A 57143-nucleotide genomic window follows, 5' to 3' on the forward strand; every position below is an offset into this window, starting at 1 on the left:
TATGCCGACTTCACCCAGTCGGCGACGGACCTCATCCGCCTGCGCAAGGCGCTGGAAGACGGCGCGCTGATGGCCGACAACAATTCCGCCGACGTCAAGCTGATGCTCGACGACGGTTCGCTGTATTCGCATCCGGGCAAGCTGCTGTTCTCCGAGGCCGCCGTCGATGAATCGACCGGCCAGGTGACGCTGCGCGGCGAATTCCCGAACCCCGATGGCGATCTCCTGCCGGGCATGTATGTGCGCGTGCAGATCGAGCAGGGCATCGAGAAGGGTGCCGTTCTGGTGCCGCAGCAGGCCGTGCAGCGCGACGCCTCGGGCAGCGCGCTCGTCTATGTCGTCTCCGCCGACAACAAGGCCGGCACGCGTCCTGTCCGTATCGGCCGTGCCGCCGGTACGCGCTGGGTCATCACGGACGGCCTGAAGGACGGCGAGAAGATCATCGTCGAGGGCTTCCAGAAGGTCCAGCCGGGCGGCGACGTCGTTCCGTCCGAATGGAACCCGAACGCCACGGCGGCCGACCAGAAGCCGGCGGCCGAAGGCGGTGAAGCCAAGGCTGACGATGCGAAGGCTGGCGACGCCAAGCCCGATGACGCCAAGGCAGGTGAAGCCGGCAAGGCCGAAGGCGGCGATGCCGCCAAGACCGAGCAGGCGAAGTAAGGATCCTGATGATGCCCAGTTTCTTCATCGACAGGCCGATTTTCGCCTGGGTCGTGGCGATCTTCATCATGATCGCCGGCGCCATCTCCATTCCGCTTCTGCCGATCGCGCAGTATCCGGACGTCGCGCCGCCGCAGATATCGGTCTCGACCTCCTATGCTGGCGCGTCCTCGCAGGACACCTACCAGAGCGTCACCAAGCTCATCGAGGATGAGCTGAACGGCGTCGAGGGCATGCTCTATTTCGAATCGACCTCGAGCGCTTCGGGTTCGGCCGAAATCAACATCACCTTCGCGCCGGGCACCGATCCCTCGCAGGCCTCCGTCGACGTGCAGAACCGCATCAGCCGCGTCGAGCCGCGCCTTCCCGATTCCGTGCGCCGCCAGGGCGTGCAGGTCGAGGAGGCCGGTTCCGGCTTCCTGCTGATCGTTTCGCTCACCTCCACCGACGGCTCGATGGACGCCATCAGCCTCGGCGACTACGTGAACCGCAACGTGCTTTCCGAAGTCCAGCGCGTTCCCGGCGTCGGCCGCGCGCAGCTCTTCGCGACGCAGCGCTCCATGCGCATCTGGCTCGATCCGGCCAAGATGCTCGGTCTCAACCTGACGGCCGCCGATGTCACGGCCGCCGTGCAGGCGCAGAACGCCCAGATCGCCGCCGGCAGCATCGGCGCGCAGCCGAACCCGATCACCCAGCAGATCGCGGCTCCCGTCAACATCAAGGGCCAGCTGACGACGCCGGAGGAATTCGGCGCCATCGTGCTGCGTGCGAATGCGGACGGTTCGGCCGTGCGCCTGCGTGACGTCGCGCGTATCGAAGTGGGCGGCGAGACCTATTCGTTCTCGACGCGCCTCAACGGCCAGCCTTCCGCGGCCGTCGCCGTGCAGCTTTCGCCGAGCGGCAACGCCATGGCGACCTCCGAGGCGATCAAGGCCCGCATGGACGAACTGGCGAAGTTCTTCCCGCCGGGCATCGAATACTCGATCCCCTATGACACCTCGCCCTTCGTGAAGGTGTCGATCGAGAAGGTTCTGCACACGTTGCTCGAAGCCGTCGGCCTCGTGTTCCTCGTGATGTTCCTGTTCCTGCAGAACATCCGCTACACCATCATCCCGACGCTCGTCGTTCCCGTCGCGCTGCTCGGCACCTGTGCCGTCATGCTCGCCATGGGATTCTCGATCAACGTCCTGACGATGTTCGCCATGGTGCTCGCCATCGGCATTCTCGTCGACGACGCCATCATCGTCGTTGAAAACGTCGAGCGTATCATGTCGGAAGAGGGGCTGCCGCCGAAGGAGGCGACCCGCAAGGCGATGAAGCAGATCACCGGCGCCGTCATCGGCATCACGCTGGTGCTCGCCTCGGTGTTCATTCCGATGGGCTTCTTCCCGGGTGCGGTCGGCGTCATCTACCAGCAGTTCTCGCTGACGATGGTCGTCTCGATCCTCTTCTCGGCCTTCCTCGCGCTGTCGCTGACGCCGGCGCTTGCCGGCAGCTTCCTGAAGCAGGTTCCGAAGGGCCATCACCACACCAAGCGCGGCTTCTTCGGCTGGTTCAACCGCGGCTTCGACCGCAGCTCCAAGGGCTATAGCGGCACCGTCGGCTGGCTGGTCCACCGCGCCGGCCGCTTCATGGTGATCTACCTCGCCATCCTCGCGGGCCTTGGCTACATGTTCGTGAAGCTGCCGTCCTCGTTCCTGCCGGACGAAGACCAGGGCTTCGCCATCGTCATGATGCAGCTTCCCTCCGAGGCGACGGGCCACCGGACCGACGAGGTGCTGACGCAGGTCGAGACGATCTTCGGCCAGGAAAAGGCCGTCAACACGATCGTCGGCATCAACGGCTTCTCGTTCTTCGGCGCAGGCCAGAACGCCGGCCTTGCCTTCGTGACGCTGAAGGACTGGAGTGAGCGTGGGCCGGAGGATTCCGCCCAGGCGATCGCCGGACGCGCCAGCATGGCGATGAGCCAGATCAAGGATGCGATCAGCTTCGCGCTGTCGCCGCCGCCCATCCAGGGTCTCGGCACGACGGGCGGCTTCTCGTTCCGTCTGCAGGACCGTGGCGGCCTCGGCCAGCAGGCGCTGTCTGCGGCCACGGGCCAGCTCATCGGCCTTGCGGCCCAGAGCAATGTCGTCACCGGCGTGCGCGTCGACGGCATGCCGGATGCGGCCCAGGTCAATGTCGTGATCGACCGCGAGAAGGCCAACACCTTCGGTGTGACCTTCGCCGACATCAACTCGACGATCTCGACCAACCTCGGCTCGACCTATGTCAACGACTTCCCGAATTCCGGGCGCATGCAGCGCGTGACGGTTCAGGCGGACCAGAACGAACGCATGCAGGTTGCGGATCTCCTCAACCTCAATGTCCGCAACTCCAAGGGTGGCATGGTGCCGCTGTCGGCCTTCGCGACCGCCGAATGGGTCAAGGCGCCGACGCAGACGGTGGGCTATAACGGCTATCCGTCCATGCGCCTCAGCGGCGACACCAAGCCGGGCTTCTCCTCGGGCGATGCGATCGCCGAGATGGAGCGGCTGGCCGCCCAGTTGCCGCCGGGCTTCGGCTACGAGTGGACGGGCCAGTCGCTGCAGGAAATCCAGTCCGGTTCGCAGGCGCCGATCCTCGTCGGCCTCTCGATCCTGCTGGTGTTCCTGTGCCTTGCGGCGCTCTATGAAAGCTGGTCGATCCCGTTCGCGGTCATCCTCGTGGTGCCGCTCGGCGTCATCGGCGCGGTCATCGCGGTCACGATGCGCGACATGTCCAACGACGTGTACTTCAAAGTGGGCCTGATCGCGATCATCGGCCTTTCGGCGAAGAACGCGATCCTGATCATCGAGTTCGCCAAGGAGCTGATGGAGGACGGCCGGTCGCTGATCGATGCGACCATCGAGGCCTGCCACCTGCGCTTCCGCCCGATCCTGATGACCTCGCTCGCCTTCACGCTCGGCGTTCTGCCGCTCGCGATCGCGACCGGCGCAAGCTCGGGCAGCCAGCGCGCCATCGGCACCGGCGTCATGGGCGGCATGATCACCGCCACGGTGCTCGCCATCTTCTTCGTGCCGATCTTCTTCGTCTTCGTGATGAAGCTCTTCGGCTACGGGAAGAAGAAAGAGGAGCCGGCTCCGGCCGCAAGCCCGGCGGAGTAAGCCGCCGATGCGCCGGACCAAGGCAGAGGCCAAGGAAACCCGCCAGCAGATCCTGCTGGCGGCCGAAAAGGTCTTCTACGAAAAAGGTGTCGCCCATGCCTCGATGGAGGATGTGGCGCGCGCCGCGGGGGTTACTCGCGGCGCCATCTACTGGCACTTCGCCAACCGGGCGGATCTCGTGCTGGAACTCTACAATTCCCTGCCCATGCCGCAGGAAGAGCTGATCGCCCGGGAGCTGGAAGCCGAGAATGCCGACGTCTTCGGCGTGCTCGAACGGGTCGGCCGTGAATGGCTGGAACTGCTTGCCACCGACGAGCACCGACAGCGCATTCTTTCCATTCTCCTGCGCTGCGACACGTCAGGGGAATTCGCCGCCATCTCCGAGCGTCAGAACGATCTCGACGACGAGCATATGCAGGCGCTGGAAGCCGCCTTCGTGAAAGCGGAGCGGCAGGGCCAGCTCGGCGACACCTGGACGCCGCGTTCGGCGGCCTCGATGCTGCGCTGGGTCATCAAGGGCCTGTGTTCGGAATGGCTGCTGTTCGGTCGCCGCTTCGATATTGCAGGCGAAGGCAAGGAGGCGCTGCGCCGGCTCTTCCTCAGCTATGGCGGGCAGGTGCCGTCACGCTGACGCGTCGCGAAAGGCCTGAAGCTGCGCGATCCAGTCCGCACCGATCCGCCAGCGCGTGAGCACCGAGACCGGATCCTCCGCATCGAGCCGCGAACAGATGCGGTAGACTTCCAGCACCTCCGGCGCCATCTCGCCGCGCTGGAAGAAATACATCGCCGCCGCATAACGCGCGCGCCCGGACCATTCGGGACCGGGCGGCGTTGCGATGATCTCCCAGTTGCGGCGGGTTTCCTCATCCATCTATTTCAGGCCCGGCGGCGTCACCGTGCGGCGCGCCAGCTTGACGAAGGGGCGGGGCACGATCTTCGCCCGCTTCATCAGCTTCTGGTATTTCAGCTCGCGCAGCGCATAGATCTCCACCCAGAGGTCGTCGGTGAACTTCGATCCGTACGGGCGCTCGAGGCTGGCGATGGCGATGTTGCGCTTGGCGGTCGGTGACCAGATCGCAGCGGTGACAAGGCCCGCCTCGTGTTTGCGGCGATGGTAGACGATGGCATGTTCGGCGGGAATATTCCCTTCGATTTCAAGGCCGACGAGGATGTGCTTGAGAGTTTGATTCCGCCGCGCGTCGAGGATCGCCCGGCGTCCGTTGAAGGACGGCTTTTCCGGGTCGACCAGCCAGTCGAGGCCGATCTCGTCGGGCATGCGCACCCGGTCGGCCCGCAGCGCGCCCTCGGCGGTGACGAAATCGGCGTTGGCGACGATGAAGCCCGTCTCGATGCGCGTCTGGTTGAGGGCGCCATAGCCGATGGCGCGGATGGCATGGATTTCGCCGGCCGCCCACAGCCGGTCCCACAGGGAAAGCGCCTTTGCCCGGGGCACGAAGAGTTCGTAGCCGAGATCGCCGGTAAAGCCGGTGCGGGAAATCGTCACCGCGCCGCCATCATGCGGGAAGGTTGCGATGTCGAAGGGCTTCAGCCGATCCGCTTCGGCGAAACCGGCATCGCGCAGCACGGCATAACTGGTCGGCCCCTGCAGGGCGAGCCCGGCGATTTCCTCCGTTTCCTCGTGGATATCCACCGTGAAGCCGAAGGCGCTGTCGAGCAGCCAGGGCAGGTGGCGTTCCTGGCAGCAGAGGCGGAATTCCTGCGCGCCAAGCCGGAAGAGCGTGCCGTCGTCGAGCACATGGCCGTGGTCGTCGCACCAGGCGGTATAGTGCACGCGGTTGACGCCGAGTTTCCTGACGTCGCGCAGGGTCAGGCGGTTGAGATACCGTTCCGCATCCGGGCCGGTGATGCGGTATTTCACCATCGGCGAGATGTCGAAGAGGGCGGCGGTGGACCGGATGGCGAAATATTCCAGCTCACCGTCGGTAAGCGAATGGGGCGCCCTGTAGCCGGCCCAGTTGTACCAGTCGTTGACCTCGCTCTGCGCCATCAGCCGGTCGTGGAAGGGCGTTTCGAGGCGCGGCGTGCGGATATGGTCGCGCGCGGTGCGGCGCAGGTCCGTGGCGGATTTCGTCATGGCGTTCATGAACTCGCTCCCGAAAGGATGTGGCGCGCGGCGTTCCAGCCGGGCAGGCCGGAAATGCCGCCGCCCGGATGCGCCCCGGCGCTGGCGAGGTAGAGCCCGTCGATCGGCGTCCTGTAGCCGGAGGCCGCGCCTGTCGGGCGGTTGACCAGAAGCTGGTCGGCCTGCAGCTCGCCGTGGTGCCAATGGCCGCCGGGCAGATTGTATTCGGCTTCGATGTCGACCGGCGTCATCAGGCTGGACGCGACGATGGATTTGCCGATGCCGGGCGCGTGACGCTCCAGCGTTTCCAGAACGATCCTGAGAAAGGCCGGTTTGCCGGTCTCCCAGCCCGCCTTGAGGCGATAGGGCGCGTATTGCACGAGGGCCGACAGCGTGCAGCCGCCCGCGGGCGCGAGCGACGGGTCGGCAAGGCTCGGCAGGGTGATCTCCATCACCGGATCCGTGGAGAATTCGCCGTATTTCGCCGGATTGAAGGCCGTCTCGACCTGTTCCTTGGAGCGGACCAGCACGATGCGGCCGGCGCGTGCATTGGCGGCAAGGCCTGTGAAGTCGGGCACACGGTCCAGCGCGAGATCGAGCTTGGCGACATTGCCGTGGCTGCGCACGTTCCTGACCGAGCGCACGAAGCCGGTGCCGCTTTCGGCCGGATCGACGAGATGGAGGAATGTCGTCTGCGGATGGATGGCGGAGACTACAACGGGCGCGGTGATTTCCGTGCCGTCACCGGTCACGACGCCGCTTGCCCGGCCCCGGTCGGCGAGGATGCGGCCGACGGGCGTGCCGCAACGGATGGTGACACCGGCCTTTTCCGCCGCGCGCCGGAAGGCGGGGGCGAGCGAAGCCATGCCGCCCGCCGGCACGAACTGGCCGCCCGTGCGGCCGGCGACGTCGCCGGTGAGGCGGTAGTAGAGGCCGAGCAGGGAGGTCGGCGAGCGCGGGCCGAGATGGATGCCCAGCGTCGCATCGAAGGCGAGCAGGCCCTTCAGCCGGTCGTCGGCGAGGTATTCGTCCGTGACGTCGGCGACGTTGGTCAGCAGCATGCGCAGGAAATCGCGTCCCTCGCTGCGGCCCTTGCGGAGGAGGCCAACGCCGGCGCCGGCCAGAGCGGAAAGATCGCCGAGCGAGATCGCGCCGATCTGTGGCGGCGGGCGGCGCAGGAAGCGCTTGAGGATGCCAGCCTGGAAGATGAGCTTCCGGCGCAACGCTGCGAAGGCGGCGGCCTCTTCGGCGGAAACGCCGTCGAGCTGTTCGCCATAGGCGCCGTGCAGGGTGATGGCTGTGCCGGAACCGTCGAGCACGGTCGTCGGCAGCAGCGTTTCATCGCCCTTGAGATCGAGGCCGATGTCGCGCGCGACCTCCACATCCAGGCGGTTGACGAGATGGGCGAGGCCGGCGGAGCGGAAGCCGGGGGCGAGTTCCCGGCCGCGGGTCGCCCCGCCCGGCTCGTTCGCCGCTTCCAGCACCAGAACGCGGCGGCCGCCCTTGGCGAGGCGAGTGGCGGCGGCAAGGCCGTTGTGGCCGGCGCCGATCACGATGGCATCAAATGACGTCATGGGCTTTGCTCATCTCGGAGGTGGTGCGCTTGAGGTCGCGCAGGATCTCGGCGGCGGCGTTGCGGCCGGGCGCGCCCATCACCCCGCCGCCCGGATGGGTGGAGGAGCCGCACATGTAGAGCCCGGAGATCGGGCTGCGGTACTGCGCATAGCCGGGCACCGGCCGGTTGAAGAGAAGCTGGTCGAAGGTGAGTTCGCCCTGGAAGATGTTGCCTTCGGTAAGGCCCACCTCCGCCTCGATCTCGCGGGGCGTGCGCACTTCCATATGCACGATGCGGTCGCGGAAGCCGGGGGAATAGTCGGCGATCTGGCCGATCACGGTTTCGGCGAAGGCGTCGCGGTCGGCGTCGGTCCAGTCGCGGCCCTCCACCTTCGGCGGGCAGTACTGCACGAAGCAACTCATGAAATGTTTGCCCGGCGAGGTCATGGTCGGGTCGAGCAGGGTGGGGATCATCATGTCGAGGAAGGGATCCGCCGACCAGCGCCCGGCTTTCCAGTCGTCGTAGCCGCGCTCCATGCGCTCGATGGAATCGGTGAAATGCATGTCGCCGCGGATGCAGGTGGAGTCCTTCGGCAGGGCCGGGAATTCGGGCAGGCTGTCGAGCGCGATGTTCACCTTGCCGGAGGAGCCGCGCATCTTGAAATGCCTGACGCGATGGACGAATTCACCGGGCAGCGCCGCTTCGTCGACCAGCTTGAGGAAGGTGCGCTTCACGTCGGCATTGGAGACGACGAGATCGGCGCGCACCTCGTCGCCGTTGGCAAGCACCACGCCGGTGGTGCGGCCGCCGCGCGTCAGGATCTTCGAGACTTCCGCGTCGGTGCGGATGGTGCCGCCGGAGGCCTGGAAGGAGCGGGACAGGGCCTGCGTGACCGCGCCCATGCCGCCGCGCGCATAGCCCCACGCGCCGACGGAGCCGTCCACTTCGCCCATATAGTGATGGAGCAGGACGTAGGCGGTTCCGGGTGACATGGGACCGAGGGCGGTGCCGATGATGCCGGACAGCGCAAGATAGGCCTTGATGACGTCGGTCTCGAAATATTCGTCGAGGAAATCGGAGATCGACATGGTCCAGAAGCGTAGCGTCTCGGCCATCTCGTGGGGGCTGAATTCGCCGAACTTCCGGGCGAGATAAAGCAGTTCGGAAATGTCGCGCGGGCGGAAGCCGAACGGATCCGGCGCGGTGCGCATGAGGAGCGGCTGGATGAAGCGGCACTGGCGCGTCACATCGCGGGCATAGCGCTCATAGGCCTCGGCGTCGCGCCGGGAGTAGCGGGCGAATTCACGGCGGTGGCTGTCGTGGTCACGGTAGGAGGCGAGATAGTCGCCGTCGCGGGTGAAGACCGCGCCGCCCTCGTAGGAGATGACCTGCAGGCCGTGTTTCGGCAGCTCCAGGTCGCGCATGATCTCCGGCCGGAACAGCGAGCAGACATAGGAGCAGTTGGAATAGAGGAAGCCGGGGGTCAGTTCGCGGCTGGTCGCCGCGCCGCCGACCCAGCCGTTCTTTTCCACGACGAGGACGTTGAGGCCGGCGCGCTGGAGATAACAGGCCGTGACCAGTCCATTGTGGCCGCCGCCGACGATCAGGGCATCGTATTTTTGCATTTTTGATGTCTCCCTTGTTTCTAAAAGCTGCATCAAAAGCAAAATGTTGTCCAGATATTCTGAATGATCATTCAGCAAGTATCTTGCAATCGTCTGATTATGCGCTAGAATTTCCGCCTATCGGAAGCGCACCGGCCAAGCGGCCACGAGAGCGGAAAAGCCATGGTGGCCACGAATGAAGACGGTGCGGCGGCGGAGCCGGAATATGACGAGGCGGCGATCCGCTTTCTCGCCGTGTTGTGGGGCGAGGGCTATCTTTCGCCCGGCGGTCCGGCAGAGGTCGACCGTGTGCTGGCCGGCGTGCCGCTTGCCGGTCGGAAGGTTCTCGATTTTGGCTGCGGCGCGGGCGGCATCACCCTGCATATCGCGAAAACCCATGGGCCGGCCGAGGTCGTCGGCTATGACGTCGAGCGGCCGGTGATCGCGCGGGCACGCGCATCCGCCATGGCCGCGGGGCTTTCGTCCGTGGCGCGTTTCGTTTCCAGCCCGCCGGGACGCCTGCCGTTCGAGGATGGCGCGTTCGACGTGATCTTTTCCAAGGACGCGATGATCCATGTGCCGGACAAGGAGGCGCTGTTCGCCGAGCTTTACCGCGTGCTGCGGCCGGGCGGCATCTTTGCCGCCTCCGACTGGCTGATCGGCCACGACGGCGAGCCGAGCGCTGACATGAAGGATTACATCGCCGCCGAGGGCCTGCATTTCGGTATGGCCTCGTCGCACCGCTACCTTCGGGCGATGGCGGCGGCGGGCTTCGTCGACGGCACCGCCGAAAGCCGCAATGCCTGGTACCGCGACGTGGCGCGCGGCGAGCTGGAGCGGCTGAAGGGACCGCTCCGTGCGACGGCCGTGGCAGCGGTCGGCGAGGCCTATGTCGAGAAGAACATCCGCACCTGGACCGCCATGCAGAAGGTTCTTGACAGCGGGGAGCATTGTCCCACTCATCTGCGCGGCAGCAAGCCGGCCGCGGGAGTTCGCCCGTGACCGTGACGCTGAAAAATCCCAAGGGCAAGGTGACGGTGAAGATGCGGACAGGCGGGGCTGAACAGGGCTCGGGCGACGGCGAGAAGCGCGGCGGCCGCAAGGCCTCCAAGGAAACGCGGCGGCAGCAGCTTATCGAGGCGACCATCGACTCGCTCGCCAAGCGCGGCTATTCCGACACGACGCTCGCCGATGTCGCCGATGGCGCGGGCTTGTCGCGCGGCATCGTCAACTTCCATTTCGAGAGCAAGGAAAACCTGCTTATCGCCACCCTGCAGTTCATGTCGGAGGAATATGGCGATCACTGGAACTCCGCCCTGGAAAAGGCCGGGCCGGATGTCGGCAGCCGCGTCTGGGCCATCGTGCATGCCGATTTCGACCGCAAGATCTGCACCAAGCGCAAGCTTGCCGCCTGGTGCGCCTTCTGGGGCGAGGCCAAGTCGCGGCCGACTTATCAGGCGCTGTGCGGCGCGCGGGACGTGAAATACCAGGAGACGGTGATCCAGCTCTGCACCGAGCTGAAGGCGGAGGGCGGCTATGCCTATGAGCCGGAGCCGATGGCGCTGTCGCTCTGCGCCATGCTGGAAGGCCTGTGGCTGCGCCTGATGATGGGCGATGGCACGACGCGGGAAAAGGCGCTGGAGGCGGCTATCGCCTTCGTCGTCGCGGTCTTCCCGAAGCATCTCACGAGCCAAGGACCGAAATCACAATAGGGAACCCGAAACGGGGAGGAGAACGGCATGAAGACTGCAAACACGGCCAAGACCCACACGATAGCGGCGTTCGCCGCCCTCCTTGCCCTCGGAACCGTCCTTCCTGCCCATGCCGCCGATACGCTGACGGTTTTCGACTGGTCCGGCTATGAGGACCCGGCTTTCCACCCCGCCTATACGGAAAAGCATGGCGGCGAGCCGGACTTCTCCTTCTTCGGCGACGAAGAAGAGGCGTTCCAGAAGCTGCGCTCCGGCTTCAAGGCGGATGTCGCGCATCCCTGTTCGCAGAGCGTGGTGAAGTGGCGCGAGGCCGGTTTGCTGGAGCCGCTCGATACGGCCAAGCTCGCCTCGTGGAACGATGTGCTGCCGAACTTCAAGACGATGAAGAACCTTATGACGTCGGACGACGGCACGGCATGGTTCATTCCCTTCGAGTGGGGCAACACCGTGCTCACCTACCGCACGGACACGGTGAAGCCGGAGGAGGTCGCCTCGCTGAAGGCCTTTGCCGATCCGAAGTTCAAGGACCGCGTCTCGATCGGCGACAACGTGGACGACGCCTATGCGCTGGCAAGCCTTGCCATCGGCCTCAAGGACTGGACGAAGATGACCGACGCGCAGTTCGCGGAAGCCTCAGCCTTCCTGCGCAAGGTGCACAAGAACGTGCGGCTCTACTGGACGGACAATACCGATCTCAGCCAGGCGATGGCGAGCGGCGAGGTCGATCTCGCCTGGGCCTGGAACGAAACGGCGACGACCTTGCAGGCGGAAAGCCAGCCGGTCGCCATCAAGAAGGATACGACGGAAGGGCTTTCCACATGGGTTTGCGGCTATGTGCGTCTGAAGGGGGGCGAGGCGAGCCCGGACCTTGCCTATGACTATCTCAATGCCGTCACCGATCCGGGCGTTGCGGCCTATATGGTCGAAAGCTGGGGTTACGGCCATTCCAACGCCAAGGGCATGGCCGCGGTCGATCCGAAGATCCTCAAGGACAAGGGGTATGCCGACGTCGATGCCTTCGTCGCCAATACGCTCTTCCAGTCGCCGATGCCGACGGAGCTGCGGCAGAAGATGATCGCGGAATTCGAGAAGATCAAATCGGGCTATTGAGGGACGGGGGCGACTTGCCCCTCATGATGCGCTCTTGCCTTCTCCCCGCAGGACGGGGAGAAGGGGATGAGGCGCCCAATCGGAGAAGACAGGGTCGACGACGTTCGCTTGCCGCGCCTGCGGGCCGGTGCGGCGGGCCGGGTGAAGGATGCGCTCAGACGCGCGATACCGGCGCGTCCTCGGCCAGCAGCACGAAGGCATCCGGATCGTAGGCAAGCCGGATTTCCGCACCGATCGGCAGGTCGTCCGCGCCGTAATTGTTCGTCTCGACCATGGAGAGCGGCTGCTCCAGCCCGTCGACGCCGACGGTCAGATGCGTGACTTCGCCGAAATAGGCGCGGTTCTCGATGCGGCCGGCAAGTTCGTGCGGCGCGCGGTCATTGTCCCACAACAGGCGCAGGCGCTCCGGACGGATGCCGACGGTGACATGACCGTTGCTGGCGGCAAAGCCGTGCGGCTTATCGAGCTGGACGGCGCCGAAGCGGGCAGCGTCGATGGAGACGGCATTGCCCTGTTCGCCGAGCACCCTGGCCTTCAGGAAATTCATGCCGCCGAGGAAGTCGGCGACCTTGCGGGTGCGCGGGCGCTGATAGATTTCCTTCGGCGTCGCGACCTGGGCGATGCGCCCGCCGAACATGACGGCGATGCGGTCGGAGAGGGCGAGCGCCTCGTACTGGTCGTGCGTGACGAGCACGAAGGTGATGCCGACGGCCTTCTGAAGCGCGCGCAGTTCCACCTGCATTTCCTCGCGCAGCTTCTTGTCGAGGGCGGACAGCGGCTCGTCGAGCAGCAGAACCTTCGGGCGCATGACGAGGGCGCGGGCGAGGGCCACGCGCTGGCGCTGGCCGCCCGACAGTTCGTGGGCCTTGCGCTGGCCGAGGCCGGAAAGGCGCACCTGATCGAGCGCGTCGCCGACGCGCTTCTTCTCTTCCGCGGGAGAAAGCTTCAGCCGCTTCAGGCCATAGGCGACGTTTTCCGCCACATCGAGATGGGGGAAGATGGCGTAACTCTGGAAGACCATGTTGGTCGGGCGCCTGTTCGGCGGCAGCGCCAGGGAGGGCGTGCCGTCGATATAGATCTCGCCCGCCGTCGGCGTCTCGAAGCCGGCGATGGAGCGCAGGAGCGTGGTCTTGCCGCAGCCTGAGGGGCCGAGCAGGGAGAAGAACTCACCTTCGCCGATGGTCAGCGAGATGTCGTCCAGCGCCTTGTAGATGCCGTAGAACTTCGACACGTTTTCGATCTGGATCATCGCGCGGTCGGGCATGGTCGGCTCCTAGGGCAGGGCATGGGCGATCTGCGTGCGGCGTTCGGCACGACGGCGCAGGACTTCGGCAAGGGTGAGCATGAGGATGGAGGCGGCGAGCATGATGGTGCCGAGCGCCAGCACGCCCGGCAGCTTGGCGGCAAAGCGGAGCTGCCCCCAGATATAGACCGGCAGGGTCGGCTCGGTGCCGGAGAGGAAGAAGGCGAGGATGAACTCGTCGAGCGAGATGGTGAAGGTGACGAGCAGGCTGGAGACGATGGCGGGCGCGACGACCGGCAGCGTCACCCGCCGGAAGGTGCCGAACGCCGTCTCGCCGAGGTCGTAGGAGGCTTCCTCCAGGCTGCGGTCGAAGCCCTCGAAGCCGGAAACCAGCACGGACATGGCATAGGGCACGCAGAACACCGTCTGGCCGAGGATGACGGTCATCAGCGACAGTTCCACGCCCATTGCCAGCACGATCATCAGCAGCGACACGGCGACGATGATTTCCGGCAGGAAGAGCGGGGCCATGATGAGTCCGGCGGCCGCCCTCTGGCCGCGGAAGCGGTAGCGCGTGATGGCGCGGGCGGCGCAGATGCCGAGAACGGTCGAGAGCACAGAGACGGACATGCCGACGACGAGGCTGTTCCAGGCGGCCTCCAGCATCACGGAATTGCCGACGAGCGAGGCGTACCATTTCGTCGTGAAGCCGGCGAGGGGGAAGGTGGTCGTCGCGGCATTGTTGAAGGAGAAGATCGGCAGCAGCATGATCGGCAGATAGAGGAAAAGGAAATAGGCCGCCACATAGACCGGCAGGAAGGGAATGAAGCGCAGGCGCTGCGTGAGGAAGTTCATTTGATCCTCCTGACCGCGAATTTCAGCGCGAGCACGATGGCCGCTGCGGTGAGCGAGACGAGCACCATCGTCGTTACCGAAAGGGCCGCGCCCAGCGGCCAGTTCGCGCCCTTGCCGAATTGCGCCTGGATGGCAGTGGCGATCATCACGCCGTCCTTGCCGCCGACGAGGCGGGGCGTGACGTAGTCGCCGACGGTCGGGATCATCACGATCAGGAAGGCGGAGATGACGCCCGGCAGCGAGAGCGGAAGCGTGATGCGAAAGAAGGCCTTGAGGCGGCTGTCGCCGAGGTCGCGCGCGGCCTCGATCAGGGTGCGGTCGACCTTTTGCAGCGACACATAGATTGGCAGGATGGCGAAGGCCGCCCAACTGTGCACCAGCGTGATGACGACGGCATTGGAGTTGTAGAGCAGGGAGGTCACCGGCTTGTCGATGAGTCCCATCGAGATCAGCCCGGTGTTCATGACGCCGCCATAGCCGAGGATCACCTTCCACGACATGACGCGCAGCAGATAGCTGGTCCAGCAGGGCACGGTGATGAGGAAGAGCCAGAGGTTCTTGTGCACGCCGCCATGGAAGGAGATGAACCAGGCGATGGGATAGGAAAAGACGACGGTGACGACGCTGACCGTCAGCGAGATCCAGAGCGAGCGGATGAAGAGATCGCGATAGATCGGTTCCGTCAGGGCCTGCCGGTAGTTTTCCAGCGTGAAGGTGCGGTCGATGTCGAGATAGTTCTGGGTCCAGAAACTGTAGGCGATGACGATGAGAACGGGGAGAAAAAGCACCGCCAGCGCGTAAAGGAAGGTCGGTGAGATCAGGGCAAGGCCGCGGGCCTCTTCGCTCCGCCTCCAGGCGCGGCGCCGGGAAGGGGCTGGCGTTTCAGCGATCGTGTCGAACGCCGTCGCCGTCATTGCAGGCAACTCCCGCGACGACAACTCTCGTAGAGGGTGAGGTTTTCCATTCCCATCGCGACACGCCTTTTCGGCTTGATGTGTTCCCGAAACGAAGCATGCGCCGAAATCCCCGTTGAAATCAAGTCCTACTTCTGCAATATTGATTGAACGAACATTCAATATGAGCGTGAAAAACAAAATCTTTCATATTGTTGATCGGTGAATCTTTTTCTGGATAAGGGTGGAGAAGGTCATGGCGGCAATTCCGAAGACGGCAAATGAGGGCATCCTGGCCGGCGAGGCGGCGGCCGACGATCTCACCCTGCTTGCCGAGCGGCATCTGGTGCAGCCCTGGCCGGTTTCCGGCTCCATCGGCGCGGAGGCGCGCGGGCGGATCGAGGCGGGCGAGGGCATCTATGTCACGGATGCGAGTGGTCGGCGGCTGATCGATGGCCCCGCCGGCATGTGGTGCGTCAATGCCGGACATCGCAACAAGGCGCTTGCCGATGTCATGGCCGCGCAGGCGATGGAGCTCTCCTACAATTCGCCCTGGTACACGACGAATGCGCCGTCCGCCGTGCTCTCCGCGCGGCTTGCGGGCCATGCGCCCGAAGGCGTCGATCATGTGTTCTATACGACGGGTGGCTCCTCGGCCGTCGAGACGGCGCTGCGCTTCATGCAGTTCGCCAACAATGTGAAGGGGCGGCCGGAGAAGAAGCTGATCGTTTCCCGGCAGGGCGGCTACCACGGCTCGACCTATCTCTCCGCTTCGCTGAACGGCCGGCCGCGCGACCACGACTGGATGGACAGCGCGTCCGATCTCGTCGTGAAGCTCTCCTGCCCCAATCCCTTCCGCCGGCCGGACGGCATGAGCATGGACGCCTTCTGCGATTTCCTGGTGGAGGAGTTCCGTCAGGTCATCGAGGAGAGGGGGGCGGAGACGATCGGCGCCTTCATCGCCGAGCCGGTCATGGCCTCCGGCGGCGTCATCGTGCCGCCGCCCGGCTACCTCAAGCGCATGCACGCGCTCTGCCGCGCCAATGACATCCTCTTCATCGCCGACGAGGTGGTGACCGCCTTCGGGCGGCTCGGTCATGTCTTCGCGTCGAAGGACGTTTTCGATATCGAGCCCGACATGATCACCTTCGCCAAGGGCGTGACGTCAGGCTATTTCCCGCTCGGCGGCGTGATGATCGCGGGTCGGCTCTTCGAGGAACTGCGCCGTTCGAACCATTCCGAGGCGATGTTCGCCCATGGTCTCACCTATTCCAGCCATCCGGTCGGCTGCGCCGTGGCGCTGAAGAACCTCGATATCCTCGAGGAGGGGCTCCTGGAGCATACGCGCGCCGTGTCGGATCATTTCCAGGCGAGCCTGAAGGCGCTGGAGGACCTGCCGCTGGTCGGCGAAGTGCGCGGGCTCGGGCTGATGGCCTGCGTGGAATGCGTTGCCGACCGCGCGAGCAACAACCCGCTGACGCTGGATCTCGAAGTCGGCAAGCGCATCGACAAGCATTGCCAGGAGCTCGGCCTTCTGGTGCGCCCGCTCATCCATATGTGCGTGATGTCGCCGCCGCTGACCATCACCAGGGCCCAGATCGACGACATGGCGGCGATCCTGCGCAAGGGCATCGAACTGACGATGGACGATCTCACCCGCGAAGGGTTGTGGAAGGGCTGAGCCTTCGATCACGGTTTGTTTGGAGCGACCATTCCCCGCTCCAAACGGTTGAGGCCCGCGAAAGCGGGCCTCTTTTTGTAGCGTTCCGTTGTCTGCTCTCAGCCGGGCTGGCTTTTCAGGCCGGCATTGACGTCGGCCATCGCCTTTTCCTCAGGCGCGTCCTTCAGGGTCACGACCGGCAGCACCTTGCGCAGATGATCGTGATGGGTACGCACGCCGTATTCGAGGTCGGACAGGTAGAAGCCGGCAAAGGCGTTGGAGGTCATCGCCTCATTGGACCAGACGGTGAGCTGCACGTCCTCGGCCTGCGTGTCGCGATCGATGCGGAAGGCGAGGTAGCGGGCGAGGCGATGGGCGCGGTCCTCCTCTCGGTAGCGGTAGATGCCGCCGCGCAGCAGCGTCTTGCCGACGGCGACCGGGAATTCCTGGTAGAACTGCACGGTCTCCGGCGTCACGGCGATGACGCAGTTGGGGAAAAGGCCGAAATAGATCCAGGCCTTGCGCAGGTGTTCCGGCAGGCGGGTGTTTTCCGGCGCGATCTTCACATAGTTGCGCACGCTCCAGCGCCGGCCGGCATGGGGATTGTAGGTGGCGAAGGAGCGGCAGAGCCCATCGACGAAGGGCTCGTCGTAATAGGTCGAGCCGTAAAGATCCTGCAGGGCCGGATGGGCCATGGCGACATGGTAGCCTTCGTTGTCGACGTCGCGCACGGACTTCCAGTTGACCGGGCTTTCCTGGGTCCAGATGCCGCCGGCCGGTACCATCTCGTCGGTACGATAATGCGACAGCTCCTCCTCGAAGGGCTTCATGACCTCGGCGACGGAGGGCTGCGGGCCGGGTGCGAAGCGGATGAAGACGAAGCCGTGCCAGACCTCGCATTCGAGCGTCTTCAGCGCGAATTCGTCCTTGTCGAGCGGCGGGAAGCTTCTCGGGCGCGCCGCGCCGCGCAAGGTGCCGTCGAGATTGTAGACCCAGCCATGGAAGGGACAGACGAGGGCGTTGCGACACGTGCCCTTTTCGTCGGCAACGAGCCGCGAGCCGCGGTGGCGGCAGATGTTGTGGAAGGCGCGCACCGCGCCGTCCTGGCCGCGCAGGATGAGGGCGCGTTCGCCGACGACATCCATGGCAAGGTAATTGCCGGGCTCGGGAATATCGGAGACATGGCAGGCGATCTGCCAGTGCTCGCGGAAGACATGCTGCCGCTCGAGCTCCAGAAGGGCGGGGCTATGGTAGCACCAGCCCGGAAGTCCGCTCCTGTCCCAGTCGTTCGGAACGCTGATATCGCGGATCATCTCGTTCATGTCGCTCCCCATATTTTGCTGAACGTTCATTCAATATAAGCACGATTTTCGTTGAAAAGGAATAGGTTGCGGAACTGTGCGGTTTTGCAAATGGCAAAACCCCGGCCGCAGGGCGGCCGGGGCAGGGTGCATTTTCGGCGAAAAAGCGCGACGGCGCCGAAGGTTAACGGCAGACCTTCACGCGCTTGACCACCAGATGGCCCCACTTGTTGTAGCGCTTGATCTTCTTCCAGAAGCAATGGCGATGATGGCCATAGTAGTGGCTGACATAGCCGCCGTGATGGCCGCCCCAACCGTGGCCGCCGCCGCCGATGCCGAAGTAGAAGCTGCCGGCCTGCGAGGGGGCGGCGAAGGATACCGCTGCGACGGTCGCGACAACGGCGGACATGATGAACTTGCGCATTTCAGGTCTCCTCTCTTTCAGGAATGGACGAACCATTTCATCCGGGAGCACTGTCGCAGGTCCGGGGAGGCGGCGCTGTTTCGGGGGGAACAGGCCGCTACTTGTCGAGTTCGGGATAGAGGCGGTCCATGTAGTTCGGCCGCAGTTTCTCGCCGATCATGCAGTCGACGGCCGTATCCGCGGCGCGGATCAGGCGGGCGGGCGGCTCGGCGCCGCTGACTTCCAGGATCAGCTTGCGGCGGATGGCGATGGCGAAATCCTCCGGTTCCTGCACCGGCAGCACGAAGGCGCCGGGGCCGCCGATCACGCAGTTGGAATAATAGTCGTCCAGCGAGCCATAGGCCGCCGAGGGGCGGATCATGATGGCAAGGCCGTTGATGACGATGCCGAGCGCCGTTGCGGCATCCCGCGCCGGCAGCACGGGCGCGCCGAAATTGTTCGGCCCGTCGCCGGAGACGTCGATGACGCGGCGCATGCCCGCATAGCTGTTCTCGTCGAAGAGCTTTGCGCCATAGGCGATGGCGCCCGATATCGAGGTGCCACGACGCGTCGCGATGGGGCGGGCCTCCAGCAGCGCGGCGAAGGCGTCAGCCTCCTGCGCGCCGGAGATGATCTGCCAGGGGATGTGGGAACTGTCTCGGACCGTGCCGGCCCATTCGAAGTAGCTGATGGCGATGCGGCCGGTCAGGCCGTCGCGCACGGCATTGACGAAATCGGGATGGCGCAGCGCATCGACATAACCGGCGCGCTGGATCTGCGCTTCCTCCAGGTCCATGGAGCCGGAGACGTCGACCGCCAGCACCAGTTCCACATCCACATCCTGCGTGGAAGCGGCGGCGATTTCGGCGCCGGCCGTCAGGCTCATCAGCAAGGCAAGCGTCGTCAGCATGACCGTCACCCATCCGTGCATATTCCCGACGCAAATGTAGCACGGGCGGCGGCGGGAAGGAGCGGGCGCCTTTCAAAAATCGGTGATGCCAAGCGAATAGCGGCGCGGTTGCAGCCGTCTGCCTCTTACCGGCGGAAGCCGGGAGGGGCTGCCCGCGGGGCCGGAGAGCGGAGTGACATGGGGTTCAAGGATATTCTCGCCGGTTTTCGAAACCGGATGTTTGGGCGCAAACCGGCAATGCCGGCAGAACCGCTCTCCGAAGAGGAGCAACTGGTTCGCGACTACGACCTCTACCTGGTCGATCTCCACGACGAAATTCCAGCTCTCGTCCCGCAGCGCGATGCGATGCGGGCGGCCTGGCAGCGGGGCGACTTCGAGGCCTATCAGCGGGCCTTCGAGGCCGCGCGGGCGGGCGGCGTCATCGCCGAGAACGGCAAGCCGCTCTATTCGCTCGTGCGGGACTGGTTCACCGAACCCTTCACCGCGCTGCCGCGCAACGAGGAAACGCTGCCGGCGCAGGAAGAAATGCTGAACGCCTTCCGGGATTTCTTCTACCGCAGCCCGTCGCCGTTTTCCGCCGCCAGCTATCACGATGCGCTGCGAACCACCGCCTTCGTGCGGCGCGGCACGGCCTATGGACACCTCGTGCGTGCCGACCAGTGGCGGGACTACAAGACGCTGCTGCAGGAAGCGGACGACGTGCTCGACAGCCATGTCGATCCCAAGGATTTCAGCTGGCGGATGAGCGATTACCGCCGCTCGGCCAATGAGGGCAGTTTCGATGTGTTCAAGGCGCGCTTCGAGCGGGCCTGGCTGCTCGATCGCTACAATGTCGATCTCTGCCAGGCCCATGCCCGCATGATCATGCCGCGCTGGCTCGGCCGCGACGAGCAGGACCTGGAGGATTTCGCGCTGCGGGCGGCGGAGCTGACGAAGGATCGCTACGGCTTCGGTTTCTACGCGCTGATCCAGCAGGCCAATACCGAGGTCGGCGACCATGAGCTGGAGGATACGCTCTGCGATCCCGATCTGGTGAAACGCGGCTTCGAGGACCTGCTCGTCCGCTTCCCGGCGCCAAGCATCATGAACCTTTACGCCGACACGCTCGAATGGATGGGCGACACGGCGGCGCTGGCCGACCTGCTCGAAACCCGCTTCCGCGTGATGGTGCCGCAGATCTGGTATGGCGACACCCGCGAGGAGAAGATCGACTACCTCTTCGCGACGCTGCTGGAGGCGGCGGAGGTGCTGGAGGAGCGCCGCGCGAGCCGGTAGCAGACGACGCTACGGCGCCGTCAGTTCCCGGATCGCCATGCGCTTGTAGGCCTCTACCAGCGCGTCGCCTTCGGACCGCTCCACCGAAACGGCAAGCCGCATGGTCGCCTCGCCAAGATGCATGACGAGGAGGGCCGCGGCGTCGATCTTTCCGGCATCCGCTCCAGGGCGGAGCGCCTTCAGGCGTGCGGCGAGCAATGCGCCGTTGCGCCGGCTTTCCTCCACCTCCATGGCGCGCAGCGCGCCATCCGCCTGCACGGCCGACCAGATGTCGCGAATCACGGGTTCGGCGAGGAAGATCGCATAATAGGTGTCGATCAGCGCGCCGAAGGCGACGGCGAGATCGTCCATGCTGCCGGCATCCGACAGGCCCTCGGCGATGCAGGCGCGGCTTTCCTCGTTGCAGCGTTCGGCGAGCGCATGCACGACGGCGCTCTTGTCCGGAAAATACTGGTAGAGAGAGCCGATCGAGATGCCGGTGCGCTGGGCAAGCTCGCTCATCTTCAAAGCATCGCTGCCCGTTTCCGCAATCATTTCCGTCGCCTTGGCCAGGATCGCATCCACCCGTTCGCGGCTGCGTTTCTGGCTTGGCGCACGGCGCATCTGCGTGTCGTTCATGGCGTTCCCCGGGGCTGCCTGCCCTGCCGTTGCAATCTGCCTTGACAAATACGAGGAATCCTCACATTTTGCAAATATGAGTATTGCTCACATTTTAGGAGGAAGAGCATGAAGCGCGAACGCATCCTGGTTCTCGGTGGCGAGGGCAAGACGGGGCGGCCTGTGGCCGCGAAACTGCGCGAAAGGGGATACGAGGTGCGGATCGGCTCGCGGTCGGCCGAAATCCCGTTCGACTGGCGCGATCCCTCCGGCTGGCCGGCGGTGCTCGACGGCGTGAAGGCCATCTACATCGCCTACCAGCCGGACCTTGCCGTGCCGGGGTCGGACGAGGATATCCGCCGGCTGTCGCGGCTTGCAGCGGAGGCCGGCGTGACCCGGCTCGTCCTGCTGTCCGGCCGCGGCGAGGACGCGGCGGAGGTCAGCGAGGCGGCGATGAAGGAGGCAGGTCTTGCCTGGACGGTGCTGCGCGGGAGCTGGTTCTTCCAGAATTTCAGCGAAGGCCTCTTTGCCGAACCGATCCTCGCCGGCGAACTGGTGCTGCCGTCCGCGACGGTTCGCGAGCCCTTCGTCGATACGCGCGATGTCGCCGACATGGCCGTCGCCGCGCTGACGGAGGAGGGGCATGCCGGCAAGACCTACGAACTCACCGGGCCGCGGCTCATGACTTTCCGGGAGGCGGTGGCGGAATTCTCCGCTGCCGGCGGGACCGACGTCGTCTATACACCTGTCACGGTGGACGCCTATGCCGGCATGCTGCGCGACGCCGGGATGCCGGAAGACGTGATCTGGCTGGTGACCTATCTCTTCGGTTCCGTGCTCGACGGGCGGAACGAACGGTTGAGCGACGATATCGCGCGGGTGCTTGGCCGCCCGCCGCGCGATTTCAACGATTTTGCCCGCGATATCGCCGAAACCGGTTTCTGGAGGACCTGACCATGGCAAGCGCTTTCCCCATCCTGACCTTCCTCGCCATTCTCGCGGCCGCGCTGAATGCGGGCCTCTTCTTCATCTTCTCCGTCTGCATCATGGCCGCGCTGGCCCGGTTGTCGCCGGCGGAGGGCGCGGCGGCGATGAACGCCATCAATGTCGTCATCCAGAACCCCCTGTTCTTCGCCGCCTTCTTCGGCGCTGCGCTGCTTTCGCTGGTGCTGGCCGTGCTCGGCTTCCTGCAGGGCGGAGCCGGCGGGCTGATGGCGGCGATCGGCGGCATCGTCTTCCTCGTCGCGGTCATCGGCGTCACTGTTGTCGTCAATGTGCCGCTCAACGATGCGCTTGCCGCCGCCCCGGCGGGTAGCGCCGAGCAGGCCGCCCTCTGGCAGCGCTATCTCGACGTCTGGACGGTGTGGAACCACGTACGCACCTTCGGTTCGCTCGCCGCCGTCGGGCTTTTCGCACTCGCCTTCCGCCAGGGCGCCCAACTCGGTTAGACCGCGTTGGGGTTGGGTTGGGTTGGGGCGGGCCGGGCCGGGCCGGGCTGGCGCTCCTTCCATTCCCCTGCTAGCTCTTGCAACAGACGATTGCCGGAGCCGACCTTGCAGGACATCACCGACCTTTCCGCCCTTGCCCTTTCCAGCGCCATTGCCGAACGCCGGCTCGACTGCCGAAGCGTCATGGCGGCCTATCTGTCGCGGATCGAGGCGATCAATCCGCGGCTCAACGCCATCGTCAGTCTCCGGCCCGCCGAGGACCTGCTGGCGGAGGCGGAGGCGGCCGACCGGGCGCTGGCGGCAGGCGACTACCGCGGCTGGCTGCACGGCATGCCCTTTGCCGTGAAGGACCTGTCCGAGGCCAAGGGCATCCTCTGCTCGTTCGGCTCGGCCAATTATGCGGATTTCGTGCCCGACTATGACGACATCCATGTCGAGCGCATCCGTGCGGCGGGCGCCATCATCATCGGCAAGACCAATGCGCCGGAAATGGGCCTCGGCTCGCACAGCTACAACCCGGTCTTCGGCGTCACCCGCAATCCCTACGACACGACGAAGAGCGCCGGCGGATCCTCCGGCGGTGCGGCGGCGGGGCTTGCGGCGCGGCTGTTGCCGGTCGCCGACGGCAGCGACATGATGGGGTCGCTGCGCAACCCGGCCGGCTTCAACAACGTCATCGGTTTCCGACCGTCCTTCGGCCGCGTGCCGGGGCTCGGCAACGAGCTCTTCCTGGGCCAGCTTGCCGTCAACGGTCCGATGGGGCGCAGTGTCGCGGATGTCGCCGCACTGCTGTCGACGCAGGCCGGCCACGACCCGCGCGACCCGCTGTCGCTCGCCGACGAGGACCTTGCCCTCGATGGCAGCCGCGACCTTTCCGGTGCGCGCATCGGCTGGCTGGGCGATCTCGGCGGCTATCTTCCCTTCGAGCCCGGCGTGCTGGAGCTGTGCGAGGCCTCGCTCGATGTCTTCCGCCGGCTCGGCTGCACGGTGGAAACGGTGCCGCCGGGCTTCGACATGACGCGGCTCTGGCAGGTCTGGCGCACGCTGCGTCACTTCCTCGTCGCCAACGGGCAGGCGGCCGACTATGCCGATCCCGTGCGCCGGGCGCGCATGAAGCCGGAGATGATCTGGGAGATCGAGAACGGCCGCGAGCTTCTAGCAACCGACATCTATGCCGCCTCGCTCGGCCGCAGCGACTGGCAGCGCCATGTCGCCGGCCTCTTCGAGCGCTACGATTTTCTCATCCTGCCTTCCGCGCAGGTCTTCCCCTTCGCCGCCGAACTCGACTGGCCGAAGGAGATCGCCGGGCGGACCATGGATACCTACCATCGCTGGATGGAGGTGGTGATCGGTCCGACGCTGGCCGGCCTTCCCGTCGCCGCAATGCCGGCCGGTTTCGGGCCGACCGGAATGCCGGCAGGCATCCAGATCATCGGCCCTGCGCGCGCCGACCGCGACGTGCTTTCTGCGGCCGCAGCCTATGAAAAGGCGACGGACTGGCTGGGCCGGCATCCCCAATTCTAGGGAGTCCGGGCCTTCCGGACACGCGAGCGCCGCATTTTCATGAAAGGCACGCCTTGCCGGGCGCCGAGGACCGCCCGGCGGACTCCTTCAAAAACATGAGGCGCCGTTTAGGAATTGCTTACCATATTTCGTCATTCTTTGCTCGTTCGGCAGAGAGCCGGGACGTCTCGTCCCGCCTGCCGCCAGCGTATCGGCTTTCGGAGCTTTTTTTCCGCGGCCGCGTCGAGTAACGAGTATCGGGTATCGAGTATCATGGCGTCTGTATACAACTCCGCGCGTTCCGCGTCGAAATCCCGTCGGGGTCGGTCCGGGGGTATCCTTCTCAGCGCTCTGCTTGCCTGCGGCGTCATCGCCGGATCCGCCTGGGCCGTCGTCTCGACGCTCGGCGCGATGCAGGATGCGGCCTCCTCGCTCTCGCAGGGCCGCAAGAGCATGGCCGCATCGCTGGCCCTCAACCCCGCCGCTCTGGAAAAGAACCCGGCCGAGCGCACGATCAAGGTCGCGAAGTTCTCGCGCCTTTCGCAGCCCTCGGAGAGCGAGGTCCGCCAGAAGCAGCTGACGGCGGATGCGATCAAGATTTCGCATCAGCGCAAGATTTCCATCCAGCTCGCCTCCGCCGCCAAGCGCGAAAAGGCCAAGGCCATGATGCTGGAAGCCGCCTTCGCCCGCGCCGAGCGCTCGGTGGAGGAAGAAAAGAAGATCAACGGTGAGCCGACGCTCGTCACCGCGCTGCTTCCCAACGACACCTCCGCCCGCAAGGACATCCAGCCTTTCGGCCTCGTCATGGCAAAGCCGGAGACCGAGGACGAGGACCTGCTGCTCAGCGATATCCCGCTGCCCGAGGCCAAGCCCGCGCTGGAAACCGTGACCATCGAGCGGAAGCCGGTGGAAGAAAAGCCCGTCGCCCGCACCAAGCGTGAGGAGACGAAGGAGAAGAAGGACGAGGACGTCGCCTTCGCCAAGCCGGAGCGCTCGCTCTTCGGCGATCTCTTCAAGAGCAAGGGCGGCAGCACCGGCTGGCCGGGCAAGGGCACGCGGGTCGCGATCTACGACGTGTCCAACGCAACGGTCTACATGCCCGACGGCACCAAGCTGCGCGCCCATTCCGGCATCGGCAAGATGCGCGACAACCCGAACTACGAGCACATCAAGATGACGGGCCCGACGCCTGCCGGCATCTATCGCCTCCGGATGCGCGAACGTCGCTTCCATGGCGTCGAGGCGATCCGCATGCTCTCGGTCGACGGGCGTGATCCGAAGAACCGCACGGGCCTCCTGACCCATACCAACCTTCTGCGCGGCCAGAAGGGCTCGCATGGCTGCGTCGCCTTCCAGAACTACGAGCCGTTCCTCAATGCCTTCAAGCGTGGCCATGTCACCATGCTGGTCGTGGTTCCGGAACTGCCGTCTTCCCGCACGCAGCTTGCCGCGCTCTACCGCAAGGCCGGCGCCTGATAGCGAGATCGAAAGCAAACCGGCGCCGAAAGGCGCCGGTTTTGCATTGGGGGCTTCGCCTGCGGATTTGGCCTGCGCTTCGACGATAATTTCGCCGAAGCGCATTTGGTTTATCAAAAGCTAAGAATTTTAGGTCAATTCTTGCTCCATCAGATTGTGGCCGGTTGCAAACCGGCATCATGGTGGGGATCCCTCGTGGCTGCTTTTGATTTCGGAATGGATGCGCGCGCCGTGCTCGCGGCGATGAACCGCTCGCAGGCGATCATCGAATTCGACCTGACCGGTCGGATTCTCACAGCCAACGAGAATTTCCTCAAGGCCGTCGGCTACGCGCTTTCAGAAATCGTCGGCCAGCATCACCGCATGTTCGTCGAACCGGAAGAGGCGCGTTCTCCCGACTATGCCGCGTTCTGGGCCGGCCTTGCCGAAGGCAATTTCGACCGGCGCCAGTACAAGCGCATCGCCAAGGGCGGACGGGAAATCTGGATCGAGGCGTCCTACAATCCGGTCTTCCGCGGCGGCAAGCCATACAAGGTCGTCAAGTTCGCCACCGACATTACCGAGCTGAAGCGCAAGGCGCTGGAGGACGATGGCAAGCTCAAGGCGCTCGGCCGCGCGCAGGCGATCATCGAGTTCACGCCGCAGGGCGAGATCCTGACGGCCAACGAGAACTTCCTGTCGGCGCTCGGCTACACGCTGCCGGAAATCGCCGGCCGCCACCACGCCATGTTCTGCGCGCCGGACTATGTGGCCAGCCCCGACTACAAGGATTTCTGGAAGCGGCTTGCCGACGGGCATTTCGCGTCCGACCAGTTCACGCGCTTTACCAAGGGCGGCGACAAGATCCATATCCAGGCATCCTACAATCCGATCCTCGATGCGAACGGCAAGGTCTTCAAGGTGGTGAAGTTCGCCACCGACGTGACCGAGCGCGTGCGCTCCATCGAGGAGATCGGCGCCGGTCTCGGCCGGCTTGCCGAATGCAACATCCGCATGACCATCGACCAGCCCTTCGTCGCGGAATTCGAACCGCTGCGGCGCGACTTCAACGAGTCCATCGGCGCCTTCCAGGAAACGCTTTCGAAGGTGCTCGACCAGACCTATGTGCTGAACCGCAGCGGGCAGGACATGCGTAAGGCCGCCGCCGATCTTTCCGAGCGGACCCGCCAGCAGGCCGTTTCGCTGGAAGAGACCGCCGCGGCGCTGACGGAGGCGACGGTCGCCGTGCGGTCTTCGACCGAGCGCACGCGCGAGACGCGCAAGCTGGTGCAGGAGGCGCGCGCCTCCGCCAACACCTCGGCCGGCGTGGTCAACGAAACGGTCAGCGCCATGCAGCGCATCGAGGCCGCATCGAGCGAGATCAGCCAGATCATCGGCGTCATCGACGAGATCGCCTTCCAGACCAATCTTCTGGCGCTCAATGCCGGCGTCGAGGCCGCTCGCGCCGGCGAGGCGGGCAGGGGCTTTGCGGTGGTGGCGCAGGAGGTGCGGGAACTCGCACAACGCTCGGCCAAGGCGGCCCGGGAGATCAAGACGCTGATCACCAATTCCAGCGCGGAGGTCCATGAGGGCGTGCGTCTCGTCGGCGAGACCGGGCGGGCCTTGCAGGAGATCGAAACCTTCGTCACCGAGATCGACCACAATGTCGATGCCATCGCGACATCCGCTGCCGAACAGGCGAGCGGTCTCGAGGAGATCAGCTCCGCCGTCAGCGATGTCGACCGCATCACCCAGGAAAACGCCGCGATGGTCGAACACACCGCGGCCACCAGCCAGTCGCTCGCCGACGGTGCGGCGATCCTGTCCGACCTCGTGAACCGCTTCCAGCTCAACCGCCGGGCCCTTCGCCGTGACGGTAGCGAAATCTGGACGCCGGAAGAGCGTGCCGCCCGCCTCGGGGCAATGCGCCGGGCATCGTGACGGCGTACCCGCGGGGCGCTCCGCGCCCCGTCATGCCGGGTTGACGGGTTCCGTCATACCGAGATGACGCTGTTCGTCACACGGGGTTGACGAAGCCGTCCAGCACGCGCTTCTGGCCGGCGCGGTCGAAGTCGATCGTCAGCTTGTTGCCTTCGATCGCGGCGACGTTGCCATTGCCGAATTTCATATGGAAGACGCGGTCGCCGATCGCAAATTTCGACGGTTCGCTCATGGTCGACTTGGCGACGAGTTCCCCTTCGATGGTGCGGGCACGCGGGCCGCTTTCGCCGTAACCGATGCGCTCGACGGCGTGGCCGGAGCGCGAGCCCCAGTTGTCGCGCGTGGCGTCGGTGCGGTTTGCCTGTGCGCGCCGCCAGCCGGGCGTCGAATAGGCGTTCTGGAACGGCTCCTGCTTGTCGAAGCGGGACTGGCCATAGCCGCCCCGGCCGTAGCCGCCATAGGACTGTTCCACTTCGGCGATTTCCACATGGCTTTCGGGCAATTCGTCGAGGAAGCGCGAGGGCAGGGTGGACTGCCACAGGCCATGAATTCGGCGGTTCGAGACGAACCAGATATGACAGCGGCGCTTGGCGCGGGTGATGCCGACATAGGCGAGGCGGCGTTCCTCCTCGAGGCCGGCGCGGCCGCCTTCGTCGAGCGCGCGCTGGTGCGGGAAGAGGCCTTCCTCCCAGCCGGGCAGGAAGACGGTCTCGAATTCGAGGCCCTTGGCCGAATGCAGCGTCATGATCGAGACAGCGTCGAGATTCTCGTTCTGCTCGGCATCCATGACCAGCGAGACGTGCTCCAGGAAACCGCGCATGGACTCGAACGCGTCCATCGAGCGGATGAGTTCCTTCAGGTTTTCCAGCCGCCCGGGCGCTTCGGCCGACTTGTCAGCCTGCCACATGGCGGTATAGCCGCTCTCGTCGAGGATCTGCTCGGCGAGCTCGGTATGCGCCATCGTCTCCAGCAGCGACTGCCATCGGCGGAAATCGGTGACCACATCGAACAGCGCCTTGCGCGCCTTCGGCTTCAGCTCGTCGGTCTCGATGATGTCTGCCGCGGCCTGCAGCATCGGGATATCGCGGGCGCGGGCATAGTCGTGCAGGTTGCGGATCGTCGTATCGCCGAGGCCGCGCTTCGGCGTGTTGACGATGCGCTCAAAGGCGAGGTCGTCGGCGGGCTGGCTGACGAGACGGAAGTAGGCGAGCGCATCGCGGATTTCGAGGCGCTCGTAGAAGCGCGGGCCGCCGATGACGCGGTAATTGAGGCCGAGCGTGACGAAGCGGTCTTCGAACTCGCGCATCTGGAAGGAGGCGCGCACGAGGATCGCCATGTCGTTCAGCTTGTGCTGCTTGCGCTGGAGCTGCTCGATCTTTTCCCCGACGGCGCGGGCCTCTTCCTCCGAGTCCCAGGCGGCGTGCACGACGACCTTGTCGTCGTCCGGATCCATCCGGTCGGTGAAGAGCGTCTTGCCGAGGCGGTCCTCGTTATGGGCGATGAGGTGGCCGGCCGCGCCGAGAATATGGGCGGTGGAGCGGTAGTTGCGCTCAAGTTTGACGACCTTGGCGCCGGGAAAATCCTTCTCGAAGCGCAGGATGTTGTCCACCTCCGCGCCGCGCCAGCCGTAGATCGACTGGTCGTCGTCGCCGACGCAGCAGACGTTCTGCGGCGTGCCCTTCGGGCGCTGGGCGAGCAGGCGCAGCCACATGTACTGGGCGGTGTTGGTGTCCTGGTACTCGTCGACGAGGATGTAGCGGAATTTCTGGTGGTAGTCGGCCAGCACATCCGCATTGGCGCGGAAGATGCGGATCGGATGCAGCAGGAGATCGCCGAAGTCGCAGGCATTCAGCGCCTTCAGGCGGTTCTGGTAGGCGACGTAGAGTTCGCGGCCCTTGCCATTGGCGAAGGCGCGCGCGTCGCCTTCGGGGATCTGCGCCGGATCGAGGCCCTTGTTCTTCCAGGTGTCGATCATGCCGGCGAACTGCTTGGCCGGCCAGCGTTTGTCGTCGATGCCTTCGGCCTGAAGGATCTGCTTGATGAGGCGCACGACGTCGTCGGTATCGAGGATGGAAAAGTCCGAGCGCAGGCCGACGAGTTCGGCATGGCGGCGCAGCAGCTTGACGCCGATGGAATGGAAGGTGCCGAGCCACGGCATGCCCTCGACGGCGCCGCCGACGAGAAGGCCGATACGTTCCTTCATCTCGCGCGCGGCCTTGTTGGTGAAGGTCACCGCGAGAAGCTGGCTGGGAAAGGCCCGGCCGGTGGCGAGGATATGGGCGATACGGGTGGTGAGCACGCGCGTCTTGCCGGTGCCGGCGCCCGCAAGCACCAGAACGGGGCCGTCGACGGTCTCCACCGCCTCGCGCTGTTCGGGATTGAGGCCGGAGAGATAGTCGGGCGCACGATGCGCGTCGCGGGCCGCCATGGCGCGGGCGGCGATGCCGCCGGCCGGCTTGGCGGGGGCTGCCGGCTTGCCGCCGAGCTGCGGGTCCTCATCGAAGAAGGGAATGTCGTCGTAACCGCTGGTCATGCGGCTCAATGTAGTGATTCGGTCCCGAAAGGCCAGTTTTCCGTTCTGCTTTTATTCCGCCGGACAACACATTGGCCGAAAGATTGTGGAAAGTGCCGCCGTTCAGGCCTTTGCGCGGTCCGCGTCGAAGACGCCGTCCACGGGCACCTGCAGCGCGGTGGCAAGCTGGTTGGTCTTGCCGGCAAGGGAAACGATGGCGAGCAGCTCGGCATATTGCGCGTCCGTCATGCCCTTCGCCTTCGCGGCGGCGGTGTGGGAATGAACGCAGTAACTGCAGCCGTTCGTGACCGAGACGGCGATGTAGAGCATCTCCTTGACGAGCGGATCGAGCGTCGAGGGCGTCGCCATCACCGCCTTCACCTCGGCCCATGTGCGCTCCAGCAAGGCAGGGTCGAAGGCGAGATAGCGCCACATATTGTTGACGAAATCGGATTTGCGCGTGGTGCGGATATCGTCGAACACCGCCCTGACGCGGGGATCGGCTTCAAGATCTTCGGCGGGTTTGACGGTGCTCATGGCTTTCTCCGGAAAGGGCCGGCGGCGTGCCGCCGGCCGGCATGGTTCAGACCAGCGCGAAGACGCGGGAAGGACCGCCCGTGCCGCCGCGCACCTTGGGCGCGCCGACGAAAAGCGTTGCGCCCTTTGCCGGAAGCTGGTCCAGATTGGCGGCGCCTTCAAGCCCCCAGTGACCGGAAGAGAGCCAGGCATAGTGCGTGGCGAAGTCCGGCGAGGGGCCGTGATCGAGCGAAAGCGTATCGACGGCAATCCCGACGGCGCTGGAATTTTCCGCGAGATAGTGCACGGCTTCGACATGGAAGCCGGGGAAATGCAGCTTGCCCTCGGCGTCGGCATTCCTGAATTTTTCGGTGCCGAGATGTTTGCCCCAGCCGGACAGCAGCGCCACGCAGGCCTTTTCCGGCAGGTCACCATTAGCGGCGATCCAGGCCTTGATGTCGTCGGGCGTCAGCTGCGCATCCGGATCGGCATCGGCCTTGGCGCGGATATCGACGACGGCCAGCGGCACGACGAGATCTTCGACCGGGATTTCGGCGACCGACTTGCCGTCCTCGGAAAAATGCAGCGGCGCGTCGAGATGGGTGCCGGTGTGCTCGTTGACGCGCAGCTCGAAGAGATTGAACTTGTGTTCCTTGTAGTTGAACTTCTGCTCGCGCCAGAACTGCTGCTGGCCGAAGAAGGTCGGGAAGTCCTCATGGAGTTCATGGGTAAGGTCCGTGACCTTCGTCGGTACCTGGGCAAGCGCCGGGCTCAACGCGCCGGAACTGGCGGCGGCAACGGTGGCAGCACCGGCGGCGGCGCGGAAGAAGCTCCGCCGCGACAGCATGCGGTTCTTGACGGTCTCGATGACGCAGGCGTCACACATGGTTTTCCCCTCTCGGTCAATGCGTTGATGAAAGAATACTGAAATAAGGTGCGGCCTTCCGGCCGATGAAAACGCTATCACAAGCGGCGGGAGGGTCCAGTCACGACCATGCTCGCAGAGCGGGCGGAGCGAGAAGATTTCTCCACGTTTTCTTACATTTCGGTAACAAGACGGCCCGCCAATCTTACATTTCCGTAATGATCGGATTCTTTCATTGCCGGTTCATTTGCAAAGCGGGATACTTGTTCTATGTCGCGTGGCGTATCGCGACAGTTCGCTTCCATCGGAGAGAGAGTGCATGCGGGTTTGGAAACAGCTCCTCATCAGCCTTGGCGTCATTTCGGCCGGGGTCCTGCTTTGGGGACGCTTCGTGCCCGGGGCGAACGACATGCTGGAGGCCGCGGGCCTGCCGGACACGCTCGTCGCCGCCATCGCACCGGCCGGTGACGGCAGGGCGGAGGGCGGCAAGCCGGAAAACGGGCAGGGCGGCGGACGGCGCGGTAGCTTCGGCGGCGGCCCGGCGCTGGTCTCCACCAAGCCCGTCGCCATGGCCATCGTCAACGACCGGCTGAACGCCATCGGCGACGGCGAGGCGATCCGCACGGTGACGGTGACGCCCTATTCCACCGGCAACCTCACGGACGTCCTCGTCCAGTCCGGCGAAAGGGTGGAGCAGGGGCAGGTGATCGCCCGGCTCGACAGCGACGAGCAGAAGATCGCCGCCGACCAGGCGCGCGTCAGCCGCGAAAGCGCCGAGCAGAAGCTGAAGCGGGTCGAGAACCTGCGCTCCTCGATGAGCCTTGCCGATCTTCAGGACGCCCAGACCGCGCTGAAGGCGGCGGAGCTGGCCTTGCAGAATGCGGAACTGGCGCTGCGCCGGCGCGATATCACCGCGCCCTATGGCGGCGTGGTGGGCATCATCTCGGTCAATCCGGGCGATTATGTCACGACCTCATCGGCCATTGCGCGCATCGACGACCGGTCGGAAATCCTCGTCGACTACTGGGTGCCGGAACGCTTCGCCACGAGCGTGCGCGTCGGCGGCGAGGTAACGGCGACCGCGGTCGCCCGGCCGGGCGAAACCTTCACCGGCACGGTGCAGGCCATCGACAACCGCATCGATCAGGAAAGCCGGACGCTGCGCGTGCGCGCCCAGATCGCCAATCCCGAAGACCTGCTGCGCGCGGGCATGTCCTTCCAGGTCACCATGCGCTTTGCCGGCGACCTCTATCCGAGCGTCGATCCGCTCTCCGTGCAGTGGAGCACCGACGGTTCCTATATCTGGCGCGTGAAGGGCGAGAAGGTCGAGCGCGTGCCGGTCCATATCGTCCAGCGCAATCCCGACAAGGTGCTGGTCAAGGCCGACCTCGCCGAGGGCGACCAGATCGTCACGGAAGGGCTCCAGACGCTGCGCCCGGGCGGCGCGGTCCGTACCGCCGAGCAGCAGACGCCGGCCGTGACGGAGGGTTCGTGATGTCGGCGGAACCGACCGCGCTCAACGATACGGGCAAAGCGGGCTTTACCGCACTCTTCATCCGCCGTCCGATCTTCGCCCTCGTTCTCAACACGCTGATCGTCGTCGCCGGCCTTGCCGCCTTCAACGGCGTGGAAATTCGCGAACTGCCCTCCGTCGACCAGCCGGTCATCAGCGTCTCGACGAATTTCGACGGCGCCTCGCCGGAGACGGTGGACCGCGAGCTCACCGATGTCATCGAGGGCGCGGTTTCGCGCGTCCAGGGCATCAAGGATATTTCCTCCCAGTCCTCCTTCGGCCGCAGCCGCGTGACGCTGCAGTTCTCCGACACGACGGATGTCAACCAGGCCGCCAACGACGTGCGCGACGCGCTCGGCCGCGTGGCGAACCAGATTCCCGACGGCGCGGACGAACCGCGCGTCGTCAAGGCCGATGCCGACAGCCAGCCGATCATGCGGCTGGCGCTCACCTCCGACACGCAGTCGCTCGAAGACCTGACGCTGCTGGCCGAGAACGAGATCACCGACCGGCTGGCCTCCGTAGAGGGCGTCGCCGACGTCGCCGTCTATGGCGACCAGGAAAAGATCTTCCGTGTCGATGTCGACCAGTCGAAGCTCGCCGCGCGCGGCCTGACGGTCGCGGACCTGCGCAATGCGCTGGCGACCGCGGCCTTCGACGTGCCGGCCGGCTCGCTGAAGAGCCAGAGCCAGGACATCACGGTGCGCGCGACGGCCGATCTCGTGACGCCCGCCGACTTCGAGAACCTGATCCTGAAGAACCGCGTGCGGCTCGGCGACGTCGCCATGGTGACGCTGGGGCCGGACGAGGGCTCGACGGCGCTGCGCTCCAACGGCCGGCAGGGCATCGGCCTCGGCATCGTCCGCCAGGCGCAATCCAACACGCTCGATATTTCCGAGGGTGTGAAGCAGATGGTGGCGCGGCTCGGCGACGTGCTGCCCGAGGGCACGCAACTCAAGATCACCAGCGACGACGCCGTCTTCATCGACGGGGCCATCCATGAGGTGGAGATCGCGCTCGTTGTCGCCGTGCTCATCGTCACGCTCGTCATCTATCTCTTCCTGCTCGACTGGCGTGCGACGCTGATCCCGACGATCAGCATGCCGATCGCGCTGGTCGGCACCATCGCGGCCATCTACATGGCGGGCTTTTCCGTCAACATCCTCACGCTACTCGCCATCGTGCTGGCGACGGGCCTCGTGGTGGACGACGCCATCGTGGTGCTGGAGAATATCGTGCGCCGCCGCGCCGAAGGCCTGAAGCCGCGCGCCGCCGCCATCCTCGGCACGCTCGAAGTGTTCTTCGCCGTCATCGCGACCACGGCGACGCTTGCCGCCGTTTTCGTGCCGCTCTCCTTCCTGCCCGGACAGGCGGGCCGGCTGTTCCGCGAGTTCGGCTTCGTGCTGGCCTTCGCCGTGCTGCTCTCCTCCTTCGTGGCGCTGACGCTCTGCCCGATGCTCGCCTCGCGCCTGCTGACGAAGGAGATGAAGCACGAACATACCGGCATCCTCGCCCGCATCGGCGGGGCGGCCTCGCGCTTCTACCGTTCGACGCTCAGCGCCTGCCTCGGCGCGCCCGTCATCGTCTTCCTGGCCGCCGTGCTCTTCACCGCTGCCGGCGCGACATCCTTCTTCACCATCAAGTCCGAGCTGACGCCGAGCGAGGACCGCTCCATGGTGATGCTGCGCGTGAACGCGCCGCAGGGCGTGTCGCTGGAATATGCGCAGGACCAGATGAAGCTGGTGGAAAACAAGCTGCGTCCGCTCTACGACAGCGGCGAGATCGTCAACATCTTCTCGATCTCCGGGCAGGGCGGTTCGACCAACAGCGGCTTCATGGTGCTGACGCTGGCGCCCTGGAGCGAGCGTGACCGCACGCAGCAGGATATCGTGCAGGACATCAACAAGGCCGTGGCCACCGTTCCCTCGGTGCGCACCTTCGCCATGCAGCCGAACAGCCTCGGCATTCGCGGCGCGGGCAACGGTCTTCAGGTGGCGCTGGTCGGCAACGACTATACCAAGCTTGGCAATGCCGCCGCCGAACTCGTGCGCAAGATCGAGGACAGCGGCCGCTTCCAGAACGTGCGCCTCAACTACGAGGCCAACCAGGCGCAGCTTTCCGTGACCGTGGACCGCGAGCGCGCGGCCGATCTCGGCATCGACATTACGGGCCTTTCCGCCGCCCTGCAGGCCATGCTGGAGGGAACCAGCGTCGTCGACATCTATGTGGAAGGGCAGGCCTATCCGGTCAAACTCTCCTCCACCACGACGCCGATCAACGATCCGATGGATCTGGAAAACATCTTCCTGAAGACGGGCGACGGCAAGATCGTGCCGATGTCCTCCATCGCCACGCTCGAGGAAAAGGCCGTCGCGCCGCAGCTTTCGCGCGAGCAGCAACTGCGCGCCGTGTCGCTTTCGGCTGGACTGAAGGACGGGCTGGCGCTTGGCGATGCGCTGAAGATGGTGCAGGAGATGGCAGCGCCCCTGCTGCCCGAGGGCTCGCGCCTGATGCCGATGGCGGAAGCCGCGACGCTGCAGGAGAATTCGAGCGGCCTCTTCATCACCTTCGGCTTCGCCATCGCCATCATCTTTCTGGTGCTGGCGGCGCAGTTCGAGAGCTTCGTCAGCGCGGTCATCATCATGGTGACGGTGCCGCTCGGTCTTGCCTGCGCCGTCTTCGCGATGATCGTGACGGGCACGACACTCAACATCTACAGCCAGATCGGCCTCGTGCTGCTGGTCGGCATCATGGCGAAGAACGGCATCCTCATCGTCGAATTCGCCAACCAGCTTCGCGACCGTGGGCAGGACATCCGCAGCGCCATCGAGAATGCGGCCAATATCCGCCTGCGTCCGGTGCTTATGACGATGATCGCCACCGTCGTCGGCGCTGTGCCGCTGGTGCTGGCGAGTGGGGCAGGCGCGGAAGCGCGCATTTCGCTCGGCTGGGTGCTGGTCGGCGGTCTCGGCCTTGCCACCGTCGTCACGCTCTACCTGACGCCGGTCGCCTATCTCGCCATCGCCCGCTTCACCAGCCCGCATGCGGACGAGGAAAAGCGGCTCGCCGCCGAACTCCAGCATGCCGAGACCCTGGCGCGGCGCGAAGACGAGGCCCTGCCGCTGGCGGCGGAGTGATTGCCAGAATTGCCGCTGGACAGCCGGGCGGCAATTTGCTGAGTAAACCTCGCAAGAAGTGAGGTGCGACGATGGCATTGGCGGATATCAGGAACGGCGCGCGCAATGAGACGGGGATTGCCGAGGCACTGGCGCAGCTTTCCGAGCGTTTCGGCCCGCGCTTCCAGACCGGCGAGGCGATCCGCGCCCAGCATGCGCATACCACGACCTATATTCCTGCCCAGTTGCCCGACGGTGTCGTCTTCGTGGAAAATGCCGCGGAAGTTCAGGCCGTGGTGCAGACATGCGCCGCGCTGAAGGTGCCGGTCATTCCCTTCGGCACGGGCTCGTCGCTGGAAGGGCAGGTCAATGCGCCCGAGGGTGGCATTTCCGTCGATTTCAGCACCATGAAGCGGGTGCTGGAGGTCAATGCCGAGGATCTCGACTGTACGGTCGAGCCCGGCATCACCCGCGAAGAGCTGAACGTCTATCTGCGTGACACCGGCCTTTTCTTCCCGATCGATCCCGGCGCCAATGCCTCGATCGGCGGCATGGCCTCCACACGCGCCTCCGGCACCAATGCCGTGCGTTACGGCACGATGAAGGACAATGTGCTTTCGGTGACGGCCGTGACGGCGGGCGGCGAGGAAATCCGCACCGCCCATCGCGCGCGCAAATCCTCCGCCGGCTACGATCTCACCCGCCTCTTCGTCGGCGCCGAGGGCACGCTCGGCGTGCTGACGTCGATCACGCTGCGCCTCCAGGGGATTCCCGCCGTTATCGCCGGCGGCATCTGCGGTTTCCCGAGCCTCAAGGACGCGTGCAATGCCGTCATCATGACGATCCAGCTCGGCATTCCTGTCGCCCGTATCGAATTGCTCAACACGCTGCAGATCAAGGCCTGCAACGCCTATTCCGGCCTCACCCTGCCGGAGCAGCCGACGCTCTTCGTCGAGTTTCACGGCAACGAGGAGAGCGTGCGGCTGCAGTCGGAGGAGTTCGGCGCGATTGCCGCGGATTGCGGCGGCGGCGCGTTCAGCTGGAGTGCGGATGCCGACGAGCGGGCGAAGCTCTGGAAGGCGCGGCACAATGTCTACTGGGCCTCGAAGGCGTTGCGCCCCGGCTATGAGGCCATTGCCACGGATGTCTGCGTGCCGATCTCGCGGCTGGCCGACTGCGTGGCGGCGACAGAGCAGGACATCGAGGAACACGGCCTGCTCGCGCCCATCGTCGGCCATGCCGGCGACGGCAATTTCCATGTCTGCGTCGTCTTCGACGACAAGGACGCCGCGCAGATCGCCATGGTCGAGGCTTTCGTCTCACGGCTCAATGCGAGGGCGCTCGCCATGGACGGCACCTGCACGGGCGAACACGGCATCGGCCAGGGCAAGCAGGCCTTCCTGCCGCGCGAACTCGGCGGCTCGGTGGAGTTGATGCGGCAGATCAAGCGGGCGCTCGACCCCGACAACATCATGAACCCCGGCAAGATTTTTTCGGCCGCCCCGGCGCAATAGGCGTTATGCTGGTGGAATTGAACGGAATTCGAGGCATGCGGCGTGCTTTCTAGGATCATGCTCTTCGTCGGCGGCGTGGTGGTCGTGGCGCTCTTCGTGGCGCTGCTTGCGCCGCTCTTCGTCGACTGGACCAGCTTCCGGCAGGATTTCGAGCGTGAGGCGAGCCGCATCATGGGCCGTCCCGTCACCGTGCATGGCAGCGTCGACGCCCGCCTGATCCCGTTCCCCTCCGTGACGTTGAGCGACGTGCGCGTCGGCTCGCCCGAGGACGGCAAGCCGCTGGTCGAGGTGGCGCGCTTCTCGATGGATGCGGAACTTGCGCCGTTCCTTTCCGGCGAGGCGCTGATCTTCGACATGCGCATCGAGGAGCCGAAGGCGCGCATCAAGCTTTTCGAGGACGGCACGCTGGACTGGGCGAAGGGCCGCAAGTCCGACATTCCGGCCCGCACCGTCATCCTCGAAAACGTCACCATTTCCGGCGGCGAAATCGCCTTCGTCGACGAGCAGACCGGCCGCACGCGCCATGTCACGGGTCTCGATGCGCAGGTTTCGGCCAAGTCTCTCGGCGGGCCCTGGCGCATCGAGGGGCGGGGGGCGCTCGATGGTGAAAGCGGCGCGTTCCAGCTTTCCAGCGGACAGGTGGAGAACGACGCACTGTCGCTGCGCGCCCGCATCGTGCCGGACAAACTGTCCTTTACTGCCGATCTCGACGGTGCGCTCAAGGTGGTCGATTTCCGGCCGCAATATCAGGGTGGCTTCACCGTTTCGGAAAAGCCGCGCGCGAAGGGTGAGGCGGCGGCCGATCCGATCCGCGTCGCCGGCAAGTTCGAATTGTCCAACGAGCGGGTCCGCATTCCCGAATACCGGCTGGAAGCCGGTCCGCATGACGATCCCTATGTGGTGACGGGCGAGGCGACGCTGGATACCGGCCGCGCGCCGGAATTCCTGCTGATTGCCGACGGTCAGCAAATCGATGTCAACCGCATCGGCAATAGCGGCGAAGGTGGCAAGACGGGCCGCAACCCGCAGGTTTCCGCCCGCCAGCGCCTGCAGGCGCTGCTGGCCATCGCCGCCGATATCCCCATTCCGCAGGTGCCGGGGCGGGCGAGCCTCTTTCTGCCGGCCGTAGTGGTCGGCGACACGACGGTGCGGGAAATCCGGCTGGACGTGAAGCCGGACGGCGACGGCTGGCGGATCGACCGGGCCGATGCGCTGCTGCCCGGCCGCACCGCGCTGGAGGCCAAGGGACGGCTGACGCTGCGGGAAAACCGCGGCTTTGTCGGCGATCTGCTGATCGCCTCCAACCAGCCCTCGGGGCTCGCGACCTGGCTTGCCGGCTCCGTCGATCCGGAAATCCGCAAGCTGAAGACGGCGGGTTTTTCCGCGCAGGTGAACCTGACGGACGATCTGCAGCGTTTTGAAAATCTCGAAGTGGCGGTCGGCGCCGCGGCGCTGACGGGCCGGCTGGAGCGCGAATCCCGCGCGGGCACGGCCCCGACGCTTTCGCTGCAACTGCGCGGCAACGAAGTGGCGCTGGAATCGCTGCAGGCTCTCGTCGGTCTCGTGGCGGGCGATGCGTCGCTTTCCTCCGTGCTCGAACATTCCATCGCGCTCGATCTCAAGGTCGACCAGTTACTGGCCTTCGGCGAGACGGCCCATGGCGTCAATGCCGTCCTCTCGGCGAAGGACGGACTTCTGACCCTCAGCCGCCTGACGGTCGCTTCGCTGGAAGGCGCGGCCCTGTCGGCCAGCGGCACGCTCGGCGGCTCGCTGCTGGAGCCGAGTGGGGGGCTCGACCTGACGCTGAAGGCGGCGGCGATGCGGCCGGTGGCGGATCTTCTGGCCCGGCATCTGCCGGCCCATCCGCTGCTTGCCGGGTTCGTTGCCAATGCCGGCTACTACGACAATGCAGACCTCTCCCTCCATGCCAGCGTGGGCGAGGGCGACGGTCCGGCGAGCGTCACGCTCAAGGGGCCGGTCAATGACGGACGGGTCGAGTTGACGCTGTCGGCCGCTTCGCCGGCCGCGCTCCTGCAAGGCGGGGCCTTCGAACTGGAGGGGAGCCTTTTCAATCCCCAGTCCGTGGTGCTGGCGGGGCAGATCGGGCTCGACCCTCTGCCCTTCGACGCCGATCCGGATGGCAGCGTCACGCTTCGCGTGAGCCAACCGGAAGAGGGGGCGGCCACCGTTTCCGCCGCCTTCAACGCAGGCAGCACGTCGATTTCGGCCAAGGGCACGGCCGCGCTGGCCGCGGGCGATTTCCTCTCCGGCACGCTGGCGCTTTCGGCAAAGAGCGACGATATCGAACCCTATCTGATGATGAACGGCATCGCCGTGCCGCAGGCCGGCGCCGGCCTGCCGCTGACGCTGGAGGCGTCCGTGGCGACAAGTGCCGCTGCCGTTGCGATCAGCGACATTGCCGGCACGGCCGACCGTAACGCCTTCTCCGGTACGCTGACGCTCGACCGCACCGCACCGGTGCTGAAAGGCACGGGCGCATTGCGCTTCGATACGGTCGACTTCCCCTTCCTCGCCGAAGCGATCGCCGGGCCTGTCACCGATATCGTCGAGGGCGGCTTGAACGCTGCGCCGTTGGTGCAGCCGATTCAGGATGCGGCCGACGTGACTGTCGCCCTGGAGGCGGGCGCCTTCTGGCCCGGCCTTTATGGCGCGGTGGAAGGGTTCAAGGGCAATCTCGCCTGGAAGGGCGGTGAACTGACGCTGACCGAGATGTCGGGCGATTGGCTCGGCGGCAAGGTTTCGGGCCGCCTCAAGATCGCCAATGCGGAAGAGAACGGGCTTTTCGAGGCACGCGCCGCGCTTTCGGGGGCGGACCTGTCGCGGATCGTCTGGGGCAATCCGGCCGTTGCCGACGGCAAGGCGGATGTAACGCTTGCCGTCGACGCATCGGGCAAGAGCGTGCGCGCCATGGTCGAAGGCGCGAGCGGTTCGGGCGAGGCGCGGATAGCCGATTTCCGCGTGCGCGGGCTCGATACGGGCGCGCTGCCGACGCTCCTCGCCGCGGCGGACCGGATTGAAGGCGACATCACGCCCGAACGGGTGAAGGACTTTGCGGCCGATGCTGTTCTCAAGGGCGAGGCTGCCCTGGGCGCGGTGCGCATTCCCTTCGCCCTGGCGGGCGGCAAGCTGCGCGTCCAGAGCGTGGCGGCGGAGGACGACAAGGTGGCGCTTTCCGGCGACGCGGATATCGATCTTGCCGGCGACACCATGACCGGCCGGCTCGCCGTCATCTACAAGGCCGGCGAGGCGGCGCTGGCAGGGGCGGAGCCGGAAGTGGTGCTCGGCTATCGCGGCCTCGTGGAGGCGCCCGGCTTTGCGTTCGACGTTCAGCCGCTTGCAAACTATCTGTCGCTCCGCCGTTTCGAGACGGAGCGCCGGCGCGTGGAAACCTTGCAGGCAAATGTGCTGGAGAAGCAGCGCCTTCGGCGCGAAGCTGCGCTCTATCGTTCGCGTGCCGAAGCCCGTGCGGCAGAGGCCGAGGCCATGCGGCTGCAGATGGAGGAGGAACACCGCCGGCGGGACGCCGCGCGCGCGCGCGCCGAGGCGGAGCGTTCCACCCGCGCGGCGGCGGAAGAGGCCGAGCGCGCCAAGCGCAAGGCCGCCGATGATGCGCTCGCCACGATGGAGGCGCAGGAGGAGGCGCGCCGGCTTGCCGAGCAGCGGGCAGCGGAAGAGGCAAAGAAACGCCGCCTGCCGGTGTCGCCCGAGGAGGGCGTCGAGCGCGGCGGCGAACTGCCGCCCGTCGACAGCGGGCAAAACCTGGATTTCAACACCTTGCCCGGCGTCAATTAGCCCGTTCGTCAGCGGGCCTTCTGTTTCAGCCAGTCCAGCACATGAAGCCGCAGCGCCGAGGAGAGATTGCCCTCGACGCCGCGGGCATCGTCGATCTCGCGCAGGAGCGCGGCCAGCGGCAGGCCGCGGGCCTCGGCTATGGCTTTCAGTTCGTCATGGAAGGCGGGTTCGAGCGAAAAGCTCGTGCGGTGGCCATGCAGTGTCGTGGAGTATTTGCGGATCATGCCATCCTCAGGCACCGATGGAGGCGGCTGGCAGATCGAATCCGATTCTGCCGGCAAGTCCTTGAAGGATCAGTCCTTCGTCTCGTCGGGCCGCTCGAGGCGGCCCTGATCGAGCGTCTTTTCCGCTTTCTCGTTGAGCGCGCGCGTCAGCGTCTTCTCCGCCTTCGTGCGACCGAAGGCGATGCGGTTCTGCTCGGCCTGCTTCTCCTTGTCGGAGCGGACCTTCTGCTTGCGGAACTGGCGAAGATTGACGACGTCGCCGCTCATGGCCGCGCTCAGTTCTTCTTGCGGAAGGAATCGAGCGAGACGACCGAGCCGCCCTTGTTGTTGTCGTCGCCGCCGGTGGTCGGCGGGGTCGGCTCGTCGGAGGGGTCCTCGGCCTTTTCGGTCGCGGCGGGGTAGGCCGTGATCTCGGCCGAATGGTCCTCTTCCTCAGCGGCCGGCACGTCGAATTCCAGTTCGAAACTGACGGACGGGTCGTAGAAGCCGCGGATGGCATTGAACGGAATGACGAGCTTTTCCGGCGTATCGGAGAAGGAAAGGCCGATCTCGAACAGGCTCTCGGTGACCTTCAGATCCCAGAACTGGTGCTGGACGACGATGGTCATCTGCTCGGCGTACTTGGCCTTGAGGTGCTGCGAGATGCGCACGCCCGGAGCATTGGTGAGGAAGGTGATGAAGAAATGGTGCTCGCCGGGCAGATGGCCCGTGACGGCAACTTCGGACAGAACCTTGCGAATGACGCTGCGCAGCGCGTCCTGGGCGAGAATGTCGTAGCGAATGTGGTCTTGCGCCATCCGTTCCTGTCTTTCTTCCTGCCTTTGTATTCAGGCATTCTTCGGTCATCTCATGCCTTCCGGCACGAGTCATCTGGCACAGCTATAGACCATTTCAAGAGATTGGAGAAGGTGAAGGCTTCTGTTGCCAGGTGCCTTCGGACCCCGCCTGCCGGTGCGACCCGTCAGGACTTTGAGTGAAGTGTCACACCGCGATTAAGCAGCGAGACGAGCTTCCGCATAGTTGTCGTTTGCAACTACAAGTTTAGCCCGATAACGGTGGTACAATGCCGAGCAAAAAGTCGATCTTTACGCCCTTGTCGATCCTATTTCGCCCCCATCAAAAGCCGGTCCGCCGAAGATGACCGGTTTTTGGTGGAGGCGCCGGGTACCGCCCCCGGGTCCAATGGGTTTATTACACCGCCCGTTTATTGCCATAGCTGCCGAAGCAGCACTTCACATATAGGCATTCCCGCCGCGCAAGAAAAGGGCTTTGTGACAGGGATTTTTCGGCCTGTCCGCTCAGGCGCTTTCGGCAAGCGGCGGAGCCTCGTTCGCCGATCGGCTCTGGAATTCGGCTAAGGGAACGGGGCGGCCGAAATAATAACCCTGGAAGATGGTGCAGCCGAAGGATTGCAGGAGCAGCAACTGCTCCTTCGTCTCGATGCCCTCGGCGACGACGGAAAATTCCAGCATGCGCGCAATGTCGAAGATGCTCTTCAGCAGGATGCGGTTACGCTTGCTGTCGGGGGCTTCCTGCACGAAGGAGCGGTCGATCTTGATCTCATGGATCGGCAGGCGGCGCAGGTGGCTGAGCGAGGAGTAGCCGGTGCCGAAATCGTCGAGCGAGATGGTGATGCCGGCGGCGCGCAGCGCCCGCATCTTTTCCACGATGACGTCGACATCCGTCGCCATCATGCTTTCGGTAAGCTCCAGCTTGAGACGGGTCGCATCCAGTTCGCGCGCCGCGATGCGAGCCAAGATGGTGTCGACGAAGTCGGCCTTCATGAACTGGTCGACGCTGACATTGACCGACAGTTTCAGGTGACGCGTGGCTTCGTCCTGCTGCCAGAAGGCAAGGGTGCGGCAGGCCTCGTTCAGCACCCAGTCGCCGATGACGGGCATCAGGCCGGCCTGTTCTGCGGCGGGAATGAAATCGGCCGGCGAAATATAGCCGCCGCCCGGCCGCCGGCGGCGCAGCAGGGCTTCGGCCCCCGTCGTGCGGCCGGTTTCGTCCACCTGCGGCTGGTAGAACAGTTCGAACTCGCGGTTCGTGAGGGCCGCCTTGATGTCGCGCGCCTGGTCGAAGTTCAGGGCGAATTTCAATTGCATCACATAGATGCCGCCGCACAAGAGGGCGACGGCGATGATCGCGTTGACCCAGGTGCCGAAGGTGCGGAACTCGTCGGCGATCGGCTGGGCGAACGGCGCGGCGGCGTGCGTGCTGGCGAAGACCACGAAGGCGAGGAGGCACGAGACGATGACGGCAAGCTGCAGGCGCGAGCGCTCCCTCTGGTAATTGATGTAGCCGAGCAGCGCCAGGACCAGAAGGAAGAGATGCGTCACGCGCGGCGCCGCCAGGTTCGGGACGTCGAAGATGAGGCAGAAGACCAGGATGATGAGCAGAAAGGAGACCTGCGAGAAGAGCAGGGCCGCCGAAAGCTGGCGCCGGTGCGCCAGAAGGAAGCTCATGAGGGCGACGGAGATGACGGCGACATCGACGGCGACAAGGGCCCAGGCCTGTCGGAACGCAAAGAACACACCCCAGCCGAACGCCATCGCGGCCACGGCCAGGGAGGCTGCGCTGTAGGCCAGCCAGAATCGCTGCGATTGGTCCTCGGTCTGTCTCACCTGCCGTTACCGCCGTTGCGCGCGGCCTTTCTACCGTCGACCGCAGGATACACCTTTACGTGGTATTCCTTCAGAAAGTACAAAAATGCGGCTGCAAATCCCGCCAATGCGGCAGATCATCTTTCCCGGCGGGCGAGGCATTTATTAGTGCTTGACTTGCCCTCCCGGCGTGAAAAACATTGCCGTGCGGCAGGACCCCATGATGGCGGCGGCCCAGTGACCATAGAGGAGAGACCATGACTGACTATCTCGCAGATGTCCGCAAGTATGACAGCGGTGCGGACGAGGCCATCGTCAAGAAGATCGTGAGCCATCTCGGCATCGCGCTGCGCAACCGCGACTCCTCGCTCGTCTCCTGCTCCGACCCGGCCGAACTCGACCGCGTGAAGGAAAAGTGGTGCGCCAAGAAGTTCGGCATCACGGGCGAGGCCGCCGACAAGGCCGTCGAAGCCGTCTGCAAGGCCATGGCCGACGATCGCTCGAAGTCGCGCGTGACCTTCTACTACCTCACCGCCAAGGAACTCGGAAAGCTCAGCGCGCTCGCCTGAGGAAAGCCGGGAAAATCCCATTTCATGCTTTGGCCGCCGCCGCTCTCGCTCTAATATATTACGCTGGACAACGAATCGGCGGCGACCATGCAGCAGTATCTCGACCTTCTCGCCCATGTGATGGAAAACGGCTCCGACCGGGGAGACCGGACGGGCACTGGCACGCGCGGCGTCTTCGGCTACCAGATGCGCTTCGACCTTTCCGAAGGTTTCCCGGTGCTGACCACCAAGAAGCTGCACCTGCGCTCCATCATCCATGAACTGCTGTGGTTCCTGAAGGGCGACACGAACATCGCCTATCTCCACGACAACGGCGTCACCATCTGGGACGAATGGGCCGATGCGCAGGGCGAACTCGGCCCCGTCTACGGCTATCAGTGGCGCTCCTGGCCGACCCATGACGGCCGCCATCTCGACCAGATCGTCGCCGTGCTCGACAGCATCCAGCGCAACCCAAATTCGCGCCGCCATATCGTTTCGGCCTGGAACCCCGCGCTGGTCGACGAGATGGCGCTGCCGCCCTGCCACTGCCTGTTCCAGTTCTATGTGGCGGATGGAAAACTTTCCTGCCAGCTCTACCAGCGTTCGGCGGATATCTTCCTGGGTGTGCCCTTCAACATCGCCTCCTATGCGCTCCTGACCATGATGGTGGCGCAGGCGACAGGGCTGCAGCCGGGCGATTTCGTGCACACGCTGGGCGACGCACACATCTACTCCAACCATTTCGAGCAGGCGCGCCTGCAATTGACGCGCAAGCCGAAGCCGCTTCCCTTCATGAAGCTCAACCCCGATGTGAAGGACCTTTTCTCCTTCAAATTCGAGGACTTCACCCTGATCGGCTATGAAGCCGATTCAAACATCAAGGCGCCCATCGCCGTCTGATTTCCGGGACATTCCATGACCGAAGCCAAGATCGTTCTCGTCGTGGCCGTTGCCGACAACGGCGTCATCGGCCGCGACGGCGACCTGCCGTGGCGCCTGCCATCGGACCTGAAGCGCTTCAAGCAGCTGACGCTCGGCAAGCCGGTGCTGATGGGCCGCAAGACCTGGGATTCGATCGGCAGGCCGCTGCCCGGCCGTCCGAACATCGTCATCACCCGCGATGCCGCCTTTGCCGCCGCCGGTGCGACGGTCGTCTCCTCGCTGGACGAGGCCATCGCGGTCGCCCGGCGCGAGGCGGAAACGCTTGGCGTCGACGAGATCTGCGTCATCGGCGGGGGGCAGATCTATGCGCAGGCTTTCGATCGGGCGGACATCCTGCATGTCACCCATGTCGAGGCGGCGGTCGAGGGCGACACGCGCTTTCCCGCGATCGATCCCGATCTCTTCGAGAAGGTCGTCGAAGAGCCCATCCCGCAGGGCGAGAAGGACAGTCATGCCATGCGCTTCATCACCTGGCGGCGCAAACCTGCCTAAATCACCCTGATCACGAACTATTTTGCCGCACGAGGCTGCAAGATCACGCGGATTTGTTGAAAGCGGCCGGAGGGATACCTATAACGGGTTCACTTCGCGTTGCGCGGCGAAACATACCGCGAAATGCGGCCTGTGGGGATTTAAAGAAAGAGGTATTGATGCCCTGGAGCAATCAGAATGGCGGCGGCGGCCCTTGGGGCGGCGGCGGCGGTGGAAACAATCAGGGGCCATGGGGGCAGGGACCGAACCGCCCCCGCGGCGGCGGCGGCGGCAATGGCGGCCCACCGGACCTTGAGGACATCATCCGGCGCGGCCAGGACCAGCTCAAGAACGTCATGCCCGGCGGCTTCAACGGTGGCGTGGTGGTCATCGCCCTGCTGCTCATCGGCGTCTTCTGGCTGATGAACGCCATCTACACCGTCCAGCCGGACGAGCGCGGCGTCGAACTGCGCTTCGGCAAGCCGAAGCAGGAAGTCTCCATGCCCGGCCTGCACTTCCATCTCTGGCCGCTGGAAACCGTGGAACTCGTCAAGATCACCGAGCAGCAGCAGAATATCGGCCGCCGCGCGGCATCGTCGAATTCCGACAGCTCCGGCCTGATGCTGACGGGCGACCAGAACATCGTCAACGTGCAGTTCTCGGTGCTCTATTCGGTCACCGACCCGCAGTCCTACCTCTTCAACCTCGAGTATCCGGCCGAGACGCTGCAGCAGGTTTCCGAAAGCGCCATGCGCGAAGTCGTCGGCCGCCGTCCGGCCCAGGACATCTTCCGCGACAACCGCCAGGCGATTGCCGAGGGCGTGAAGACGACGATCCAGGCCACCATGGACGCCTATGGCGCCGGCATCTCGATCAACACCGTCGCCATCGAGGATGCGGCCCCGCCGCGCGAAGTCGCAGATGCCTTCGACGAAGTGCAGCGCGCCGAGCAGGACGAGGACCGCTTCGTCGAGGAAGCCAACCAGTACGCCAACCAGAAGCTCGGTCTTGCCCGCGGTCAGTCCGCGCAGATCCGCGAAGAGGCGGCGGCCTACAAGGACCGCGTCGTCAAGGAAGCGGAAGGTGAGGCGGCCCGCTTCCTCTCCATCTACGAGCAGTACAAGGTGGCCCCCGACGTCACCCGCAAGCGTCTCTTCCTTGAAACCATGGAAGACGTGATGAAGAGCTCGAAGAAGGTCATCATCGACGAGAAGCAGAACGGACAGGGCGTGGTTCCCTTCCTTCCCCTCAACGAACTCGGCCGGGCGACCGGCCAGCAGCAGGCGGGAGGCACGCAGTAATGGGCAACCGTATCCCATCCATCCTGATCGCCCTCGGCGTTCTTCTCTTCATCGCCTATTCCTCGGTGTTCGTCGTCAACGAGCGCCAGCAGGCCATCGTCATCCGCTTCGGCCAGATCCAGGACGTCAAGTCCGAGCCCGGTCTCTACTTCAAGCTGCCCTTCGGCTTCATGGATGCCGACAGCGTGCAGTACATCCAGGACCAGGCGCTGCGCTTCGATCTTGACGACATTCGCGTCCAGGTCTCGGGCGGCAAGTTCTACGAGGTCGATGCCTTCGTGGTCTACAAGATCACCGACGCCCGCCGCTTCCGCGAAGCGGTGTCGGGCGACCGGGAATCGGCGGAAGCCCGCCTGCGTACCCGCCTCGATGCGGCGCTGCGCCGGGTCTACGGTCTGCGCGGCTTTGAATCGGCGCTTTCGGAAGAGCGTGCCTCGATGATGCGGGAAGTGCGCGGCGAGCTGTCGAACGACGCCTCGAACCTCGGCCTCACCATCTCCGACGTGCGCATCCGCCGTACGGACCTCACGCAGGAAGTCTCGCAGCAGACCTACGACCGCATGAAGGCCGAACGTCTTGCCGAAGCCGAACTCATCCGCGCCCGCGGTAACGAGGAAGGCCAGCGTCGCCGCGCCATCGCCGACCGCCAGGTCGTCGAGTTCGTCGCGGCCGCCCAGCGCGATTCGGAAATCCTGCGCGGTGAGGGCGACGGGGAACGCAACCGCGTCTTCGGCGAAGCCTTCTCGCAGGATCCGGCTTTCTTCGACTTCTACCGGTCGATGAACGCCTACCGGAACTCGCTGAACTCGTCCGACACGACGCTGGTCCTGTCGCCGCAGTCGGAGTTCTTCCGCTACTTCGAGGACGCTGCCGGCTCCAAGCCCGTGACCACGGGCACGACGGACGGCACGGCCACGACGCCGTCGACGGCAAATTGAGAACGTTTCCGTGTCCGATTTCCTGACGGGGATCGCGTTCTTCCTGATCATCGAGGGGCTGGTGTACGCACTGGCCCCTTCGGCTTTGAAGCGCATGGCGGCGCTGCTGCCGCAGATGCCGGAAGGCCAGTTGCGCACCTCCGGGCTTGCCGCCGTGGCTTTCGGCGTGCTGATGGTCTGGTTCATTCGCGGCGGCTGAACCCGGCTCTTGCGACCGGCGGCGAAGACGGGCAAGACTTCGCATCATTTCAGCGTGGCGGACTGATTTTTGCCGTATCCGCGGCAAACACTCGCCACGACAGCCAGGACAAAGAGGATGCCGAACATGGCTTTGAAGACGAGGACCAGCGTAGCCCGGGCGGCACTTGCGCTTGCGGTGGGTTTTTCGCCGGTCGCCGGGGGATTTTTCGCCGTCCCGGCCGCGGCCGAGGTGAAGCCGACCGGTCCTGAATCGGTCGCCGACCTTGCCGAAGGCCTGCTCGATGCGGTGGTGAACATTTCCACTTCGCAGAACGTGAAGAGCGACGACAAGGCACCGATGCCGCAGGTGCCGGAGGGCTCGCCCTTCCAGGACTTCTTCGACGAATTCTTCAAGGGGGAGGACGGCGAGGGCAGCAACCAGCCGCAGACCGTCAATTCGCTCGGCTCGGGCTTCGTCATCGATCCCGCGGGCTTCATCGCCACGAACAACCACGTCATCGAGGGCGCTGATGATATCGAGGTGAACTTCGCCAACGGTTCGAAGCTGAAGGCCAAGCTCGTCGGCACGGACCCGAAGACGGACCTCGCGCTGCTGAAGGTCGAGCCGAAGGCGCCGCTGAAGGCCGTGCCCTTCGGCGATTCCCGCGTGATGCGCATCGGCGACTGGGTGATGGCCATCGGCAACCCCTTCGGCCTCGGCGGCTCGGTGACGGTCGGCATCATTTCCGCGCGCGGGCGCAACATCAATGCCGGTCCCTACGACAACTTCATCCAGACGGATGCGGCCATCAACCGGGGCAATTCCGGCGGCCCGCTGTTCAACATGAAGGGCGAGGTCATCGGCATCAACACGGCGATCATCTCGCCGTCCGGCGGCTCCATCGGCATCGGCTTCTCCGTGCCGACGGAACTGGCGCAGAACATCTTCACCCAGCTCCGCGACTTCGGCGAGACGCGCCGCGGCTGGCTCGGCGTACGCATCCAGCCTGTCACGGACGACATTGCCGAAAGCCTCGGCATGAGCGCGGCCAAGGGCGCGCTGGTTGCGGGTGTCATCCAGGGCGGGCCGGTCGACAACGGCTCCATCGAGACCGGCGACGTCATCATCCGCTTCGACGGCAAGGATGTGCATGAAATGCGCGACCTGCCGCGCGTCGTCGCCGAAAGCCCGGTCGGCAAGGCCGTGGACGTCGTGCTGCTGCGCAACGGCAAGGAGATGACCGTCAAGGTCACGCTCGGCCGGCTCGAGGACAGCGAGAAGCAGGCGGACGCCACGGAAGAGGTGACGCAGGACGAGAGCAAGCCGGAGGAAGGCGCGCTGCCTGAGAATGGCGGCCAGCCCGAACAGACCAAGGCGGATCTCGTGCTCGGCATGGGCATCGGCGACCTCGATGAAGAGGCGCGGAAGACCTTCGAGATCGCCGAAAGCGTCAAGGGTGTTGTCATCACCGAGGTCGCCCCGGATTCGGCCGCCGCCGAACGCGGCATCGTGCCGGGCGACGTCATCGTCGAGATCGGCCAGGAGGCGGTGACGACGGCGGACGAGGTGCGCAGCCGTATCGCCAAGCTGAAGTCGGAAGATCGCCGCAATGCCTTGATGATGGTCGCCAACCATACCGGTGCGCTGCGCTACATCACCGTCCGTATCGACTGACGGAAAGCCGAGTCCCGTCAGGGGCTTGGCCATCGCGGGCGAGAAAGTGATTCAGGCCGTTGGAGCGTCGCTTCAACGGCCTTTTGCTTGCCACGTCGCGCGATCGAGCGTGTAGACGACATGCGGACGGAGGTCGGCGCGGGTATCCGCGATGCCGGGCATGTCGAAATCGCGCTCCGGCGCCGCGACCATGCCGATGCGCTGCATGACGGCAGTGGAGCGGGTATTGTTCGCGACGGCGAAGGAGATGATTTCGGAAAGACCCTTCTCGGCGAAGCCGAACGCCAGCAGTCGCTCCGCCGCCTCCGTGATGTAGCCATGGCCCCAATGGCGGCGGGCGAGCCGCCAGCCGATCTCGACGGTGCCGTCGGCGACAAAGGGCTCAAGCTTCGTCGTGCGCGACAGGCCGCAAAAGCCCATGGCCGTATCCGTCTCACGCTCGGCAAGCGCGAAGAAGCCGAGGCCGGTCTCGGCGATGATGCCGCGAAGGCGGTCGAACAGGTCGTCCGATTGCGCGCGGCTGCGCAGGAACGGAAAGAACTCCATGACCACGGGATCGGAATTGATCTCGTGGAAGAGATCCCGGTCCTTTTCCTCCCAGTTGCGCAAGGCGATGCGCCTGGTCGTGGCAATCAACATCAGCCGGTCACGAAGTCCGATTTGCGATAGCCCTGCAGATAGAGAAGGGCGGTAAGGTCGCCATGGTCGATGCGGATCTTCGCTTCGGCCGCGACGGCGGGCTTGGCGTGCAGCGCGACGCCGGCGCCCGAACGATGCAGCATGCCGAGATCGTTGGCGCCGTCGCCGACGGCCATGGCTTCCTCGGGTGAAATGCCGAGCCTCTCGGAGATTTCCACCAGCGCGTCCACCTTGGCCTGCTTGCCGAGGATGGGTTCGGCAACTTCACCGGTCAGCTTGCCGTCGGCGTCGAGCAGCAGGTTGGCGCGGTTCTCGTCGAAACCGAGCGTTGCGGCGATGCGGCTGGTGAAGACCGTGAAGCCGCCGGAGACGAGGGCGGTGTAATAGCCCCTGGCCTTCATCGTCGCGATCAGTTCCTTTCCGCCCGGCGTCAGCGTGATGCGCTTGGCGATGACCTCGTCGACGACGGAGACCGGAAGCCCCTTCAGCAGCGCGACGCGCTCGCGAAGGGCGGGCTCGAAGGCGATTTCGCCTTTCATGGCGCGCGCGGTGATGGTCGCGACCTTGTCCTTGAGACCGACTTCGGCGGCAAGTTCGTCGATGCATTCCTGGCCGATCATGGTCGAATCCATGTCGGCGATCAGAAGCTTCTTGCGCCGCGTCTCCGCGTCCTGCACCGCAAGGTCGACCGGCGCATTGCCGAGGACGGCGAGGATGGTATCGCGCGCGGCGGCAAGGTCGCTGCCGTCGCGCAGCGCGATATCGCAGGCGATGCCGTCGGCAAGCCAGTAGAGGCCGGAGGCCTTGACCTGATCCGCGGCCTTCTCGGCAAGGGCGGGTGTCAGAACAGGGTTTGACGGATTGGCGACAAGCGTGGCAACGAAAGCCATGATGAGAAACCTTGATCGAAAGCGGGGCGCGATCCTGATAACCGGCCCGACCGCGAGCGGCAAGTCCGCGCTCGCGGTGCGGATGGCGAGCGCGCACGATGGCGTGGTGGTCAATGCGGACAGCATGCAGGTCTACGATACGCTGAGTATCCTGACCGCCCGTCCGCAACCGGAGGACATGGGCGGCATCGAGCACCGGCTCTACGGCCATGTGCCGGCGGGCGCGGCCTATTCCACCGGCGACTGGCTGCGCGAGGCGACTGCCGTCGTCGCGGAGTTGCGGGCGCGCGACAAGCTGCCCGTCTTCGTCGGCGGCACCGGGCTTTATTTCCGCGCCCTGACCGGCGGCCTGTCGGATATGCCCGCCATTCCCGACGAGATTCGCGAATACCTGCGCACACGGCTGACCAGGGAAGGGGCCGAGGCTCTGCACCGGGCGCTTGCCGAGCGCGATCCGGAAATGGCCGGCCGGCTCATGCCCGGAGACGGTCAGCGCATCGTGCGGGCGCTTGAGGTGCTGGAGGCGACGGGGCGCTCCATCGCTGCCTTCCAGGCCGCGACGGGGCCGGCGGTGATCGACCCTGACAGGGCGGAGAAGACCGTGGTTCTGCCGGACCGCGCGGTGCTTGCGGCCCGTATCGACCGGCGCTTCGGAACGATGCTGGAAACGGGCGCGGTGGAAGAGGTGAAGGCGCTGCTCGCGCTCGATCTCTCCCCGGCGATGCCGGTGATGAAGGCGATCGGCGTGCCGCAGATCGCGGCGATGCTCAGGGGCGAGATGCGCGCGGACGAGGTCATCGCGCGCGGCGCGGCCGCGACACGGCAATATGCCAAACGCCAGATGACATGGTTCCGCAACCAGCTGGACGAAAGCTGGCAGCGGGTCGATCCGCTGGCCTAGCCTCTTGTTTCTAGAACATTATCCGACGCCGCTTCGGCTGGACGTGTCTAGCGCCTGATCAGGCTGCTGAGCGGCTTCTTGAGAAGCTGTTCGCGAATGGAGCCGTCGCGCCGCGGCTCCTGCTGTTCGCCGAAGGCAGGGCGCGCCTGCTGGCGGGGCGGTTCTGCCGGCTGGCGGTACGGATCAGCGGGCTGGCGATAGGGATCGGCGGGCTGACGATAGGGATCGGCGGCCGGGCGCTGCGGTTCGGAGGTGAGATCGCGACGGATCGATTCGAAACGGTCCTGCGCCGACGGCTGATAGGCGCCCTGGGCGCCTGGCAGCATGTCGGGCCGGTAGGGCTCCTGCAGCGGCGGCTGCGGCGCGGCGCGCGTTTCAGGCGCGCTTTGCAGTGTCTCGATATAGCCTTCCTCGTCCTCGTAGGGCGCATCCTCATAGCCGGTCGGCAGGGAGGCATTCTGGCCCTGCGCCGTCAGGTAGGAATTCTGGAAGCCGGAAATGTCGGGGCCGGAAATCGCGCGCATGCGGGCGACGATGGAGCGCAGGTCGACGCTTTGCGGCGTATCCTCGCTCGCCTTGACGCCGGTGCCGTTGGCCTTGGGCAGGCGGCTTGCCTCGACGCGCGAGAAACGCATGCGCATCGGCACCGCGACCGCCTCGCCGAAGGCGATGGCTTCCCCATTGCCGATGGACGAGATGAAACTGGTCGTCGACGACGAGGAGTTCGGGATGGCCGAGCGGATGATTTCCTGGTCGTGCTCGTTGGCAAGGCGCATGGCGAAGATGGTCGAGCACTGCGACAGGATCGTCGGGTCGAGTTCGCCGGGGCGCTGGGTGATGATGCCGAGCGAGACGCCGTATTTGCGGCCTTCCTTGGCGATGCGGGCGATGGCCTGGCGCGTCGGCAGGAAGCCGAGCTTGGGATCGGCCGGGACGTAGCGGTGCGCTTCCTCGCAGACGACGAGCATGTGCACGCCGCCATTGCTCCAGAGGCCGATCTCGAAGGCCATGCGGCAGAGGACCGAAGCGACGGAGTTGACGACTTCCGAGGGAATGCCGGCAAGCTGGAAGGTCGTCACCGGCTTGCCTTCGCCCGGAATGCGGAAGACGCGGGCGATGGTGTCGAGGATCGTGTCGGTGATCGTGTTCGAGGAGAACATGAAATGGTAGCGCGGGTCGTTGATCGCCGACATGATCTTGACCTTGAGCGAGCGCAGATGCGGCTTTTCCGCCCGGCCCTCCAGCCGTCCGATGCGCTCGTCGACCAGCGCCAGCAGGTCCGCGATGCGGAAGGGCACCGGCGTATCGGCGGTGACGGAGCTTTTTTCGCTCGTGCGACGCATCAGGCCGTTGTCGCTCGTGCCGCGGAAGGCGCGCTTGGCCTCGGGAATGAGGTCGCGCAGGATGTCCATTTCCTCCGGCACCGGCGGGCGGCCACGGAAGACGACTTCGGCGAATTCCTCCAGCTTGAACAACCAGAAGGGCAGGTCCAGCGTATCCGTGTCGATGACGACGGCAAGGTCCCCGAAGGCGGCGGCGAATTCGTTGTGCGGGTCGAGGATCAGCACGCGCAGCTTGGGATCGGCCTGGATCGCCTTGTGCAGCAGCAGCGTGACGGAGGTGGATTTGCCGACACCCGTCGTGCCGACGATGGCGAAGTGCTTCTCCAGCATGGAGGGCACATGGATCGTCGCGTCGAGGCTTTCGTCCTGCGTCAGCTTGCCGATGATGCAGACGTCGTTCTTGCCGGTGTCGTAGACCTTGGCAAGGTCCGAGGCGCGGATGCGGTGCGCGATGGCGCCGAGATGGGGATAGTCGGTGATGCCGGCGGAAAACGCTTCGCGCCCGTCGGGGCTGACATGCACCTCGCCCAGCAATTCCACTTCGATGCGAAAGACGGTGTCGTGGTTCTCCGCCCAGCTCTGCTGGTCGGTGGACATGGAGTAGACGAGCGCGACGATGCGGTGCGGGCCGACGGAAATGGAAATGAGACGGCCGACGGACCACAATTCCGTCAGGGTCGTCTGACCGCCTTCGGCCAGGGCGCTGATGGTGGCGCGCGAGCCGTTGCATGCGACGACGCGGCCGAGCAGGCGGTTTCCGGGCGCCATGCCATCTCGGCGTTCCTGTTCGCCGGCGTCTATTGCATTATGAAAATCACTGTTCAGCAATCACGGCACTCCCTGCCATCAACCCTGACCTTACCGGGGGCCGCTTAATAAGACGTTTCGGGTTGAAGCAGGATTCTGCGGCGTTTCCCGGCATCTGGCGCGAAGCGTGCCGTTCTGGAGCACGGAAAGGCGTTGACGCGCGTATGCTTTGTGTCTAACAATCCGCGCCATGAAAAAACTGACGGCTATCATTCTTGTGGTGGGAAGGCGCATGGGCAGGGTGGTGTAACCACCCGGCGAAAGCACCCATGCGCGGTAAGCAGGCTCCTCCAAGGGGCCTTTTTTTATGCCCTGAAATTCGATAAGCACCTCGAAATACGAAAGAGACGGACGGAAATCCGATGAGCGGAACAGAAAACCAGATGACGGGCGCCGAAATTGTCTTGCAGGCCCTGAAGGACAACGGCGTAGAACATATCTTCGGCTATCCGGGCGGCGCCGTCCTGCCGATCTATGACGAGATTTTCCAGCAGGACGATATCGAGCACATTCTCGTGCGTCACGAGCAGGGCGCCGGCCACATGGCCGAAGGCTATGCCCGCTCCACCGGCAAGGTCGGCGTCATGCTGGTCACTTCCGGCCCCGGCGCGACGAATGCCGTCACGCCGCTGCAGGACGCGCTGATGGATTCCATCCCGCTCGTCTGCCTCACCGGTCAGGTTCCGACCACGCTCATCGGGTCGGACGCCTTCCAGGAATGCGACACGGTCGGCATCACGCGCCCCTGCACCAAGCACAACTGGCTGGTCAAGGACGTCAACGATCTCGCCCGCATCATCCATGAGGCCTTCCGCGTCGCGCAGTCCGGCCGCCCGGGCCCTGTCGTCGTCGATATCCCGAAGGACGTCCAGTTCGCGACCGGCACCTATACGCCGCCGTCCGCCGCACCGATCCAGAAGAGCTACCAGCCGAAGGTTTCGGGCGATGCCCGCCAGATCGAGGCTGCCGTCAGCATGATGAAGACCGCCCGTCGGCCGATCATCTATTCCGGCGGCGGCGTCGTGAATTCCGGTCCGGAAGCCTCGCGCCTGCTGCGCGAGCTGGTCGAGATCACCGGCTTCCCGATCACCTCGACGCTGATGGGCCTCGGCGCCTATCCGGCCTCCGGCAAGAACTGGCTGGGCATGCTGGGCATGCACGGCTCCTACGAGGCGAACATGGCGATGCATGACTGCGATGTCATGATCTGCGTCGGCGCACGCTTCGACGACCGTATCACCGGCCGCCTCAACGCCTTCTCGCCGAACTCGAAGAAAATCCACATCGACATCGACCCGTCCTCGATCAACAAGAACGTCCGCGTCGACGTTCCGATCCTCGGCGATGTCGGCAACGTTCTGGAAGACATGGTTCGCCTGTGGCGGGCCGGCGCGAAGGACTACGACAAGGCGATCCATGCCGACTGGTGGACGTCGATCGCCAAGTGGCGCGCGCGCAATTCCTTCGCCTACACGCCGAGCAACGACGTGATCATGCCGCAATACGCGATCCAGCGGCTCTACGAGCTGACCAAGGACCGTGACACCTACATCACGACGGAAGTCGGCCAGCACCAGATGTGGGCGGCGCAGTTCTACGGCTTCGAGCAGCCGAACCGCTGGATGACCTCGGGCGGCCTCGGCACGATGGGTTACGGCTTCCCGGCGGCTGTCGGCGTTCAGGTCGCCCATCGCGACAGCCTCGTCATCGATATCGCCGGCGACGCCTCGATCCAGATGTGCCTGCAGGAGATGAGCTGCGCGGTGCAGTATAACCTGCCCGTAAAGATCTTCATCCTGAACAACCAGTACATGGGCATGGTGCGCCAGTGGCAGCAGCTTCTGCACGGCAATCGCCTGTCCAACTCCTACACCGAGGCGATGCCTGACTTCGTCAAGCTCGCGGAGGCCTATGGCGGCGTCGGCATTGCCTGCGACAAGCCCTCGAAGCTCGATGCGGCCATCCAGGAAATGATCGACGTCAAGCGTCCGGTCATCTTCGACTGCCGCGTCGCGAACCTGACGAACTGCTTCCCGATGATCCCCTCGGGCAAGGCGCACAACGAAATGCTGCTGCCCGACGAGGCCACGGACGAAGCGGTCGCCAACGCGATCGACGCCAAGGGCCGTCAGCTCGTTTGATGAAAAGGTAGAGAACCATGAACGCACACCTTCAGCCCACCGGCTCCGCCTATTTCATCGCCAAGGAAACCCAGGTCGCGGAGAGCCACACGCTCTCCGTCCTGGTCGACAACGAGCCGGGCGTCCTTGCCCGCGTCATCGGCCTGTTCTCCGGCCGCGGCTACAACATCGAAAGCCTCACGGTCTCCGAAACCGAACACGAGGCGCATCTGTCACGCATCACCATCGTGACGCGCGGCACGCCGAGCGTTCTCGAACAGATCAAGTCGCAGCTCGAACGCATCGTTCCCGTTCACCGGGTGGTCGATCTCACCGTGCGCGCCAAGATCCT

Annotated in this window: 48 protein-coding genes and 1 other RNA gene (2 of these 49 only partly in view); 27 read left to right on the top strand and 22 right to left on the bottom strand. The window is 65.1% G+C overall.

Features of this window, described 5'->3' with window-relative positions:
• The 3 genes in view from V8U06_RS01680 to V8U06_RS01690 are tightly spaced (at most 11 nt apart) and all read left to right on the top strand, a layout consistent with a single transcriptional unit that may run on beyond the window.
• Positions 1-660, top strand: partial view of an efflux RND transporter periplasmic adaptor subunit gene (locus V8U06_RS01680; protein ID WP_427139239.1) — the 3' portion only. It extends 642 nt beyond the left edge of the window; only the last 660 of its 1302 coding nucleotides appear in the window; its start codon lies beyond the left edge, outside the window; it ends in the stop codon at positions 658-660.
• 11 nt (positions 661-671) lie between these two features.
• Positions 672-3806, top strand: a complete 3135-nt coding sequence (locus tag V8U06_RS01685; RefSeq protein ID WP_427139561.1) for a multidrug efflux RND transporter permease subunit — start codon at positions 672-674, stop codon at positions 3804-3806.
• A gap of 7 nt (positions 3807-3813) precedes the next feature.
• Positions 3814-4437, top strand: a complete 624-nt coding sequence (locus tag V8U06_RS01690; protein WP_427139240.1) for a TetR family transcriptional regulator — start codon at positions 3814-3816, stop codon at positions 4435-4437.
• On the opposite strand, the gene V8U06_RS01695 is transcribed toward V8U06_RS01690, so the two are convergent.
• Genes V8U06_RS01695 through V8U06_RS01710 form a run of 4 tightly spaced genes read right to left on the bottom strand, consistent with a single transcriptional unit; the run spans position 4429 to position 9069 of the window.
• Positions 4429-4677 (bottom strand): hypothetical protein, encoded by a 249-nt coding sequence (locus tag V8U06_RS01695; protein ID WP_427139241.1) that lies wholly within the window; start codon positions 4675-4677, stop codon positions 4429-4431. The genes V8U06_RS01690 and V8U06_RS01695 overlap by 9 nt on opposite strands.
• On the bottom strand, positions 4678-5901 hold the full coding sequence (locus tag V8U06_RS01700; protein ID WP_427139562.1) for an aminomethyltransferase family protein: 1224 nt from the start codon (positions 5899-5901) through the stop codon (positions 4678-4680). It lies immediately after the preceding gene.
• 5 nt (positions 5902-5906) lie between these two features.
• The gene (locus tag V8U06_RS01705) at positions 5907-7463 is read right to left on the bottom strand and encodes a phytoene desaturase family protein (protein WP_427139242.1); all 1557 of its coding nucleotides are present in this window, start codon (positions 7461-7463) and stop codon (positions 5907-5909) included.
• Positions 7450-9069, bottom strand: coding sequence for a phytoene desaturase family protein (locus tag V8U06_RS01710; RefSeq protein ID WP_427139243.1), 1620 nt, complete (start codon positions 9067-9069; stop codon positions 7450-7452). Before V8U06_RS01710 ends, V8U06_RS01705 begins: the two co-directional genes overlap by 14 nt.
• Positions 9070-9231: 162 nt before the next feature.
• Here V8U06_RS01710 and V8U06_RS01715 point away from each other — a divergent pair, with 162 nt between their 5' ends.
• Genes V8U06_RS01715 through V8U06_RS01725 form a run of 3 tightly spaced genes read left to right on the top strand, consistent with a single transcriptional unit; the run spans position 9232 to position 11870 of the window.
• Entirely contained in the window at positions 9232-10050 is an 819-nt protein-coding gene (locus V8U06_RS01715; protein ID WP_427139244.1) for a methyltransferase domain-containing protein, read from the top strand.
• Between the two features lie 41 nt (positions 10051-10091).
• A complete protein-coding gene (locus tag V8U06_RS01720; protein WP_427139563.1) occupies positions 10092-10760 on the top strand; it encodes a TetR family transcriptional regulator C-terminal domain-containing protein in 669 nt (222 codons plus the stop codon).
• 27 nt (positions 10761-10787) lie between these two features.
• Positions 10788-11870 carry an ABC transporter substrate-binding protein gene (locus V8U06_RS01725; protein ID WP_427139245.1) on the top strand — a complete coding sequence of 361 codons (1083 nt, stop codon included), beginning with the start codon at positions 10788-10790 and terminating at the stop codon, positions 11868-11870.
• 154 nt (positions 11871-12024) lie between these two features.
• Here V8U06_RS01725 and V8U06_RS01730 read toward each other — a convergent pair whose 3' ends face one another.
• Genes V8U06_RS01730 through V8U06_RS01740 form a run of 3 tightly spaced genes read right to left on the bottom strand, consistent with a single transcriptional unit; the run spans position 12025 to position 14882 of the window.
• Positions 12025-13119 (bottom strand): ABC transporter ATP-binding protein, encoded by a 1095-nt coding sequence (locus tag V8U06_RS01730; RefSeq protein WP_427139564.1) that lies wholly within the window; start codon positions 13117-13119, stop codon positions 12025-12027.
• Positions 13120-13143: 24 nt separating this feature from the next.
• On the bottom strand, positions 13144-13968 hold the full coding sequence (locus V8U06_RS01735) for an ABC transporter permease (RefSeq protein ID WP_427139246.1): 825 nt from the start codon (positions 13966-13968) through the stop codon (positions 13144-13146).
• Positions 13965-14882, bottom strand: a complete 918-nt coding sequence (locus V8U06_RS01740; protein WP_226918561.1) for an ABC transporter permease — start codon at positions 14880-14882, stop codon at positions 13965-13967. The genes V8U06_RS01735 and V8U06_RS01740 overlap by 4 nt, the downstream gene beginning before the upstream one ends.
• A gap of 235 nt (positions 14883-15117) precedes the next feature.
• Here V8U06_RS01740 and V8U06_RS01745 point away from each other — a divergent pair, with 235 nt between their 5' ends.
• Complete coding sequence (locus tag V8U06_RS01745) at positions 15118-16542, top strand: aminotransferase (RefSeq protein ID WP_427139247.1); 1425 nt, start codon at positions 15118-15120, stop codon at positions 16540-16542.
• Between the two features lie 98 nt (positions 16543-16640).
• On the opposite strand, the gene V8U06_RS01750 is transcribed toward V8U06_RS01745, so the two are convergent.
• The 3 genes from V8U06_RS01750 to V8U06_RS01760 form a co-directional block, all read right to left on the bottom strand.
• Positions 16641-17843 (bottom strand): aromatic ring-hydroxylating oxygenase subunit alpha, encoded by a 1203-nt coding sequence (locus tag V8U06_RS01750; protein ID WP_427139248.1) that lies wholly within the window; start codon positions 17841-17843, stop codon positions 16641-16643.
• Between the two features lie 163 nt (positions 17844-18006).
• Positions 18007-18246, bottom strand: coding sequence for a hypothetical protein (locus V8U06_RS01755; protein WP_226918564.1), 240 nt, complete (start codon positions 18244-18246; stop codon positions 18007-18009).
• Positions 18247-18343: 97 nt separating this feature from the next.
• Positions 18344-19135, bottom strand: coding sequence for a DUF1194 domain-containing protein (locus V8U06_RS01760; RefSeq protein ID WP_427139249.1), 792 nt, complete (start codon positions 19133-19135; stop codon positions 18344-18346).
• Positions 19136-19372: 237 nt separating this feature from the next.
• Between V8U06_RS01760 and V8U06_RS01765 the strand changes: the two genes are divergently transcribed.
• On the top strand, positions 19373-20410 hold the full coding sequence (locus V8U06_RS01765) for a hypothetical protein (protein ID WP_427139250.1): 1038 nt from the start codon (positions 19373-19375) through the stop codon (positions 20408-20410).
• 9 nt (positions 20411-20419) lie between these two features.
• Here V8U06_RS01765 and V8U06_RS01770 read toward each other — a convergent pair whose 3' ends face one another.
• Positions 20420-21028, bottom strand: a complete 609-nt coding sequence (locus tag V8U06_RS01770) for a TetR/AcrR family transcriptional regulator (protein WP_427139251.1) — start codon at positions 21026-21028, stop codon at positions 20420-20422.
• 108 nt (positions 21029-21136) lie between these two features.
• Between V8U06_RS01770 and V8U06_RS01775 the strand changes: the two genes are divergently transcribed.
• From V8U06_RS01775 to V8U06_RS01795, 5 genes are all read left to right on the top strand, one after another.
• Entirely contained in the window at positions 21137-21961 is an 825-nt protein-coding gene (locus tag V8U06_RS01775) for an NmrA family transcriptional regulator (RefSeq protein WP_427139252.1), read from the top strand.
• A gap of 2 nt (positions 21962-21963) precedes the next feature.
• Positions 21964-22455, top strand: a complete 492-nt coding sequence (locus V8U06_RS01780; RefSeq protein WP_427139253.1) for an anthrone oxygenase family protein — start codon at positions 21964-21966, stop codon at positions 22453-22455.
• Between the two features lie 105 nt (positions 22456-22560).
• Positions 22561-23979 (top strand): amidase, encoded by a 1419-nt coding sequence (locus V8U06_RS01785; protein ID WP_427139254.1) that lies wholly within the window; start codon positions 22561-22563, stop codon positions 23977-23979.
• A gap of 252 nt (positions 23980-24231) precedes the next feature.
• Entirely contained in the window at positions 24232-25434 is a 1203-nt protein-coding gene (locus V8U06_RS01790) for a DUF2778 domain-containing protein (RefSeq protein ID WP_427139255.1), read from the top strand.
• A 216-nt stretch (positions 25435-25650) separates the two neighbouring features.
• Entirely contained in the window at positions 25651-27354 is a 1704-nt protein-coding gene (locus tag V8U06_RS01795; RefSeq protein ID WP_427139565.1) for a methyl-accepting chemotaxis protein, read from the top strand.
• A 76-nt stretch (positions 27355-27430) separates the two neighbouring features.
• On the opposite strand, the gene V8U06_RS01800 is transcribed toward V8U06_RS01795, so the two are convergent.
• The 3 genes from V8U06_RS01800 to V8U06_RS01810 form a co-directional block, all read right to left on the bottom strand.
• Entirely contained in the window at positions 27431-29887 is a 2457-nt protein-coding gene (locus tag V8U06_RS01800) for an ATP-dependent helicase (protein WP_427139256.1), read from the bottom strand.
• A 102-nt stretch (positions 29888-29989) separates the two neighbouring features.
• Positions 29990-30403 carry a carboxymuconolactone decarboxylase family protein gene (locus V8U06_RS01805; RefSeq protein WP_427139257.1) on the bottom strand — a complete coding sequence of 138 codons (414 nt, stop codon included), beginning with the start codon at positions 30401-30403 and terminating at the stop codon, positions 29990-29992.
• Positions 30404-30449: 46 nt separating this feature from the next.
• Entirely contained in the window at positions 30450-31268 is an 819-nt protein-coding gene (locus V8U06_RS01810) for a cyclase family protein (protein WP_427139258.1), read from the bottom strand.
• Positions 31269-31566: 298 nt separating this feature from the next.
• Here V8U06_RS01810 and V8U06_RS01815 point away from each other — a divergent pair, with 298 nt between their 5' ends.
• The 4 genes from V8U06_RS01815 (at position 31567) to V8U06_RS01830 (ending at position 41203) form a co-directional block, all read left to right on the top strand.
• A complete protein-coding gene (locus tag V8U06_RS01815) occupies positions 31567-32742 on the top strand; it encodes an efflux RND transporter periplasmic adaptor subunit (RefSeq protein ID WP_427139259.1) in 1176 nt (391 codons plus the stop codon).
• Positions 32742-35897 carry an efflux RND transporter permease subunit gene (locus V8U06_RS01820; protein WP_427139260.1) on the top strand — a complete coding sequence of 1052 codons (3156 nt, stop codon included), beginning with the start codon at positions 32742-32744 and terminating at the stop codon, positions 35895-35897. The genes V8U06_RS01815 and V8U06_RS01820 overlap by 1 nt, the downstream gene beginning before the upstream one ends.
• A 71-nt stretch (positions 35898-35968) precedes the next feature.
• A complete protein-coding gene (locus V8U06_RS01825; protein ID WP_427139261.1) occupies positions 35969-37390 on the top strand; it encodes an FAD-binding oxidoreductase in 1422 nt (473 codons plus the stop codon).
• Between the two features lie 42 nt (positions 37391-37432).
• Complete coding sequence (locus V8U06_RS01830; protein ID WP_427139262.1) at positions 37433-41203, top strand: AsmA family protein; 3771 nt, start codon at positions 37433-37435, stop codon at positions 41201-41203.
• A gap of 8 nt (positions 41204-41211) precedes the next feature.
• Here V8U06_RS01830 and V8U06_RS01835 read toward each other — a convergent pair whose 3' ends face one another.
• The 5 genes from V8U06_RS01835 to V8U06_RS01855 form a co-directional block, all read right to left on the bottom strand.
• Positions 41212-41427 carry a ribbon-helix-helix domain-containing protein gene (locus V8U06_RS01835; protein WP_427139263.1) on the bottom strand — a complete coding sequence of 72 codons (216 nt, stop codon included), beginning with the start codon at positions 41425-41427 and terminating at the stop codon, positions 41212-41214.
• A 69-nt stretch (positions 41428-41496) separates the two neighbouring features.
• Positions 41497-41694, bottom strand: coding sequence for a DUF4169 family protein (locus tag V8U06_RS01840; RefSeq protein ID WP_226918582.1), 198 nt, complete (start codon positions 41692-41694; stop codon positions 41497-41499).
• Positions 41695-41702: 8 nt separating this feature from the next.
• Complete coding sequence (locus V8U06_RS01845; protein WP_427139264.1) at positions 41703-42224, bottom strand: SspB family protein; 522 nt, start codon at positions 42222-42224, stop codon at positions 41703-41705.
• Positions 42225-42334: 110 nt separating this feature from the next.
• Positions 42335-42695: a transfer-messenger RNA gene (gene ssrA / locus V8U06_RS01850) on the bottom strand.
• Positions 42696-42725: 30 nt separating this feature from the next.
• Positions 42726-44054, bottom strand: a complete 1329-nt coding sequence (locus V8U06_RS01855) for a putative bifunctional diguanylate cyclase/phosphodiesterase (RefSeq protein ID WP_427139265.1) — start codon at positions 44052-44054, stop codon at positions 42726-42728.
• Positions 44055-44290: 236 nt separating this feature from the next.
• On the opposite strand from V8U06_RS01855, the gene V8U06_RS01860 reads away from it, so the two are divergent.
• The 7 genes from V8U06_RS01860 to V8U06_RS01890 all read left to right on the top strand — a co-directional run bounded on the left by V8U06_RS01860 (position 44291) and on the right by V8U06_RS01890 (position 50091).
• The gene (locus V8U06_RS01860) at positions 44291-44602 is read left to right on the top strand and encodes a DUF2853 family protein (protein WP_226918585.1); all 312 of its coding nucleotides are present in this window, start codon (positions 44291-44293) and stop codon (positions 44600-44602) included.
• Positions 44603-44689: 87 nt separating this feature from the next.
• Entirely contained in the window at positions 44690-45484 is a 795-nt protein-coding gene (locus V8U06_RS01865; protein WP_427139266.1) for a thymidylate synthase, read from the top strand.
• 15 nt (positions 45485-45499) lie between these two features.
• Positions 45500-46018 (top strand): dihydrofolate reductase, encoded by a 519-nt coding sequence (locus V8U06_RS01870; protein ID WP_427139267.1) that lies wholly within the window; start codon positions 45500-45502, stop codon positions 46016-46018.
• A gap of 158 nt (positions 46019-46176) precedes the next feature.
• Positions 46177-47298, top strand: a complete 1122-nt coding sequence (gene hflK, locus V8U06_RS01875) for an FtsH protease activity modulator HflK (RefSeq protein ID WP_427139268.1) — start codon at positions 46177-46179, stop codon at positions 47296-47298.
• On the top strand, positions 47298-48236 hold the full coding sequence (gene hflC, locus V8U06_RS01880) for a protease modulator HflC (RefSeq protein WP_427139269.1): 939 nt from the start codon (positions 47298-47300) through the stop codon (positions 48234-48236). The genes hflK and hflC overlap by 1 nt, the downstream gene beginning before the upstream one ends.
• Positions 48237-48246: 10 nt before the next feature.
• Positions 48247-48435, top strand: a complete 189-nt coding sequence (locus V8U06_RS01885) for a DUF2065 domain-containing protein (protein WP_427139270.1) — start codon at positions 48247-48249, stop codon at positions 48433-48435.
• A gap of 126 nt (positions 48436-48561) precedes the next feature.
• The gene (locus V8U06_RS01890) at positions 48562-50091 is read left to right on the top strand and encodes a DegQ family serine endoprotease (RefSeq protein WP_427139271.1); all 1530 of its coding nucleotides are present in this window, start codon (positions 48562-48564) and stop codon (positions 50089-50091) included.
• 72 nt (positions 50092-50163) lie between these two features.
• Here V8U06_RS01890 and V8U06_RS01895 read toward each other — a convergent pair whose 3' ends face one another.
• Both V8U06_RS01895 and serB read right to left on the bottom strand, forming a co-directional pair.
• A complete protein-coding gene (locus V8U06_RS01895) occupies positions 50164-50730 on the bottom strand; it encodes a GNAT family N-acetyltransferase (protein ID WP_427139272.1) in 567 nt (188 codons plus the stop codon).
• On the bottom strand, positions 50730-51620 hold the full coding sequence (serB, locus tag V8U06_RS01900; RefSeq protein ID WP_427139273.1) for a phosphoserine phosphatase SerB: 891 nt from the start codon (positions 51618-51620) through the stop codon (positions 50730-50732). The genes V8U06_RS01895 and serB overlap by 1 nt, the downstream gene beginning before the upstream one ends.
• Between serB and miaA the strand changes: the two genes are divergently transcribed.
• Positions 51619-52521 carry a tRNA (adenosine(37)-N6)-dimethylallyltransferase MiaA gene (miaA, locus tag V8U06_RS01905; RefSeq protein WP_427139274.1) on the top strand — a complete coding sequence of 301 codons (903 nt, stop codon included), beginning with the start codon at positions 51619-51621 and terminating at the stop codon, positions 52519-52521. The two genes, serB and miaA, sit on opposite strands and share 2 nt — an antisense overlap.
• 47 nt (positions 52522-52568) lie before the next feature.
• Here miaA and V8U06_RS01910 read toward each other — a convergent pair whose 3' ends face one another.
• Positions 52569-54632, bottom strand: coding sequence for a helicase HerA domain-containing protein (locus V8U06_RS01910; RefSeq protein WP_427139275.1), 2064 nt, complete (start codon positions 54630-54632; stop codon positions 52569-52571).
• 401 nt (positions 54633-55033) lie between these two features.
• Here V8U06_RS01910 and V8U06_RS01915 point away from each other — a divergent pair, with 401 nt between their 5' ends.
• Both V8U06_RS01915 and ilvN read left to right on the top strand, forming a co-directional pair.
• Complete coding sequence (locus tag V8U06_RS01915; RefSeq protein WP_427139276.1) at positions 55034-56812, top strand: acetolactate synthase 3 large subunit; 1779 nt, start codon at positions 55034-55036, stop codon at positions 56810-56812.
• Positions 56813-56829: 17 nt separating this feature from the next.
• A protein-coding gene (gene ilvN, locus V8U06_RS01920) for an acetolactate synthase small subunit (protein WP_226918597.1) crosses the window boundary here: on the top strand, positions 56830-57143 show its 5' portion. Its footprint extends 259 nt past the window's final position; 314 of the gene's 573 nt are visible here — the first part of the coding sequence; its start codon is at positions 56830-56832; its stop codon lies off the right edge, out of view.

This window comes from Shinella sp. G-2 (assembly GCF_050172695.1).
In the GTDB taxonomy this organism is placed as follows: domain Bacteria; phylum Pseudomonadota; class Alphaproteobacteria; order Rhizobiales; family Rhizobiaceae; genus Shinella.

Bases quoted from the DNA above. Each gene is read 5' to 3' on its own strand.
- V8U06_RS01685 (WP_427139561.1), top strand. From the start codon at position 672: ATGCCCAGTTTCTTCATCGACAGGCCGATTTTCGCCTGGGTCGTGGCG.
- V8U06_RS01690 (WP_427139240.1), top strand. From the start codon at position 3,814: ATGCGCCGGACCAAGGCAGAGGCCAAGGAAACCCGCCAGCAGATCCTG.
- V8U06_RS01695 (WP_427139241.1), bottom strand. From the start codon at position 4,677: ATGGATGAGGAAACCCGCCGCAACTGGGAGATCATCGCAACGCCGCCC.
- V8U06_RS01700 (WP_427139562.1), bottom strand. From the start codon at position 5,901: ATGACGAAATCCGCCACGGACCTGCGCCGCACCGCGCGCGACCATATC.
- V8U06_RS01705 (WP_427139242.1), bottom strand. From the start codon at position 7,463: ATGACGTCATTTGATGCCATCGTGATCGGCGCCGGCCACAACGGCCTT.
- V8U06_RS01710 (WP_427139243.1), bottom strand. From the start codon at position 9,069: ATGCAAAAATACGATGCCCTGATCGTCGGCGGCGGCCACAATGGACTG.
- V8U06_RS01715 (WP_427139244.1), top strand. From the start codon at position 9,232: ATGGTGGCCACGAATGAAGACGGTGCGGCGGCGGAGCCGGAATATGAC.
- V8U06_RS01720 (WP_427139563.1), top strand. From the start codon at position 10,092: ATGCGGACAGGCGGGGCTGAACAGGGCTCGGGCGACGGCGAGAAGCGC.
- V8U06_RS01725 (WP_427139245.1), top strand. From the start codon at position 10,788: ATGAAGACTGCAAACACGGCCAAGACCCACACGATAGCGGCGTTCGCC.
- V8U06_RS01730 (WP_427139564.1), bottom strand. From the start codon at position 13,119: ATGATCCAGATCGAAAACGTGTCGAAGTTCTACGGCATCTACAAGGCG.
- V8U06_RS01735 (WP_427139246.1), bottom strand. From the start codon at position 13,968: ATGAACTTCCTCACGCAGCGCCTGCGCTTCATTCCCTTCCTGCCGGTC.
- V8U06_RS01740 (WP_226918561.1), bottom strand. From the start codon at position 14,882: ATGACGGCGACGGCGTTCGACACGATCGCTGAAACGCCAGCCCCTTCC.
- V8U06_RS01745 (WP_427139247.1), top strand. From the start codon at position 15,118: ATGGCGGCAATTCCGAAGACGGCAAATGAGGGCATCCTGGCCGGCGAG.
- V8U06_RS01750 (WP_427139248.1), bottom strand. From the start codon at position 17,843: ATGAACGAGATGATCCGCGATATCAGCGTTCCGAACGACTGGGACAGG.
- V8U06_RS01755 (WP_226918564.1), bottom strand. From the start codon at position 18,246: ATGCGCAAGTTCATCATGTCCGCCGTTGTCGCGACCGTCGCAGCGGTA.
- V8U06_RS01760 (WP_427139249.1), bottom strand. From the start codon at position 19,135: ATGCTGACGACGCTTGCCTTGCTGATGAGCCTGACGGCCGGCGCCGAA.
- V8U06_RS01765 (WP_427139250.1), top strand. From the start codon at position 19,373: ATGCCGGCAGAACCGCTCTCCGAAGAGGAGCAACTGGTTCGCGACTAC.
- V8U06_RS01770 (WP_427139251.1), bottom strand. From the start codon at position 21,028: ATGAACGACACGCAGATGCGCCGTGCGCCAAGCCAGAAACGCAGCCGC.
- V8U06_RS01775 (WP_427139252.1), top strand. From the start codon at position 21,137: ATGAAGCGCGAACGCATCCTGGTTCTCGGTGGCGAGGGCAAGACGGGG.
- V8U06_RS01780 (WP_427139253.1), top strand. From the start codon at position 21,964: ATGGCAAGCGCTTTCCCCATCCTGACCTTCCTCGCCATTCTCGCGGCC.
- V8U06_RS01790 (WP_427139255.1), top strand. From the start codon at position 24,232: ATGGCGTCTGTATACAACTCCGCGCGTTCCGCGTCGAAATCCCGTCGG.
- V8U06_RS01795 (WP_427139565.1), top strand. From the start codon at position 25,651: ATGGATGCGCGCGCCGTGCTCGCGGCGATGAACCGCTCGCAGGCGATC.
- V8U06_RS01800 (WP_427139256.1), bottom strand. From the start codon at position 29,887: ATGACCAGCGGTTACGACGACATTCCCTTCTTCGATGAGGACCCGCAG.
- V8U06_RS01805 (WP_427139257.1), bottom strand. From the start codon at position 30,403: ATGAGCACCGTCAAACCCGCCGAAGATCTTGAAGCCGATCCCCGCGTC.
- V8U06_RS01810 (WP_427139258.1), bottom strand. From the start codon at position 31,268: ATGTGTGACGCCTGCGTCATCGAGACCGTCAAGAACCGCATGCTGTCG.
- V8U06_RS01815 (WP_427139259.1), top strand. From the start codon at position 31,567: ATGCGGGTTTGGAAACAGCTCCTCATCAGCCTTGGCGTCATTTCGGCC.
- V8U06_RS01820 (WP_427139260.1), top strand. From the start codon at position 32,742: ATGTCGGCGGAACCGACCGCGCTCAACGATACGGGCAAAGCGGGCTTT.
- V8U06_RS01825 (WP_427139261.1), top strand. From the start codon at position 35,969: ATGGCATTGGCGGATATCAGGAACGGCGCGCGCAATGAGACGGGGATT.
- V8U06_RS01835 (WP_427139263.1), bottom strand. From the start codon at position 41,427: ATGATCCGCAAATACTCCACGACACTGCATGGCCACCGCACGAGCTTT.
- V8U06_RS01840 (WP_226918582.1), bottom strand. From the start codon at position 41,694: ATGAGCGGCGACGTCGTCAATCTTCGCCAGTTCCGCAAGCAGAAGGTC.
- V8U06_RS01845 (WP_427139264.1), bottom strand. From the start codon at position 42,224: ATGGCGCAAGACCACATTCGCTACGACATTCTCGCCCAGGACGCGCTG.
- V8U06_RS01860 (WP_226918585.1), top strand. From the start codon at position 44,291: ATGACTGACTATCTCGCAGATGTCCGCAAGTATGACAGCGGTGCGGAC.
- V8U06_RS01865 (WP_427139266.1), top strand. From the start codon at position 44,690: ATGCAGCAGTATCTCGACCTTCTCGCCCATGTGATGGAAAACGGCTCC.
- V8U06_RS01870 (WP_427139267.1), top strand. From the start codon at position 45,500: ATGACCGAAGCCAAGATCGTTCTCGTCGTGGCCGTTGCCGACAACGGC.
- hflK (WP_427139268.1), top strand. From the start codon at position 46,177: ATGCCCTGGAGCAATCAGAATGGCGGCGGCGGCCCTTGGGGCGGCGGC.
- hflC (WP_427139269.1), top strand. From the start codon at position 47,298: ATGGGCAACCGTATCCCATCCATCCTGATCGCCCTCGGCGTTCTTCTC.
- V8U06_RS01890 (WP_427139271.1), top strand. From the start codon at position 48,562: ATGGCTTTGAAGACGAGGACCAGCGTAGCCCGGGCGGCACTTGCGCTT.
- V8U06_RS01895 (WP_427139272.1), bottom strand. From the start codon at position 50,730: ATGTTGATTGCCACGACCAGGCGCATCGCCTTGCGCAACTGGGAGGAA.
- miaA (WP_427139274.1), top strand. From the start codon at position 51,619: ATGATGAGAAACCTTGATCGAAAGCGGGGCGCGATCCTGATAACCGGC.
- serB (WP_427139273.1), bottom strand. From the start codon at position 51,620: ATGGCTTTCGTTGCCACGCTTGTCGCCAATCCGTCAAACCCTGTTCTG.
- V8U06_RS01910 (WP_427139275.1), bottom strand. From the start codon at position 54,632: ATGGCGCCCGGAAACCGCCTGCTCGGCCGCGTCGTCGCATGCAACGGC.
- V8U06_RS01915 (WP_427139276.1), top strand. From the start codon at position 55,034: ATGAGCGGAACAGAAAACCAGATGACGGGCGCCGAAATTGTCTTGCAG.